The sequence below is a fragment of the Streptomyces kaniharaensis genome, assembly GCF_009569385.1.
Lineage (GTDB): Bacteria > Actinomycetota > Actinomycetes > Streptomycetales > Streptomycetaceae > Kitasatospora > Kitasatospora kaniharaensis.
Genome location: NZ_WBOF01000002.1, coordinates 510,990 through 565,737, shown reverse-complemented (window position 1 = coordinate 565,737; position 54,748 = coordinate 510,990). Strand labels below are relative to the sequence as shown.

Here is a 54,748-nt window from a genome sequence, read left to right as displayed (position 1 = left end):
CACCACCTCGCCCATCCGCCGCGGCGGCGCTGCACTGTCGCAGTACACCTCCACGAAGGCCTCCGTCCGCCAACCCAGAGCGGAGGGCCGGACCGTGGCGGTGAATCCGGTGATCACGCCATTCGCGCACAGCCGGTCGACCCTCCGTTTGACGGCTGTTCCCGACAGCCCGATGGTCGCGCCGATCTCGTTGAAGCTCGCCCGCGCGTTCTCCATCAGCGCCGCCACGATCTTGCGGTCCAGTTCGTCGAACGGTGCGGCTCTGGTGCTCATCGGGGTGCCCTTCATGGCCAGGTGCTGTCGTGAGCGGCCCGCGGGGCCGCTCCGGCCGGTAGCGTACGCGCACAGTGGCCGCCGGCCGTCAGCCAGCTCGTGCGGTGTCCACTGTCATGCGGCAACTTCGCCCAGGCCCGGGAGGCCGAAGGTCGCGGGCCGCTGTGGCTGCCCGTGCCCACCGACAACGAGCGCAAGCAGCACCAGCGCGGCAGACCCGGCGACCCGTGGTGGGATGTCCGCCTGCTACGAGAAGTTCTGCCCGCCGTGGAAGCGCTGAGGGCCGGCCCCGTTGGGTCGGCCCTCAGCTGTTCGTCGTCTGTCAGTGCTTGTTGCGCAGCGAGCCGATGATGACGCCGTCTTCGCTGCGGCGCCTAGCGGTCCAGCCGTCGGCGGCGGTATGGGCGGCGGCCACGGCCGCGCCGGAGGGGGTCCGGTAGGGCTGTCCGTCGAACTGCAGCCAGCCGTTGGGCAGGACCGTGGCGAGGTGCTTCAGCGTTCAATCCGCGCAAGGGGTCCGAGCCGCCTGGTGACTCGGCCGTGCCGCCCTGAGCCAGTGCTCCTGCAGAGTGCGGACAGTCTCAGCGATCGCGGGGCGCTGGGCTGCCGTGGTGCGCCACATCGCGTAGAGCCGCCGTACCGGCGTCGGGTCGAGCGCGACCTCCACCACCCCGGCAGGCAGCGGGCCGCGCCCCAGGCGTGGGATGAGGCAGATACCGAGACCGGCGGCAACGAGCGCCACCAAGGTCGGATTCTCGTCTGCCTGGTGAACGATCTCCGGCTCGTGTCCGGCCGTCCGCAGGGTCCGCACCAGCCATTCGTGACACACCCGGCCCGGCGGCTGGCACACCCACCGCTCACCGCCGAGGTCCTCGCGCCGCACCGAATCCTGTCCTGCGAACGGATGCCCTTGTGGCACCAGCAGCGTGCACTGGTCCTCCCCGATCACCGCCTGCTCCACCCCCGGCGGCAGCGGCAGCGGCGCGATGTCCCAGTCATGAACCACGCTCATGTCGACTGCCCCCTTGGCGACCATGCCGACAGACAGATGCGGGTCAACCTCGCTGAGCCGCGCATCCAACGCCGGATGCCGCACAGCCAGGTCAGCGAGGACCCCGGGTAGCAGCCCGCGCGCCGCCGACGCGAAGGCGGCGATGGTGAGCCGCCCAGCCGGTTTCCCGCGCCGCTGCTCCAACTCGGTCTCCGCGCGCTCCACGATGGCCAGCAACTCCCCTGCGGCGGCGACGAGCTGATGCGCCTCGGGGGACAGCCGGACGCCGCGCCCCTCACGCTCGAGGAGCACGGTCCTGGTCTCCCGCTCCAGCTTGGCGATCTGCTGGGACACCGCGGACGGCGTGAAGCCCAGGGCGGAGGCAGCGGCGCCGACACTGCCGTGCACGGAGACTGCGTGCAGAGCGCGCAGCCGCTGAAGGTCAAGCATGAGAGCCTCCCGCCACGAGCCGAGCGACAGATTAGCGTCGCTTCATCCAATCATGCAGCAATCATCGCTGGTGCTTCATGGTCCCCCGATGTGATTCTCGGCCCATGCGTCCTGCACACCTGGCTCTCGCCGTCCTTGTCGCCGCCGTATGGGGCGTCAACTTCACCGTCATCGAGATCGGCCTCGGCCACTTCCCGCCCCTGCTCTTCTCCGCCCTGCGCTTCGTCGCCGCCGCGTTTCCTGCGGTGTTCCTAGTCGGCCGCCCCAGGGTCGCGTGGAAGTGGATCGTGGCCGTGGGGTTGATCCTGGGCGTGGCCAAGTTCGGGCTGCTGTTCGTGGCAATGGACACCGGGATGCCGGCCGGCCTGTCCTCATTGGTCCTCCAGATACAGGCGGTTTTCACGGCCGTGATCGCCTTTGCCGTCCTGGGGGAACGCCCCTCGCGGCTGGGCGCGCTGGGCATGGCGGTTGCCCTGGCCGGGATCGCCGTTGCGGCGGTGGACGAGGGCACATCGGGCCCGCTCGGGGCGTTCGCCTTGTGCATCGCAGCCGCTGCCTGCTGGGGCGCCTCCAACGTCCTGACCCGCAAGGCGGCCCCGCCGGACGCGCTGAACTTCATGATCTGGGTGAGCACGGTCCCGGTACTTCCGCTGCTGGCCTTGTCCCTTTTGCTTGAGGGCCCATCGCGCGACCTGGTGGCGCTGCGCACCCTCGACTGGCAGGGCGCGGGCACAGTCCTCTACGTCGCCTGGATCACGACCGTCTTCGGCTTCGGCGCCTGGGGCTGGCTGCTGCGCCGCCACGCAGCATCCACAGTGGCCCCCTTCTCCCTCCTCGTTCCGGTCTTCGGGATGTCGTCAGCGGCCGTTTTCCTGGGCGAACCGGTGAGCGGGCTGCGCTGGTGCGCGGCGGTTCTACTGGTCGCCGGCGTGGCCCTGACCTCACTCGCTCCCCGGCGCCCGACACCCGTGACCCACCCCGAGGACGTCCCGGCAGCGAAGGCGGCAGTTGGCCGATCGTGAGGGACGGAGGGCGGAACCGAATCCGTCGAAGCGAGGATCGAAAGCGAGGGACATTACCCGCCCTGCAGAACCCCATAGGCGAGCCATGAGACTCCGCAAGGCGCAGGCTACCCCTCCCCAAAAAGACAAGGTGTACGCCACCGGTCATCTGGTGGAAGGTCGCCAGATGACCTCGCGCTCGTCCGAGACGGGTGCGGCCTGCGCGGAGCGGCGGTGCCGGGAGATGCTTCGGGCCAGCGGGGAGCGATGCACCGGCCCCCGAATCCAAGTGCTGGGGGCACTGTCCGACCACGCGGGACACCTGAGCGCAGGCGAGATCCACCGGCTCCTGGTCGAGGCCGGCGGCACGCTGAACATCTCCACGGTCTACCGCACGGTGGAGAGGCTGACGGAGCTCGGCATGGTGCATGCCGTACCGGGGCGGGGAGGCAACCTACGGCCTGGCGGGCGACCACCAGCATGCGGTGTGCAGCAGCTGCGGCGCTGTGGAGGAGATCCCCGTCGCCCAGCTGGTCCAGGCCGTCTCGACGGCTCTGCGGGCCACCGCGTTCCGGCTGGAGTCGCTCGTCCTCAGCGGGCTGTGCTCCGCCTGTCAGCAAGCATGAGCCCGGTGCCGGCTCCGCAAGCAAGGGCGTGGCGCGGAAAGCCGGCGTGGTGCGGGGCCGGCCGGTGTCCCGGCGGGCGCCGGTTGGGAAGACGATCGTCAGGAAGGGAGGCGCGCCCGCTCGGGATTGCTTCCGATCGGCTGACGGGCCGACCCCGCGTCAGACATCCTTCTGCACCACGATAGCTATTGCAAGTAGTACGCAATAGTGTGTTCCCGGCACGATCATCTACGACGAGAGGGGCCGTGTCCTGATGGGCACCTACACGCTGCCGGACCTGCCGTACGACTACTCCGCGCTCGAGCGCGCCATGTCCGCGGAGATTCTCGAGCTGCACCACTCCAAGCACCACGCCGCCTACGTCAAGGGCGCCAACGACACCATCGAGCAGCTCGCCGAGGCCCGCGACAAGGACCAGCTCGGCGGCCTGGTCGGCCTGCAGAAGACCCTCGCCTTCCACCTGTCCGGCCACGTCCTGCACTCGCTGTTCTGGCAGAACCTCTCCCCAGAAGGCGGCGACCGCCCCGACGGTGCCCTCGCCGACGGCATCACCGAGCACTTCGGCTCCTTCGAAGCCTTCAAGAAGCAGCTCACCGCCGCCACCGTCGGCGTCCAGGGCTCCGGTTGGGGCATCCTCTCCTGGGAACCGCTCGGCCAGCGGCTGATCGTCGAGCAGGTCTACGACCACCACGGCAACGTCGGCCAGGGCACGACCCCGCTGCTGGCCTTCGACGCCTGGGAGCACGCCTACTACCTGCAGTACCGCAACGTCCGCCCCGACTACGTCACCCGCCTCTGGGACGTCGTCAACTGGGACGACGTCGCGACCCGCTTCGCAGCCGCCAAGGCCAGCTGAAGAACCACCTGACCGTCGGGCTGGGCTGCCGCGCGGCAGCCCAGCCCGATGTGCTCTGAGTACGCCGGCGAGCCTCGTGCACCACACCTGTTGCGCCCGCTATGGTCGTCCTGACCGCTTCTGAGCTGCGTGAACTCGAACCGCACGCTCACGGTGCCCCGGAGAATTTGTGGCGACTTCGACTGCAGTGGTGAGGACATTGAGCGGGATTGGGTGCAGCGCATTGGCTGTTGGAGCTCGGTGACTCGGGTGCTGCTCACCAACGAGCAGCGGATCACCTACGGGCTGCCGCCGGCGGAGGGCAAGGCCGGTGATCGGCGCTGGCCGGCCTTCGCCGCGAAGTACGGCTTCGACCCCGCCCGTCCGGTGCAATGGGAGGTCGAGGCGCTGGAGCGCGACGAGCTGCACGCCCTGCTGATGGCGGCCGTCGAGCCGTACGTCGACCGCGAGGCCCTGGCGGAGGTGCTCGCCGACGAGCAGCGGGATCGTGTCCTGCCTCAGGCGGTCGGGGAACGAATCGCCGAGGGCGTGCGCTAGAAGTGCATGCGGTCGCGGCCGCCGCATCGGCGATTGACGAGCCTGTCACTATGGTCAGTGTGGCGACGATACTGGCGTTTCACGCCCATCCGGATGATGAGGTCCTGCTCACTGGCGGCACCTTGGCGCGATTGGCCGCAGAGGGCAACCGTGTGGTCATAGTCGTGGCCTGCGACGGGGTCATGGGCGAGGCGACGGGCAGTGAAGGTTGCGCGCGCCTGGACGAACTGAGGGCCAGCGCAGCGGTGTTGGGTGTCGCTCGCGTGGCGCATCTGGGGTACGCCAACAGCGGTCACGGCCCGCTGCTGTTTCCGGACCCGACAGACCGCGTGCGCTTTGCCCGCGCGGACATCGACTCGGCCGCGTCAAAGCTTGCTGAGTTGCTCCGCGAGGAGCAGGCGGATGTCCTGCTCAGCTACGACGCCCAGGGCGGCTACGGACACCGCGACCACGTGAAGGTCCACGAGGTAGGCGCCCGAGCCGCTCAACTGGCTGCCACCCCCCGCGTGCTGGAAGCCACACTCCCGCGAGAGCCCGTATACCAAGCGTTCCGATTGCTGCGTTTCCTCCGGCTCCCGATCCGCTACGACCCGCAGGTCATACGCGCCAGCTACAGCCCCCGCTCGGCAATCACCCACCGAGTCGACGTCCGCCGCTTCGCCCCGCAAAAACGTGCCGCTCTTGCTGCTCACCGATCGCAGGTTTACGGCAAGGGCCGGGCGGCACCGATATTCCGTCTTCTGGTCCGGCTGCCATCACCAATATTCGGGCTCCTTCTCGGACGGGAGTGGTTCGTCGATCCCACTGCGGCACCCGGGACGAAGACGTGCGGCGACATCCTTGGCGACCCGCAGTATCAGAACCGTCTCGATGGAGCAGCCAAGCCCGTCTCTCCGAGATCTTCCGGGACTGCCAGCCCTGGCTGAACGTCTAGAGTTGGCGTCACTTTGCAGCGCCAGTTCCGGACCGTATCGAGTGGCAGCGTCATAGCTGCACCCAGATTCTCCGAGACAGGACGGATCGCCTGCGCGCATCGGAGGAGGGAGTCCAACGTCAGTGTGTGAAGACAGAGTTGGAATCCCTCGCTACCGCACTCTACGTCAAGATCGATGACCTGCTGAAGGAAGCACCGCAGCTCGCCCCTTGCCGGCCTGTGGTGGGCATCGCGCCGCGGCTCAGCGACGCGGAACTGGTGACCATGGCAATGATGCAGGCGATGCTCGGCTTCACCTCCGAGGCCCGCTGGCTGCGGCACGCATCCGCCGCGTCACCCGCACACTGGCCCGAGACACCACACTGTGGAGCGACGACGTGTGGGTGCCGGTGGTGTGTATCGATAACAAGTGGATCTCCTCGATAGCATCCGTTCACGGGTGATCCACACAGCGTTGGTCGTGTGGTTTTCGTAGGGGGGAAAGTCATGCGATTCAGCCTGCTCGGCCCGCTCGTGGTCCGTGAGGGCGATCGGGTGGTGCAGCTCAGTGGCGCCAAGAGCCGGGCGTTGCTGGCTGCGCTGCTGTTCCGGGCCAACCGGGTGGTGTCGCTGGGCAGTCTGCAGGGCGCCTTGTGGGGTGAGGAGCCGCCGGCGACGGCGGTCTCCTCGTTGCACAACCACGTCGCGGGGCTGCGGAGACGGCTGAGCGATCACGGGGGCTCACGGCTGTCCTCGACCCCGCACGGTCTGGTTCTGCGTGTGGCCGACGGGGAGTTGGACGTCCAGGAGTTCACCGAGTTGCTCGGCCGTGCCCGCGAAGCCCGCGCGAACCCTGACTGGCCGGAGGTCAGTGGGTTCACCGCTGCCGCGCTTGCGCTCTGGCGTGACCAGCCATTGTCGGACCTTCCGGACCTGCACACGCTGGAAGCCGAGGTCCGTCACCTGAGTCAGGCGCACCTACAGGCACTCGAATGGCACTTCGAGGCCGAACTGCACCTGGGGCGGCACACCGAGGTCACCCCTGAGCTCAGCCGGTGGGCCACTCGGCACCCCCTGCACGAGCCACTGCACGTCCAACTGGTCACCGCGCTTTACCGTAGCGGACGCCAGGCCGAGGCACTTGAAGCATTCGAGACCACTCGGGCGACGCTGGCCGACGAACTCGGCATCGATCCGGGGCCGGCCCTGCTCGCCGTCCACCGGCAGGTGCTCACCGGCGATCCGGCCCTCCTGCAGCAGCTGTCCGCGGCCCCGGCCGTTTCCATGCGCACTATCGCGCCCGTCGCGCGCACCACCGCGCAGGACACCACCGGACCTGTGACGGGAAGCATCGACCGGGCAGGTCCAGCCGGTCCCGACCCGGCCGCCGTACCCGCCCAACTACCCGCGGATGCCGCGTTCTTCACCGGCCGCCAGGAGGAACTGCATGAGCTGTGCCGACTGCTCGATCGTGCGGCGGACGGCGACGGCCCGCAGGCGGTGACCGTCACGGGCATGGGCGGGGTCGGCAAGAGCGCCCTCGCCGTCCATGCCGCCCACCTGGTGTGCGACAGGTTCCCCGACGGGCAACTCCACCTCGACCTACGCGGCTTCGGCGCCGGCACCCCGCGCTCGACTCACGAGGTGCTCGCCACCGTCCTGGCCGACCTGAACCCGGCAGCGTCCGGCGCGAGCGTGCAGCCGCTGCCTGACCACACCGACGACCGCGCCGCGCTCCTGCGCACGGTGCTCGCCAGCCGGCGCGTGCTGTTGCTCCTCGACAACGCCCGCGACAGCGATCAGGTGCTCCCGCTGCTGCCGGGCTCGGGCGCCAGTGCCGTGATCGTCACCAGCCGCACCACCCTCACGGACCTGCCCGCCGCCCACCACATACCGCTCGCCCCCATGGACACTGAGGAGCAGCGCGCGCTGCTGTCCGCCATGTGCGGCTGTGACCGCGTGCAGCGGGATCTCGACGGCGCCTTGCGCATCCTGGCTGCCTGCGCGGGCCTGCCGCTGGCCCTGCGGATCGCCGGAGCCCGCCTCGCCGCCCGCCCCGCCTGGTCGCTGGCCACCCTCGCCGACCGCCTCGGCACCGGCGGCCCGGGACGTCTGGAGGCGCTGAGCGCGGGCCGGTTGGAGGTGCGGGCCACCTTCGCCTCCAGCTACCTCGCGCTGCGCGACAGCGACGAGCAGGCGGAGCGCGAAACCGCCCGCGCCTTCCGCCTGCTGGGCCTGTGCCCGCAATACGAGATCGGCCCCGCCAGCGCCGCCGCCCTGTTGGACCGAACCCCCGCCGAGGCAGAAGACCTGCTGGAACGCCTCGTCGACGCCCACCTGCTGCAAACCCCAGCCCCGCTGCGCTACCGCCTCCACGACCTGCTCGCCGAGTACGCCGCCGAGAGCGCCCACACCGATGAGCCCGCCCAGACACGCGAGGAGGCCCCGCTGCGCCTGGGCATCTGGTACGCGCTCGCCCTGGAGAGCGTCCGCGACGCGATGCGCGACTGCGGCCAGACACCACCCCGCCTAGACCAGGCACCACCCGCTTCCCTGCCGGTCTTCATCGACGAGGCCGAGGCCCTCGCCTGGTGCCGCCAGGAACTACCCAACATCGGCGAGGCCATCCGGCAGGCCGGCCAAGGCCCCCGGCCCGACCTCGCCTGGCGCTTGGCCGTCTGGCTCTTCGGCTACATGCGCACCTACTGGTGGACCGGCCAGTGGGAAGAACACCTCAACCACGCGCTGCGCATCACCGAGCAGCACGACGACCGCCTCGGCCGCACCTGGGTCCTGCGCACCCTGGGCGTTTGCCACGGCATGGCCCGCCGCCTTGACAAATCGATCCAGGCCCTCCAGGAGGCCCTCGCACTCACCGATTCCGAGGACCCGGAGAACAGCGTCTGGGTTCGCTCGAACCTCTCGATCGCCTACAGCCTCGACGGCCAACCTGACCGGGCCCTCGCCCACGCCCGCGCGGCCCTCGACCACCACCGGCGAACCAGCGGCAGCCGCCAACCAGCCGCCTTCTTGATCAGCGGGCTGGCCGACGCCCTCCGGGAGGCCGGCCACCACGCGGACGCGGAAGCCCACTACCGCGAGGCCCTCGCCCTGTGGCGCGAGCGCGACGACACCAACAGCATCGCCATCACGCTCTCCAACCTCGGCGACGTCCTGCGTGCCCTCGGCCGACGCGACGAGGCCTTCACCACGCTCGACGAATCCGTCGACCTCTTCGAGCGGATCGGCAACGTCGCCTACCTGGCCGACACCCTCATCATCATGGCCCGCACCCACGTCCACTTCACCGAGTGGCCGCAAGCCCGCGCCCGCGTCCGCCAAGCCATCGACCTCGCCGACCGCCACCACCTCGGCCAGTGGCTCACCGAGGCCCACGACATCCTCGCCACCATCGAGAAGGTCGGCTCCGGAGACTTCTGAGAGAGATGGAGAAGCGGCGGCCCGCGGTGCCGTCAGAGGCCTGGCCCCTGACGGCACCGCGGGCCGGGTACAGCGTCAGTTGATGGCGACGCCGGTGGCGACCTGGCTGAGGGGCTGCCAGCCGCCGTTGCCGTCGCCGCCGTTCCAGAGGTAGACGGTGGCGGCGTGGGTGGTGGGGTCGGTGAGGATGTAGTCGGCGTGGCCGTCGCCGTTGTCGTCGGGCTTGCTCAGGCTGCGGCGGGCCAGCGCCCACCGCTGGCGGGCCGGGGTCTCGTCCTGGTAGTCGAACTCCGTTACGGCGGGCAGCCGGATAGCCGCCCAGTCGTAGATGCGCGGCCCCTTGGCGCCATCGCCACATGAGATCCGCTCCCAGGCCTCGGCCGGGGCCTGGGCAAACAGCCAGTCGATGCGTGGACAGCCCACGCTGAATTGGGACTTGGGCACTGCCAGGACGTAGCCGACGCCGGACTGTTCCAACAGCCGACGGAAGCGTCCCTCCTGTCCGTAGGCCGAGTCCGCGGTGACCCAGGCGATGGGCAGCGGGGAGGCGAGTGCCCGCAACACCAGGGCCTTGGCGAGGCCGCCCTTGGTGCGGAAGTCCCGATCGTCGGGGATCTTCGCGGCGCGGCAGCGCTCCCGGTCCTCGGTCCAGGACTTGGGTAGATAAAGGTCCCGGTCCACCAGGGCGCGACCACGGGCGGAGGCGTAGGCGGCGAAGACCCCGATTTGGCAGTTCTCGGTGCGGCCGGCGGTGCCGGAGTACTGGCGCTGCACGCCTGCGGAGGTGGTGCCCTTCTTCACGAAGCCGGTGTCGTCGATGATCAGGACTCCGCTGTCCTCCCCGAGTCGTTCGGCGACGTAGTGCTGGAGCTCGTCGCGGATCTCGTCCGCGTCCCAGCGGGAGCCGGCGAGCAGGTGCTGCAGGCCGCCAGGGGTGGCGTGACCTGCGTATTCGGCCAGCTGCCAGCCGTTCTTGCGGCCCACCGGACCAAGCAGGCCGCGAACGTAATCGCGCATCCGGCGGCGCGGCTCCACGCGGCTGAATCGGTGGCCGACACGGAGGAAGGGGTCTTCGAGTTCGTGGTCCCAGGTCTCGGCTTCAGGCTCGTTGATCACGACGAGAGGCTGCCCCGCCGCTGCCACTATCAACGCCGGCTGCACACGATCGAGGGGCGGTCCCATGAAGACCGCCCCTGATGGAGCACCAGCCCACTACACTCCACCGCGCAGCCCTCTGAACAGGCAAAACGTCGAAGTCCTGCTGGAGTATTAGTACTCCAGCTGTAGATTGTGATCTTGCTGGTCCGGTCCGGTGTGGATACGGGTGCGGCCACCGTTGATCATCGTGAGTTGTGTGGACTGACGATGAGACGGTGACCGCAGGTCACAGCATAGATCCAGCCGTTGGCGGGATGCGTTCGAGGTGGCCATGGGCCGTATCGCGGGCCGCTTCGCCCGGGTCGAACCCCGGCTGCGCGCCGGGCGGTTGGTGCTGGGCCTGCTGTCGGACCTGCCGCGCAAGAACCGCTGGACGATCGCGGAGTGGGCCGGGGAATCCGCGCCGCATGCAGCATCTGCCATGCAGGGCGTCTTGGGACGCCGATGCGGTGCGTGACGATGTGCGCGAGTACGTCGTGGAGCATCTCCACGACGAGGAGGCGGTCCTGGTCGTGGACGAGACCGGCGACGTGAAGAAGGGCACCCGCACCGTAGGGCTCCAGCGCAATTACACCGGAACCGCTGGCCGGATCGAGAACTCCCAGGTCGCCCTAGCTGGGAAGGGGCTGGCCGGACTCGATGAACACCAGGTCCGCCGCTACCCGTCCTGGAGCCGCTGGGTCACCCTCGCCATGCTCGCTCACGCCTTCCTCGCCGTCGTCCGCGCAGACGAGCACGCACGGCGCACTGGTTCGGACGACCTGATCCCGCTGACCTGCAACGAGATCCAGCACCTGTTCCTCACCATCACCGTCCGGCCAATGAACGACCTCACTCGTCGGATCGGCTGGTCCGACTGGCGACGCCGCCATCAAGCACGATCACGGGCCAGCCATTACCGTCGACAAGCCGCAGCCCAGACATGAGCATCACGATCTACACCTGGAGTACCAACCGATCTCGGCATGTCTGACGCCCCGCCGAAGCGCACTCGATTACGTGAGCATGCCCCGGGAACGTGCTGTCGCGTCACGGCAACGAGCGTGTGAGCCAGACCACTTCACCGTTGTCTTCCGTGGACACGTGATCCCGCTCGAACCCGAGCTTCTCAAGGACACGGAGCGACGGTGAGTTCCACGCGCCGACGGTCGACCAGAGCCGCTTCCGCCCGGTCGCGATGGCGGCATCGAGCACCGCGCGGGCAGCCTCGGTGGCGTAACCACACCCATGCACGCGCTGGAACAGCTCATACGCGATTTCAGGCTCCTCTACGGTGGAGCGACCGATGATCAGCCCGCAGTAGCCGATGAAGTCTCCTTCGTCACGGCGCTGGATGGGCAACAAGGCGATCCCCGTAGTCGCCGTCGCGGTGAGCAACTCCGCGATGGACGTCCGGATGTGCTCAACCGTGGGGGTCCCCTTGCCGCGTTCGGAGAGGAGGGCGCAGAACTCAGCGGCGTCCGACTCGGCCCACGGCCGTAGTATCAGCCGCTCGGTCTCAAGGTGGAACGGCATCGTCTCGTACGTAGTCATGCCCCCAACTTTGCCCCACGGATCATCACGAACTACAGCTGGAGTATTAAGTGGTTGCCTTCGCAGATCAGCACCGCGCGGAGGGTTCAGGCAAGTAAGCCGTGTGTCCTGGAATCGGGCGGTGTCCCAGGTGACGGGCTGGTTCTCAGGAGTGCGCGTCGGCCAGTTGAGCGGGCGCGGTATAGAAAGGAACCTGCTGGTAGAGGGCGAGCGCAGGGTCATCGGGCGCGGGCCGCAGTGGCGCGTGCGGGCATAGCAGCCAGGTGCCCCGCTTGCGCTCCTCGCGGGCGAGCCACTGTGCCTGCCAGAGCAGCCCACTGCCTGCTCCCGCCAGAGCAAGGCCCGCCGGGACGCCGGTGGTGGAGGCAATGAGCACGCCGAGCCCGAGACCGATTACCGCGGGCACGGTCAGCGGCCGGGAGATCGCCTCGAAGGTGTTCTCACGCGCGATCACCGGGGAACCCTGGGGCACCGGGGTGGCTGCCTCCAGCCGGGTCCGGTACCAGGCACGGCGCGCTACGGCGACCCAGGCGAACGCCACCCCGAAGAGCAGCACGGCCAGTACGGCGAGCACCGGCCCCCCAAGCCCTGCTGTGCCGCCCATCAGGGCGGTCAGGGAGGCGACCAGCCCCACCAGCAGCGCGATGGTTCCCAGCGCGCGCGCAGCAGCCACCGCTCCTACCAGAGACGGCCGAGTGTCCATGAATCCTGATTCCCCCGATTGGTGTTCGATGCACCATCCTATCGGGCCCGTACACGGCCCCCTTTCGCCGAGTGGGTGGCAACGTCGCGTACCCGTTGCGGCGGATCTCCTGCCCGATTTGCGTAATGTTCGACCGAAACGAGGGCGCCGAACTTGATGCGGTTCCGTACAAGGTCCGAAGAGGCCGGCGGCATCACGGACGTCCCGAACATGCCTGAACAACCCTCGGATACTTGTAAGGCACGGACTCATGGGGCTACTTGCCTGAGATGTCTGACGCTCAATCTGCACCCTAGATAACCGGAGAACCAGTGAAGCTACCCATCACCATCCACCAAGCACGCCTCGGATCCACGGAGTTCAAGGTCATCCGACCCGCCCGGCCCCTGGTCCACGCAGTGCTCATCGACCACGATCGGCACCTGGACACCTACCTCGATCAGGACGCCGCCCAGCGAATCGGTGGGCTGTGGAAGCTCGCTGCCTCTTCACCACGCTCGCTGGTCCACCTGCCGATGCGGCGGAACCGTCCCGCGGGCTCCCAGAAGACGGCACACGACAGCTTGATCTCGTACTGCTGCACCACTCGCTCCAGTTCGCACCCTCACGCTGGAAGGAAGTACGAGGACGGCTCGGCCCAGGGCGTCCGCAGACCGTGACGCTGCCCGGCCCAGGACCCACCGACGAAGCCGCAATTGATCACGAGGCACGGCACTACCAGGAGAACCGGGATCTGTTCCACCAGCATCTCCACGCCGAGACCCTGTTCATGACCGGCAGCGCGAAGGTGTTCAGGGACACCGCCCGGCACTTCTTCGACGTCGCCCGAAACGGCCCCGGATACGTCCCCGTCCATCCGAGCTACCCGCACTTCTGCACCGAACTCCACTCCAACGACGGCGTTCTCGGCGACGCGCGCGAGATCCACATCGAGTACTGCGACCAGTGGGACTCATGACCCGACCGCGTGCCGGTGATCGTCCACGAGCTGGAGTACCACGAGGCGATCGCCCGGCAGACCGAGGCCGCCAATCCGCCCGGTCTCGCCGACGAGTTCACCTCATGGGTCCGCAATGGCTGAGGCATTCGGACACGTCAAACGCGTGCTCGGAACAGCCGCCATGGCCGCGATCAGGGACAAGACCTCCTACCTCGCCGCGTTCTTCCGCCGCATCTCAGCCCGCAGAGGTGGCAAACGAGCCCTCGTCGCCGTCATGCACAAGCTCGCCATCGCCATCTGGCACGTCCTGCACGACAAGACGCCCTACCGCGACCTCGGGGCCGACTACTTCGCCAAACGCGACCCCGAACGCGTCATGCGCCGCATGATCAAAGAAGCCAACAGCCTCGGACTGACCGTCCGCTTCGAACCCATCCCAGCAGTCTGACCTGCGAGAGCCCCCTCAATTTTCGTATCAGACCCGACGCCCCGGTGGGGCAGCACGCATGTGCTGGCCCACCGGGGCGTATGGGGGGTCAGTTCTTGGTGAAGTAGCCGAAGAGGTCGACGACGGCGTGGCTGTGGCCGCCAAGGTTGGCGAGGTCCACCAGCTGGTTCTGGCCGAGGGGAACCGTGGCGTGGTTGGAGAGCGTCTGACCGGGCCCGAAGTTGAGGTTGCTGACCAGCGGGCGGTCAATGCCGTGGGGGTAGAGGGTGAAGTAACCGCCCTGGTCGGACTGGGTGGTGGTGACGTTGAGCACCACGGCGTCGGCACCGTAGGGGAAGCCGCTGGTGCTGACGACCTGTCCCGGGCCGAGGATGCTGTCGGAGCGGGTGTCCAGCAGGCGGCTGGGGCCGGCCGGGTGGTAGAGGTCGGTGCCGCTCGGACCGTAGTAGCCGGCCAGGTCCACGATGGCGTGGGCACTGCCCGCGAAGTTGAAGACGGTGATCTTGCCGTCCTTGCCGATCGGCACCACGGCCTGGTTCGACAGGGTGTCACCGGCACCGAAGTTGATGTTCGAGGTGGCCGGGCGCGTGCTGCCCGTCGGGTAGGCGGCGAAGAACCCGCCCACCGTGGAGCCGGTCGTGGTGAGGTTCACCACGGCGGCGGTGGCGTCGGTGGGGACGCCGTTCCGGCCGGTGATCTGGACGTCGACGGTCGACCCCTGGCCCAGCGCGCCGTCACTGTTGCGGGTGTCGAGGAGCCGCACCGGCCCACTCGGGGCGAACTTGTTCGGGGACGCCGGGCTGTAGTAGCCCGCGACGTCGACCAGGACGTCGAAGTCGTCCACGTTGGTCCACAGGACGATGCGGCCGTCCGGACCGACCGGAGCGGTCACCAGGTTGGCGATGGTCTGCCCCGCGGCGAAGTTGACCGAGGAGACGGTCGGGTGGGCGGTGTCGTTCGGCTCGACGGTCAGGAAGCCGCCGTGCGAGGGGGAGACCACGGTGACGTTGAGGACCACGGCGGTGGCGCCCTGCGGCAGCTTGAACTGACCGGTGCCGCTCGGGCCGAGGTTGAGCACCTTCTCCCCGCCGCCCTGGTTGGGCGCCCAAGTGCGGCTGCCGCCCGCGTCCCGGGTGTCCAGCACGCGGGTCGGGGGGACGGGGGTGTAACCGGAGGCCGCGTACACGCCGTACTGCTGGAGCCAGGGCGCGAGATCGTCCACCCGGCTGTCGTACGCGCCCGTCCGCGTGGTCTCCTCGGAACCGAGGCAGCCGTTCTGCCAGGAGCGGCTGGTGACCGCGGCCAGCTCCCGGCGACCCGAGCCGAGGGTGCGCAGCAGCGGGCCACCGGTGGCGCCCTTGCAGACCGGGCCGTCGTGGACACCGATGCCGCCGGCCGGGACGCCGGGGGCCGGGGTGGCCGGGGTGGTGTTGGTCGGAGTCGTGTCGAGACCGGTGGTGGCGACGGTTCCGACGGTGGAGTGGCGCTCGTTCCGGCGGTCGTGCGCCCACTCGGTCTCGGTGCGGCCGAAGCCGCCCGCGTCCAGCATCTCTCCCGCGCTGGGGGCCTTGCCGGTGACCGGCACGGGCGCGATGCCGGGGACCGGCGCGGCAAGGTGGGCCAGCACGAGGTCGCGGTCGGTGCGGGGCACCAGCTCGGTGACCGTGAAGGTCGAGGGCAGCGGGGGGTTGGCGGCCGTCGAGCGGGCGAAGGTGGCCGTGGTCGGGTCCGCGGGCGCACCGGCGGGAACGGCGATGCCCTGCTCGGGGTGGTCGGTGAAGCAGCTCGCGGCGGTGAGGAGCCAGGACGGGTCGACCAGGGTGCCCGAGCAGATGCGCTTGCCGCCGATGTCGATCCGCGCGGTGCCCTCGAACGGGTCGGCCACTGCCGGAAGAGCAGGGTCGGTGGCGGCGGCGGGCGGCCCGCTCAGGCCTGAGGCATTGGCCGTGACGTGCAGTTCGAGCATGGTGGTCGGGTCGGCGTTCGGGTCCTTGCCCCGGCCGGAGGGGACCCACTTGTTGGCCGGCACGTCCAGCTTCGTGGTCACGCTGCCGGTGGTCAGCGTCGCGGCCACGGCGACGCCGTTGTACGTCTGGACGGCGAAGACGTCGGGGATCGACATGGCCAGGCGGCCCGTGGTGTAGGGCGCGGTGAAGCACACCACGTTGCCGTAGCTGTTGGCCTGGGTGACCGCGGTCCAGATCTTGATCTGGTAGCTGGAGTCGCAGCTGGCGAGGTTGATGTGCGCGTCACCGCTGGTGAGGGTGATCCCGAGGTCCCGCAGGATCTGGGCAGCGCCGGGGTAGGCGCCGTCCTCCACCGCGAAGGGGGCCGTCGAGTTGACGACCGGTGCGGCGTCTGCGGCGGCGAGGCTGGGGGGCGCGAGTACGACCGAGGCGGCCACGACCGTACCGGCCAGCATCCACCGGGATATGCGGGATGCCATCAGGCTCCTTACATGAGGTGCGGGTAGGGCAGGGAAAACGACTTCGAATCCGACTGATCGGACACGGCGAGTGACGGTGCGTCACACCTGAGCCGGGACAGGCATCCTGTGCCGCGACGTAATATATGCCGCGCTGTCATGGCGCAGCATTGGGGGATGCCGGAGACCGCCGAGAAATGCGGTCGGTACGGCCAATTTCGGTGGCTTTCACGACAGTTGATCACATCGGCAAACCGGCACGTCAAGCGCGTACGAACCCGGGCGGCCGACCGATCGTCAGCTCGTGGGCGCCAGCCGGGATCTCACGTGCCACCAACAGGCAATCAGTACGAACACGAAGGGAGTTCGGGTGAATTCCGGACTGATATGGACAAGGCGGCGGGGAGGACGGCGCGGCATTCCGCTGTTCTGCCGAGGCGTGCTGCCGTTGGCCCTGCTGGCAGGCCTCATTACGGCCGCACCGGCCACCGCGGACACCGCCGCACCACCTGCCGCGAGCGCCCCGGCGGCCCTGCCCGATACCGATCGTGCCAAGGTGGTCGCCATCTGGAAGTCCGGCGGCCCGGCCGTCAAGGCGGCGGCCGAGAAGGCACTCGTCGCGCCGCTGGACGCCGATGTGAGCGCGTTCCTCACCACCGGTACGAAGGAAGCGGCCGAGGCGCTCGACGACAAGCAGATGACGATGGATCTCATCGGCGTCGGCGGCCGGAGCCTGCGCAAGGCGGCGCTCGCCGCGCTCACCGGCACGCCGCAGCAGCTGCACGCCTTCGTCACCGACGGCTGGAAGGCGCCGCTGGAGGCGGATCAGCGGGTCCAGGTCGCCAACCTCATCAGCAACGGCGGGCCCGAGGTGCGCCAGGCCGGCCAGGCCGCGCTGAACGGGTCGATCACCGACGTCCAGTCCTTCCTGCAGACGGGGCAGTACCCGCTCAGGGACGCCGACGACCGGGTGGCCGTCGCCCAGGCCATCAGCGCCGGCGGGCCCGCGGTCTACGCTGCGGGCACGGCCGCGCTGAACGGGTCGATCAACGACGTGCGCGAGTTCCTCGCCGTCGGCCTGAACACCGCCCAGGCGCGCGACCAGGAGTACGCGGACGTCAGCAAGCTGGCCGGTCAGGCCGCCTCCTCCGCCGCCGTGGCCAAGAACGAGACCACCGCCGCCCAGGAGGCCAAGGACCGCGCGGTGGACGCCGCGCAGCTGGCCAAGGACTCCGCCGCGCAGGCGGCGAGCGAGACCGCCGCCGCCCAGGGCGACGCGGCCAAGGCCGCGGACGCGGCTGCCCGTGCCGCCGCCGCGACCAGGCGCGCCGCCCAGGCGGCCCAGTCCGCGATCTCCGCGGCGGCCGCCGCCGACGCGGCCGCGCGGAAGGCGGCGAGCGCCGCCGCCGCGACCGCACTCGCCGCCGAGGGCGCCGAGCAGGCCGCCGCGCGGGCCGCCGACGCGGCCGCGGCCGCCGTCACCGACTCCGCCAAGGCGGACGCCGCCAACGTGGCCGCGAAGACCGCCCGCGCCGCCGCGGCCGCCGCCGCCTCCGCCGCCAACGCGAGCGACGGCGCCCGCGACGCCTCGTTCGCCTCTCAGCAGGCCGCCCTCGCAGCCAAGGACGTCACGGTCCAGGTCGACGCCGCCGCCAAGTCCGCCGAGGACGCCGCGGACTACGCCGACCGGGCGGGCGTATCCTCCGGTGAGGCCCGTCGGGCCGCCGCCGCTGCCCGCCGCCACTCCCAGGAGGCCACCCGCGCCGCCCAGGCCGCCGGTGACTTTGCCGGCGGCGCCGCCACGGCGGCCGCCGACGCCGGCACCGCGGCCCGCTCGGCGGCCACCCACGCCAACAACGCCGCTGCGGCTGCCGAGGCCGCGGCACAGCACGCGGGCCAGGCCACCGACGCCGCCCAGCAGGCGAGCGCCCACGCCGCCGGCGCGAAAACGGCCGCCGACGCGGCCTCGGCCGCAGCGACGAAGGCCCAGGACGTCCAGACCCTCGCCGACAAGATCGAGGCCGAGGAGCTGACCGGGCGCACCGCCGAGGCGATGGCCGAAGCCGGCGACGAGAAGGCGGAGTTCGACCAGGCGAAGGCCAACTCGGCCAAGGCACTGGCCGACGCCCGTACGCTCGACAGCCAGGCCGCCCAGCTGGCGGCCGACGCCGCCAAGCCCGACGCCGACCAGCAGCAGATCGCCACCAACGGCCGCCGGATGGCGCTCGCCGCCATGAAGACCCGGGGGCCCTGGAGCCGCTCGGCCGCGGAGTTCGCCCTGGCCGGCTCCGACAGCGCCGCCCGCTACTACGCCCGCACCGGCTGGCAGCTCGCTGCCCAGGCCGACGAGCGCCAGCGGACCAAGGCCGTCGCCGCCGACACCACCGTCAGCGCGGTGGCCACCGCCGCCAACACCGCCCTGGCCGGCGACGCCGCCGCGATCCACGCCTTCCTGACCACCGGTCAGTACCAGGCCGCGGCCCCGGACTTCCGCATCCGCACCGCCCAGCTGATCAGCGAGGGCGGCAGCAGCGTGCAGAAGGCCGGGCAGGCCGCGCTCGACGCGGGCACCGTCGACGCCCTGGTCACCTTCCTCAATTCCTCCCAGTTCTCCAACCGGGAGGCCGACGACCGCGTCAAGATCGCCCAGATCATCTCCGCCGGCAGCGCCGAGGTCCAGGCCGCCGGGCGGGTCGCGCTCGAAGGACCGCCGATGTTCCAACGGGCCTTCCTCGTCTCGGGCCAGTACACGGCGCTGCACAAGGACCAGCTGGCCCAGACCCACCGGGCCCAGGTCCAGGCCGTGGTCTCCCGGGCCCTGGCGACCGCCGCCACCGCCCAGCAGAGCGCCGCCGAGGCCGCCCAGGCCGCCGCCGTCGCCAACAACGCCGCCGCCGACGCGCAGAACGCCTCCCAGCAGGCCAAGGCCGCCGCCGACAGCGCCGCCGGGTACGCCGCGAAGGCCGAGCAGTCGGAGCAGGACGCCGTGCAGTCGGCCGCCAAGGCGGCAGAGTACGCCCACACCGCCGACACCGCCGCGCAGAACGCCCACAGCTCCGCCCAGGCCGCCCAGAGCGACGCGGCCTGGGCGAGCGCGAGCTACGACACGGCGCAGCAGTTCGCCGCGCAGGCGAACAAGGCGGCCGAGACCGCCCGGGCGGCCGCCGAGGCCACGAAGGCCAGCGAGAGCGAGGCGCAGCAGGCGGCCTGGCTCGCGTTCAACACCTGGTCCGTCAAGAACTACGAGGAGCAGCAGCTCCAGACCGAGTTCCAGGACTACCTCCTGAAGCTGAACTCGGACGACGGAAAGTTCACCCTTTACGACGCCTGGGCCCAGGGCGGGCACATGGCCCTCGACCTGATCGGCTCGATCCCGACCCCGGTCACCGAGGGCGGCGCCAACGGCGTCAACTGCCTCTGGTACGCCGTCGAGGGGAACGCCTCCGATGCGACTCTCTCCTGTGTGAGCGCCATCCCGGCGCTCGGTGAGCTCGGCACCTTCGTCAAGTTCGAGAAGTGGGGGGAGAAGGGCATCCCGATCTTCAAGTGGTTCGCCAAGGACCCGAAGAGCCCGAAGCCCCTCGACTTCCCCTCCTGCCCCGGAAACAGCTTCCCGGCGGGCACCAAGGTGCTCATGGCCGACGGTTCGGCCGAGCCCATCGAGAAGGTCCAGGCCGGGGAGCGGGTGCTGGCGGCCGACCCGGTGCAGGGCGGCACCGGCCCGCAGGAGGTGGCCGCGACCATCACCACCCCGCAGGACCGGGACTTCGTCCGCCTCGGGGTCACCGGCCCGGACGGCGCCGCGAGCACCGTCACCGCGACGGACGGCCACCTGTTCTGGTCCACCGACTTCCACGCCTGGCGCAAGGCGGCCGACTTCACGGTCGGCGAGACCGTCCTGACGCCCTCCGGGGCGAGCGCCCGGATCACCTCGGTGGCCGCTCTGCAGACCCCGCAGACCGCCTACAACCTGACGGTCGGCTCGGTCCACACCTACTTCGTGCTGGCCGGCCCGACGCCCGTCCTGGTCCACAACGGCTTCTGCCCCAAGGTCGACACCGTCGCGAACGACTGGATTGCCAAGGGGCTCCACGCCAAGATGTCCGACGGCGGTGAGGTGTCCTTCTTCGGGGCCCCCGACGGCAAGGGGGGATTCACCGTACAGATCCGCCCCTCCTTCCCGGGCAAGGGGGTGTCCAACAGGGCCGTCAAGGACGCGGCAGCCGCCGTCAACAATCCGAACTTCAGGGCCGACATGATGAAGAAGGCCATCGCGGGCCTGGCCTATCTTCGGGAGAACTCCCCCGCGAGCAAGGAGATCCCTCTGCTGGAGAACCTGGTCCGCGCCCTCGGCGGCAGGCCGTGACCGCCGAGGAGACCCTGGACGCGTTCCTGCGGACCGGGCACCTCGGCGTCGTACGGGTCGGCGTCCCGTGGTCTAGCCTCCGGGCCCTCCTCGGGGAGCCGGACGCGAGGATCGAGGGCGACAACCCGGTCTTCAAGTACGCGGACCTGGAGATCTACGTGGCCGGCCGGACCGGCACCGTCTGGATGGTCCAGCTGGAGTCCTTCGACGCGGTGTCACGCCTTCCGGTCGCGCTGGGCATCGCCGAGGTGCTGCGCCTCCCCGCTGACCGGGACGGCTTCGTCCGGTACCTCGAAGCGCACGACCTCGCCTACCAGGTGGGCGAGTTCCACGTGGCAGGCCAGGAGGAGATCGCCGTCCGTGACAGCGGGGTGATGGTCTTCTTCCACGAGGACGGGTCGTTCTCCGCCATGTCGGTGGCGGACAAGCTGCCGTAGCCGGCACTGAAGCGTCCCCCGGGCACAACGCCCGGGGGACGCTTCAGTCGTACGGGTGGCGGCAGCTGCGGCTCACCGGGCCGCCGGCCCCGCATCCACCACGACGGCATGCCCTCCGAGATCCCGTGGACTTGACCCTGACGCTGCACCTGCGAAACTCCTCACCGCCTACAAGAGACCTGCGCCAGGCACCTGCCGGCGGGCAGCAGCGCCGCGGGCAGAAGTTCAACGAGCTCCTCGCCGAACTCCTCCGGGCATGGGGACTGGCGGCCCGGCACAGCGTGCGCGGCGTGCACGGCCTGGACGAGACGGACGTCGCCTTCACGGCCGCACAGACGAACTACATCCTCGAAGCCAAGTGGGAAGCCGAGCCGATCAACGCGGAGCCATCCCGCGGCAACCGCACCCACCTGCGTCGACGCAGGATCAAGGCCGTCATCCCGGAGAAGAAGGACCAGGCCGCCAACCGAAAGAAGAAGGGCAGCGCAGGCAGCCGGCCCGTCAGCCACGACGCCGACCTCAGCCGCGACTTCACCCATCCAGGCGACATCACGAAGTCAAGTTCAGTAGCGGCGGACCTGGTAGTGGTCCAGGCCGCACTCGTTCTTCGCGACCTGGAACGACTCCTCGATCGCCCACCTGGCCGCGGCGACCTTGATCGCCTTCAGGCGGGTGGTGATGTGGTCCGGAGGCCTGGCGGATCAGGCGGCGGGCGGCGGCAGGTGGCGCAGCCGGCTGACGGGGGAGAGGGTCAGCGGGACGAGCATCAGGGCCGAGCCGACGGCGATCGCGGCGAGTCCCCCGCGCAGTCCCAGCGCCCCGCCGATGACGCCGCCGAGCAGGCCGCCCAGCGAGCCGCCGCCGAACAGCAAGGTCCGGAAGGCCGCGTTCATCCGGCCCATCAGCGGCTTGGGCGTCAGCGTCTGGCGCAGACTGACCATCACCACGCCTGCCACGCCCAAACCCAGGTAGCTGATGAAGAACGAGCCGACGAACAGGGCCGTCATCACCGGCTTGGAGGCGTCCGCGAACGGGAGCAGGAGCGGGCTCGTGAAGATCGCCGTCATCGACACCGCGTAGACCGCGCCCAGGCGGAACCGCTTGACGATCCGTCCGGACAGTGACGCGCCGGCCAGGCCGCCGACCGAGGACGCGGAGAAGACGACGCCGATCTCGGTGGGTGTCAGCCCCTGGTCGCGCACCGCGTATAGGACGAACACCGTCCACACCGAGACCATCGAGAAGTTGCAGAACGGTGCCACCAGGGCGAGCGGGCGCAGGACCCGGTCGCCGAAGACCCAGCGCAGCCCCTCGGCCAGTTCCCGCCCGAGGTGGCGTCCCTGCGCGGGCGGCTCGGGGCATGGCTCGGGCGTGCGGATCAGCAGCAGCGTCACGAGTGAGACCAGGTAGGAGAAGGCGTCCACCAGCAGCGCGACCGGCGCGCTCAGGGCGCCGACCAGTACACCTGCCAGGCCCGGGCCGGCGACGTCGGCGGTGGAGGAGGTGACGCCGAGCTTCTGGTTGGCCTCGACGTAGCGGTGCGGGTCCTTCACCAGGGTCGGGACGAAAGACATCCAGCTGACGTCGAACAGGACGGAGAAGACGCCGATCGCGCAGGCGAGCGTGAGCAGCACCGGCAGATCGAGGTGGTGGGTGACGGCCAGCAGCGGGATCAGGCCGATGAGCACCATCCTGGCGCCGTTGGCCAGCAGCATGACGCGCCGGCGCCGCATCCGGTCGACCAGGACGCCGAACACCAAGGCCAGGGCGAGGTACGGGACGAGCTGCAGGAAGCGCAGCAGTCCAACCTGCTCCGGGGTGGCCCCGAAGGCGATCACGGCGGTGAGCGGAAGGGCGAGGGTGGTGACCTGGGTGCCGAGCAGGGAGAGCGTCTCGCCGGCCCAGAACGTGAGGAAGTCCCGGTTCCGCCAGAGCGAGGCCTCAGCCGGAGCCGGCGGCTGCTCGTCCGCCGCACCGGTCTGTGTCTGCGGGCCGGGCCCGATCACTGTCGCGGTCATCCGGTGGTGCTCCCCCCGAGTAGTTTCTCATGGTTGCGATGGCTGCAACCATGAGAATCATGGCAGCAACACTTAACGGCTGCAAGTGGCAGCTACCATTAGGTCATGGATTCCCTCACCGCTTCGAAGGCCCCGGCCGGATCCGCCCCGCCGCTCGCCGTCGCGTTCGCGAACACGCTGGTCGCCACCCGCGGCAAGGTCCGCGACACCCTCGCCACGCCGGACGACCTCACGGCCTGGCTCGCCGTCAACACCGACACGGCCGACGCCGGCGCCCCCGGGGCCACGGTCGGCGAGGCCGACCTGGCACGGTTCCGGGCGCTGCGCGACGCGATCCGCGCCGTCCTGCGCGCCTTCGTCGACGCCGAGCCGGCCCCCGCCGCCGAGATCGAACGGATCAACGAGGCGTCCGCCGCCGCCCCGCACTGGCCGGTCCTGGCCGCCGACACCACTGGGTACACCGTCACCCCGCGCACCGACCGCGCCCCCGTCCCGGCCGCGCTCGGCGCCCTCGCCCACGACACCGCCGCCCTGCTCGCCGGCCCACTCGCCGCCGACCTGCGGGCCTGCCACGGCCCTGGCTGCGTCCAGTTCTTCGTGAAGGACCACCCGCGCCGCCAGTGGTGCGGCCCCGGCTGCGGCAACCGCGCCCGCGCCGCCCGCCACTACCACCGCCAACGCAGCCACTGAGCTTCCCCGTGTGTCCTGAACATGAAGGAGAGTTCGATGTAGGTAGAACGATCTGAAGTGGTGCTGCACGGATGATGAAGGTCTTGGCGTTTGCGCCGCCGCTTCACTCGCGGCTGGCCGCCCCACCGCCCTCGCCTGCACCTCACTTTGGCTGCTACCCGTCCGTCCCAGCGCCTCTGTTCAAGCCGTTGCGGCAGATCATCGAGTCGGTCAACGACACCTTCAAGGGCCAGCTCGACCTCGAACGACACCAGGGCCGCACACCCGGCGGTGTCATGAGGAAGTTTCATCGTGATTCGTGCAGGTCACCGGTCCTGGTGTGACGAATAATTGGGGTGCTCGCGCAGCTCATCACGGTGATCACCGCGCGGAGATCATCCGTCACCGTGCCACCTGGTGGTGCGTCAGCACCAGCAGGGCCCGCACGAGTGCGGTCGCGTGCCGCGGATGCATGCGCACCTTGGTCAGGATCCGGAAGGTCTTCAGGTTCGCGAAGCCGTGCTCGACCGGCGCTCGCAGGCTGCTGACCAGCCGGTTCACGACCTTCTTCGGGGACGAGAGGCGCTTTCCGCCGCTCGCCTTGAACCCCGTGATGACCGCCGGCTGCTCCTGGTCCCCGTCGTCCAGGCCGACGAACCCCAGGTCGGCCACCGCACCCAGTCGAAGTTCCCGCAGCCGCGCGCACAGCTTCTCGTAGCGGGCGGCCGTGATCTCGCTGCAGGCGCCCCGGCGGGCCGAGGAGATCCACAACAGCCGCCCCTTCGCGTCGGTCAGGGCGAGGAACAGCAGGCCATGCGCCTTGTGCTTGCCCGAGTAGTTCTTCCGGTTCGCCCGGCCGGTCCGCCGCCGGGTACGGATCAGCGTGCCGTCCAGAAGCACCACGCACCCGCTGTCCTTGGCCACCTTCGCCAGCGCTCGGTCCAGGCGGGGAGAGCGTGCGGCCAGCAGGTCGATCACCTCCAGTACCCACCGGCGCACCGTGGAGGCCGAGACCGCGTTGCCGCCGGCCAGGTCGGCCAGCCGCTCGTCGTTGCGCAGGTGGGCCAGTGCGATCACGGCGATCCGCCCGGCGTCCAGCTTGCGCCAGCGGGAGCGGATCGTCTTGCGGTGGGCGCGGATCAGGCCGGCCACGTAGTTGACGGTCCGGCTGGACAGCGGCAGGCGGACGGAGTAGACAAGGCTGACGGTGTCCCCGGTGGGGCTGGTCCTGGTTTTCACGAGCTTCCCAACTCCCGCCGGGGTAAGCCGTGTTGCGGCGGGAATCGGCCGTTATTCCGGGACCGCGCGCCCTACCGGGGCAGGTAGCGTCCGGCCGCGGTTCGGGTGATCCAGCCGCGTTCGGCCAGCTTGCGCAGCTTCCCGCGCACCGGCTCCACCTTCGCCGGCACCGGATCCAGCCCCAGCTCACGGGCCACGTCCTTGGCCTGCAGCGGGCCGTCGCCGTCCGCGACGATCCCCATGATCGCCTGATAGTCGGCCGGCAGGTCCTGCGGGCCGCTGTCCTGGCCGCAGTGCGGGATCAGCAGCTGGCCTGCGGCGCCCGGCGTCACACCGGCGCCGGGCGCGGGCGCGGCGGGTTCTCCGCCGGTGGCCTCCTCCAGGGCCTGCTGCCAGGCCTCGGCGTCGGGATGCCCGGCGTCAGCGTCCTCCTGGTACTGCCGGTAGACGACCTCAGCGGCCTCCAACCGAGCCACTTCGGCCTCGGTGTCTGCCAGCTGCTTGCGCAGCCGCTCAACGCGTTCTTCCAGCACCACGCGGCGCTCCAGCAGCCACACCATCAGGTTCTGAGCCATATCCCCTCCCGCGCGGGCCCACCACAGCCCCTGCTCGCACAGTAGGGGACCGGCACACAGCGTGCAGGAGATCCCGGGAAGACAGCCAGAAAGGCTGACGGATGATCTCCGCGCGACGATCACCGTGATGAGCTGCGCGAGCACCCCAACCACTTGTCACACCAGGGCCGGTGACCTGCACGAATCACGATGGAACTTCCTCCATGGTCCGGGTACTCCAGCGGATTTCTCGCGCTGACCGCCGCGATCTGGCACAACGACCAGACCGGACAGCCTGTCATGCGTTCCCTCACCGCGTACGACCACTGAACCTCTTGGCATCAGTCATCTAGGGAACCGGGAGGCCGCTCTATCGGCGGACCGCCGAGATCAGTCCGCCGGGCCGCTCCTCGTGCTGCGGCGGAGTGCTGATCAGGCGGCCGTAGGCGGCAGCGCACTCGCGCAGGGTGTGGCTGTCGGCCTCCCAGCCGTGCCCGGCCAGCCAGCCCACCGGGTCGTCGGGCATTTCCGAGACCCACATGGACGCCGCCGATCCCGGCATGGCGTCCGCGCCGAAGCGCTCGATCACGCCACGCGAGCCCAACGTCAGCCCCATCCGACTGCCTGCCGCCGACTGCGCGCTGATCCGGGCCAGCAGCAGCTCCACCGCGTCCTCGGGCAGGTAGATCAGCAGTCCCTCGGCGATCCACACGGTCGGCGCGGCTGGGTCATGCCCTGCGGCGGCCAGCGCGCCTGGCCAGTCCTCACACAGATCCACTGAGACGGTGATTCGCTCGCAGCGTGCGACGGCCCGCTCCTGGCGCAGGACCGATGCCTTGAAGTCCAGTGGCGCGGCGGTGTCGAGCTCGAACAGCCGGGTGCCCTCGGGCCAATCCATCCGGAAGGCCCGGCTGTCCATGCCGGCGCCGAGCAGCACGACCTGCCGAACCCCGGACGCGGAGGCCTGTTGCAACAGATCGTCGAGGAACTTCGTCCTGATGACTACGGAGAATGACACGGCCAGCCGACGGCGTCGCGCGGCCTTGTCATCGGGCGGCGGCGAGGAGGGCCACAGGCCGCCGGCGGCGGCGAAGGCCTGTGCCAGTGGGTCGCGGAACAGCGCGTTCTCCCGCTCTGTCTCCAGCGCCCGCACCCTGGCCACCCCCACCGCCGTGGCCCACACTCCCGACGGCTGCACCCGCTCCTGCTCATCAGTCACCGCGCCAGCCTAGATGATCGATTCCAAGGGGGGCCTGATGAGGAGCCAGGTTCATTCGCGGCCAGCCAGTCATGCGCGCACTGACCGCCTACGACCACTAAAACCACCATTAGGCGAAGATCAACAGTCACCCTGCGTACGCGACCACACGAAGTGGACCGGAGCCCGTTCTGGTGTACAAAGCAACGTAGTTGACCGTTGTGCTGACCGGCCCATCGGCCAGTGGACCCGCAGCCCTCAGAGCGGTCCGCACCGCCACCACCGGAGTCGTCAACGAGTGGGTGAACACCAGCGCCTCGTTCTCACACCCGTTCCGGCTTACCGACTGGCAACCATCCGCACCCTGCTGACCTAGCCACAACCCAGCGAACCGCTCGGCCAGGGGAAACGCATCCGTCCCGGTGAGGATGGCGACGCCGGCTACGACCTGTCGGCCTCGACCTGAGCTTGGGAATTTCGGGCCGTTGGCAGGCTGGAACCCTGGGTCTCTCGGACCTGCCGTCTGAGCTGCCCGGATTGTGGAGTGCCCTGGTACTGGCAGAGGCGTGCAGCGCCGTGACCGGGGATTTCGTTGGCGAGCCGGAATAACGGGCGTATCACGAGAATCTGCATGGATTCGTCGCCATCGGGCGGCCAGCCACGTTGGCTCCTCCAGCCGTGCGGGGTAGTTCCTGAACCGGCCGAAGGTTGCCGGCGGGAAGACGTCGGAGGGACTCGTATCAGCTCTCGTTGTGGGCAGCCGCCCGGTACGCCGCCAAGGCAGCCGGGAGGACGGCCTCCACACCGGATGAAGGCTTCTGCGTGACTACGTTGCGTACGGTGAGAATCACATCGCCCTCGCGGACAAGGGCCACCTCGGTGATGTACGGCTCCGGATCGTCGGGGATGGTCGAGGAGATCCGGAGCATCAGGCTGTCGTCCGCTGGTACGCCCGCTTCCGCCGTGGACACGGCGTTCTTCGTCGAGGAGCCGCCAGCGGGCAGCGTGTCGGTGTAGGAGGTGCACCGCTGCGCGGTGCCGCGGATGGCCGCCATGACGGCGGCGGCCTGGCCGGGCACGTACCGGTCGAGCGACTCCTGGCCGAACCAGCCGTAGTCGTCGCGACTGGCAGGCGGTTTCTCCAGGCCGACCGACACGTCCTCCGAGGGGCGGGCGTGAGTCGTCAAAAAGTCGTCCACCGCGAGTTCCGAGCACGGCATCGACTCGATCGAGACACTGGAGGAGGGGCTGTTCGGCGCACCGGTCACGGTGGAGTCGGCGTTGTTGGCCAGCACTTGGAAGCCGGACGGAAAGCTGGATTGGCGTCAGCAGGCCGTCGCGCAGCCGGATCTGCACAGGCACCGCAGAGGCCGGGGCATCACCTACCAGCTCTACGGGCGACTCGTGTGAACAGCCAGACAAGGCCAGTACCGCCGCAATGGCGGCGGTCAGCACGGCACCACGCACACGCACCGGATCTGTCCCCCTGGAGTCCATGATCCCGCGCAAGCTCTCATACCCCGCTTCGCGTCGGCGGCGGCCTTGGCCGCCACCGGCTCGGCGTCGACCTCGATCCCGATCGCCAACAGCAGGTCCCGCTGTTCCTCCTCCAGGCCTGGCCGGCCGGACCGCTGCGCCTGCACTCACCGGCCGAGCCGCTCGCCCTCGAACACAGTGTCCACGGGCAGCTGCGCCCAGTCGACCCGCCTGTGGGCCTCGAGCCACCACTGCCGCGCGGTGGCGTACGTCTGGTGCCCAGCGGTATAGGCGAGTTCGGCGGCGGGCCGGTACGCCCCGGCGCCGCTGGACAGCACGGGGGGGGAGGGGGGAGGACCTGCGCGAGCTGCTGAACCTCCCGGCCGTCGCCGACCTCCGTTCGCAGCGCTCGATCGAGGAACTGCTGCGCCTGGCCCTCCAGATCGCGGTGCGGCGCGCCGTCGCCGACCTCGGCCTGCGCCGCGTCATCACCTTCCACTCCCGGGTGTCGGCGGCGCGGGAGTTCGCGAACACCCCGCTGGACGCCTCGGAGCTGCTGCCCGACGCGGAGCGCCCGGAGCGGATCTGGGCGAAGGCGGTCGCCGGCACCGACCGCCTCAAGGACCGCCGGGCCGCCTTCACCGAGTTCAAGGCCCACACCGGCGAGGACGGCGAGGAGTGCGGCATCCTCGCCAACGCCCGCCTTCTGTCCGAAGGCATCGACGTGAGAGCTGTGGATGCCATCTGCTTCGCGGATCCGAAGTCGTCGGTCATCGACATCGTCCAGGCCGTCAGCCGGCGCTGCGCCAGTCCTACCGGCAGGGCAAGGTGTCCTGGGTCATCATCCCGGTCTACCTCCCGACCTCTGAGATCGGTGACGACACTGCCACCGCGCACCCGGCCGAGGGTCACGACGCCGGCGAGGCCGTGAAGGCCGAGGCCGGCGGAGACGGGGAGCAGCCGCCGGCGCCGGTGGAGTTGCCGATCGAGTGGCTGCGGATCAACGCGAAGCTGGTCCAGGCGTTCAGAGCGCCATACGCCGGGCGCTTCGCGCGGTCCTGGTCGTGCCCGCCGAACCAGCCGGTGGCCCTTGGACCGCAAGGTCTGGTGTGCGACCGGCCACCCGGCCGGGCGGCTTCAACGGTTGGGGTGCCACTCGGTGAGAAGGACGGCGGCGTCGTCCCGTAGGTGCTGGTTCTGGTGCAGGAGGATCTGCTGGATCAGGCGGCGCAGCGCCTCGGGTGCAGGTAGTCCGTCGGCCATGGCGCGCACGACGGTGTCGGTCAGGCGTTCTTCGCCGAACAGCTCGCCGCTGGCTGAGCGGGCCTCGGTAACGCCGTCGGTGAACAGCAGCACCCGGTCTTGGGGCTGGAGCTGGAGGGTGTGGACCTGCGGTGGTGAGTGGGAGCCGCCCAGGCCCAGTGGCAGGTGCGGGGTGCGTTGGAGCGCGCCGGGCACGACGTGGTGGTCGCGGATCAGCAGCGGCGCGGGGTGGCCGCAGTTGATCCAGTCGAGGCGGCCGGTGGCGGTGTCGAGGTCGGCGATGACGCAGGTCAGCAGGCGTTCGGGGATCCAGCGGGCCAGAGTTTGGTCGATCCGGTCGGCGATGTCAGTCAGGCTGCCACCTGTGCGCCGGGTGGAGCGGCATGCCGCCAGCGCCACGGCGCTGCAGCCGCCGGAGGCCAGGTCGTGGCCCATGGCGTCGAGCAGGGTGAGGTGCAGGCGGGTGCCGGCCAGGCTGTGGTCGAAGGCGTCACCGCCGACCTCGTAGGCCGGCTCCAGCAGGGCGGTGGAGGTCACCGTGGACGTCCCGATCGTGCGCGGTGGTACGAACGCCCACAGCAGTTCCGCCTGCAGCGTCATCGGCTGCGTGCGCATCGTCTGGGCCAGGACGTCGCTGTAGGGCTGCTTGGTCGCCACGATCATGGCAGCCAATGAGGCGAGAGCGGCGCATCGCTCCAACAGCGGCTCGTCGAGGATAGGCGCGGCCACCCGCAGAACACCGACGCGGCCGACACCGTCCACCAGGGGAAGCCACCCCACCTGGTCTGCACGAGCGTGGGCCGCGGCGAGCTGCACCGCCTGCGTGCGGTACGCACGCCCGGCGAGCGAGGTGTCAACGGACAGCTTCTCCAACTCCACGGGCACGCCGGCGGTGATTCCCGGTGCCTGGGCGGAGGAGGGCAGGGCGACCAGGTGGTGTTGCTGCACATCCGCGACGTAGATCCGTGCCTGGGACAGCCCCAGGCGGCGCCCGGCGGCCTCCACCAGCTCGGGGATCTCACGTGGGGCAAGGCGGTGGCAGGAGGCCAGCACGTCGGCGAGGATCTCCCCGAGACCGTCCTGGACTGACACGAGTGCTGCCCCTTCCCCGTCCGCGCCGGACGGCTCCGGCGATCTCCTCATCATCGCGCCACCCAGCTGCCGCCGTCTCAACGGCGCGCTGCGTCAGCCGCGGACCATGGTCGTGCCGGCGCCCTCGCCCGGAGCACACCGCCGGTGCCCGCGCTCGGGGGGATTCGGCTCGGGCAGTAACGCTCCTGGCAGTGGCACCTACGGCTCCAGGCGGGGGTCGTCGATGTCGACGGTGACGATCCCGGGTGGATAGAACTCCGCACGAGCCGTCAGGATCAGGTGCTGCTGCGGACGCACTGGGGTAGGCAGACTCGTGGCGATCGCGTGCGCCACGTCCTGGCCCCCATACCCGTCGCGGACCATCGTCGCCACCACCACGGCGGTACTCGCGTCCAGCGGCTCGAACTCCAAAGAGGGCAGCGCCAGGACCGCGTGCGCCGCACCCTCGTCCTTGATCTCTGCCTCGACCAGACACAGCACCGGCACCAGCAGGTGCTGGAACGGGCTGTGTAGAGCAGCATCCACGATCCGGTGCAGACGCGGGTGACCGGCGGCCAGCGCGGCCAGGGCGCTGGAATCCAGAATGATCACGCGCTGCGCCTAGGGGCGACCTTGGCGCGCGCGTCCTCCGCGGCGATGCCGTAGACCCGCTGCAGCAGGTCCGGGCCCTCGTCCAGCTCCGTATCGGTGAGGGTCATCCCGAAGTGCTCCCTCAGAAGCCGACGGCCCTCGGCAACGCGCTCGGCGATCTGCTCCGCGGTGGGCTGCTGCTCCACCAGCAGAGCCACCTGGGCGCCGATCGTGGTGCCGCGGGCTGCCGCGAGGGCGGCCAGCCGGTCACGCGTATCAGGGGAAACCTTGATCGTCGCATCAGCCATACCGCGATCGTACACCGCCGGTGTACCAGTGGTATACCGGCTCGGCCGGCCTTCCCGCCCACGTTGCTACCCGGGGGAATCGGGCAGCCACGGCGGGTGTTCAATGGCCCGGTCGCCGCAGGCTGAGCTGGGAGGACACCACCGTGGGACGCAAGAAGCCGGGCAAGCCGCGCCGGGAGCGGGCCGCCGCCGAGTACACCCCGCAGCAGCTCCAGCCGCCCGGCTACGACCAGTGGATGACCCTCGCCCCCGACGCCGCCGAGAAGGCCGCCACCGACCCTCGCCTCAGCCCCGAGACCAGCGGCCGGTGCCTCCATCACGCTGGCCTGCGTCGAGGATGCCGACCGGGGCAGTACCTCGTCGTCCTTCCGCCCGGCGGCCGCGCCCGCATCGCGCGCGGGGCGGTGGATGCTTCGCCCAGTTCTCCTCCGACTCCACGGGTCCCTCGGGCGCGGGGCAGCGATCTTGAGGTTCACCGCGCCGTACAGGTCGATGAACGCCCGGTAGTCCGAGGGGAGTTGGAGGCCGAGGCCGGCCGGTGCCAGCTCCCACGGCATCTGCGCCGGGGTGTACGCCGGCTGCCCCATGATCGCCCGCAGTCGCTCCCATGCCGCCCCGGCCATGTCCAGCCCCATTTTTCGCATCCGCATGTCGAACGGGCTGAACTGTAGGCGAGCCCTGTGACACGGAGGGTCCGGCGGTCAGCCGTCGGATGGGCGTCCCGGCCGGGGTGGCCCCGCCCGAGACGCCCTTGCACGCCCAGCCGATGGGCTGGGCCTCCGCGTCTGGCAGAGCGGTCGCGGAGCCGTGCCGTCAGGTCGCCGTCTGGCTGTCGGCTATGCGTCGGCCGGAGCCGCGTTGGTCGGTAGAAACCCCGACACGGTGGCAGGGTCGGAGGGCCGGGCTGGCTCTCTCAGTCCCACGGGCTGGTGGGCACCGGGCCTGGGGCGACGATCACCGCGATCTCGCCATCGCGGACACGGCCTGCCCAGACCTGGCCCCAGCCTTCCGGGACACCGAAGGTCAGCAGGTCGGGTTCCTCGTCGCGGGCGAGCTCGAAGTAGCCCTCGCAGAGGTCTTCGGTGTCCCGCCCGCTTCCCGGGCCGCCGAAGCCGGCGTTGGCCACGTCCGCCAGGCAGCGGAAGGGTTCGGTCAGCGGTTGCCAGGCGGTGGCGTCGGCGAAGCGCCCATGGCGTCCTCCGCCGCGAACCCGGCGCCGCTGTTCTCGTGCCCCAGGGCGCGGGTGGTGGTTGAACCCGGGTAGCGTCCCGGCCCGGCGCACGGCCGGGACGCACCTGGGCGGCCAATGCGCCCGCGCGCAGGCCGCCGGCCGGACACGGCTTTCGTGTCGCAGCCCGCTCGGCTGGCGCCGGGGGCGGCATGCTGTCCGCCATGACATATCGAGGCCCCCGCCGCAGCCGGCCCCACGCGCGCGCGAAGTCCCTGGGCGTGTCACTGGCCGTACTTGATGAGCAGCGCTCTCGCGTTGTCCCTGCCCAGCCCGGCCCGCCCACACCGGCACCGGAGCGGACGCGCGGCGCGGGCTGCTGCCACGTCCGCAGCGAACGCGCCATCGGCCTGGGCGGCACCGTCTTCATGATCCACCGGCATCAGCCCGACTGCCCGAGGTGGACACCCCGTACGGCGGGATGAGCCCGGGTGTCTCCGACTCGTGCCGCTCGACCAGAGAGCACCGTCTCGGCCCATGCCCCTGACGTGCGGCGTCCGTGAGGTCATGAGCGGCCAGGCACCTCGGCGTGTTCCCGAGGACCCGCCGCCGTGCGAGGCGTGCGGGTGCGCGCAGCTGTGGCTGCCCGGCGAGGTGAGCGTGGTGAACGGGCGCGGCCCGCGCCTGGACGGCCGCGCATGATCCCGGACAGGCCAGACGGTGTCCGGGTGTTCCCGCTCGTGAGCAGGCGGTAGCCATGCCCGTTCACCGGCGCTACGCGGTGCCCCTGCCCGGACCGGTCGGCGCGCACGCCCGGCCCACGGTGCTTCTCGTGCACCTGAGCGACGACATCGCCCCCGGCGGCGGACACGTCTGGACGGCCGCCGCCAGCCAGTGGCGGATGCAGATCGAGGGAGAGGAAGCGACCGTGCTGTCCGCGCCCGCCGGATACGACAGCCGCCACCCCGTCCTGCACGCCGTACCGATGCCCTGACCAGTCCCAAGGCCGGCCACCGGCGCCGGAGAGCAGCAACGGTCGAATCGCCTCGCGGTGCGGCGGTCGTGGGTGCGGCCGACGCTGCGGCTCTGCCCCGGGATGGCCACCGGCGTGTCGGTGCCACGGTCTACGCTTACTTCGGGGAGTGATCGAATGTCCTATGCCGATGACGACGACGAGTTCGAGTACGAGTTCATGCCCGCGCTGACTACGGCCCTGACCGATCCGTCAGAGGGGCCATGGACCGTCGACGGCTGGCGGATCGAGCGGCTCGGTCTGATCCAGGGGGCCGCAGGCAACGGCACGATCTACGACCCGCTGGGGCCGGAGGGTGGCGGCTTTCCAATGCGGCCCGGCGGCACGCCGGTCTACCTGATCGCCCGCGAGAACGCACCCGGGGTCCCGGTGGCAGTCCTCGTGCACCCCGGCGAGACCGTTCCGGTCCGGACGGAAGACTGTGGCGACCGCGTGGCGACCCCGTCCGGCCTGGCCGTGGTGCACGCGAACCCCAGCAGGACCTGGATCGAGCCTGGCACCGGGATGCTCAAGCGCGCCTGGGCCACCTTGCACGCACGCGCCGCCGAGGGCAATAGCTGGAGGCTGGAGAACCTTCGCGAGATGCTCCAGCACGCCTCGGTGGACCCGGCCGACTGGCCGGTGGAGCCGGTCGAGGGCGACTTCGCGAACGACTGGCTGATGATCCCGGACGAGGACGGCGCCGGCACCGTGCTGGGCGTCCTGGCCGACCCGGACGGCTCCAACACGACCGAGTGCCTGGACACCGAAGGCAACACGGTGGCGATCCTGCTCACCCTCGACTAGGGAGCGTATTCGGTCGTGACCAAGGGTGTTCTTGGCTAGGTTCACCCCGCTCGGTCCAGGAGACGCAGCGCGTCGCGAAGTATCTGGGCCAGGAGATGCGGATAGCCCGCAGGCCACAGAGCAGGCGGGGCCGGGCGGAACTTGGTGAGGCAGACCCTGCGCAGGAGCGGTCCCTGTTCGACGGTGAAAGCCGTGATCTGAAGACGGCGGGGTGGCGAGCACTGCGCGCACACGAAGGCGAACCGGTTGCCGGACCGCGGGCTGCGCAGGGTGGCGTGGACTGCAGGGTGGCCTCCAGTTGGACACCAGCGGCCGCGTTCAGGACGGCGATCACCTCGCCCCACCGGGCCGCCTCGGCGTTTACCGAGGCGGCAGTCGGTCATCCCCACGACCGGGGTCGCCCGCCGCGGTGGGGTGAGCCCGAGCTCGCGGGCGATACGCGCGAAGTGCCTGTTGTGCCACCTGTAGCCGCTGCTCACCTCCTCACGCCGCGCCGTCGGGCCAGGCCGTGCGCCGCGTGGTGCAGTAGCGCTTGCGGCTTGGCCCGGCCTCCGTGGCGCAGGGTGCCGGCGGAGAACTGGATCTCCATGGTCAGCGCGCCGTCGTGGGTGAACTCGCGCCCGGTGCGCAGCGTCGCGCAGCGGGTCTGGTCCGCGCCGCCGCTCGCGGTGGTGACCGCGAGCTCCGGCACGTCCGGGTGGCGGCGCCGGATCTCCTGCCAGGCGGTCTCCACGGTGCCGACGATGACCGCACCGTGGACGAGAGCGGCGGTCTCCGACCCGTCGTGGGCCACCGGCATGGGGCGATGGATCGTCATGCCGGGGAACCCGCACGACTCCCGGCCGGACACCCTGGAGGACGCCGCCCCAATCCCCGGTTGCGGCTGACACGGCGCGGGTGCTCTCCCATCGGCCGGGGCGGGTGCCCGACAGCCCGTGGAGGGCGGGAGCGAAGAACTCGAACCGTGGGATGCCCGGCAGTGCGCCTGGGCGGATGCGGCGCTGTGCGTTTCGCGTGGGGCCCCGGTGGCGGAGCCAGGGGCTGAAGGCCGGGGATGCGCTTGATGGCGCGATGCCGAGGGACCCGCACCGGGCATCGTGTACTCGGTGCGGGCCCCTCGCTACCAGGCGAGTGCCGTGGCAGGAACTACAGCGGACGGATGTTCTCGGCCTGCGGGCCCTTCTGGCCCTGCGTGACGTCGAACTCGACCTTCTGGCCCTCGAGCAGCTCGCGGAAGCCGCTGGCGTTGATGTTCGAGTAGTGGGCGAAGACGTCAGCGCCGCCACCGTCCTGCTCGATGAAGCCGAAGCCCTTTTCCGCGTTGAACCACTTCACAGTGCCATTAGCCATAAAAATCTCCTTCAAGGGGCTGTCCGAAGCCCGCACAGTGCGGACTTCGAGTCGCCGCGATGAGCACCCACCCGGAGAAATCCGGGAAAGAAAAAGGCGCCTGCGATACATCAGCAGGCGCACACAAAGTTCATGGGAACCACTACTGCAACTAACTTTGACCCTAGCAGGCCTGGGCTCGCCGCGGGTGGATATGTCACCCCCGGATTCCGTGGAGTCTTTTCCGGGGCCGCCGGCGGCGAGACCTCAACGCTGTCAACACACCTGGCGGGCAGGCTGGTTGAGAGAGTGACCGCACCCCGTCGGCGTCGATGGGCCTCAGGCGATGGCGATCGCCCGTTGGCGTGGCGGCGGCGCCCAACGGAGACATTCGGTCCTGCAGAACTGGATCCGTCGGGAGGAGACGGACCCGGGGTGAGCGAGGCGACGGGCTGACACCGCGGAGAAGGAGGAGCCGGGGGTCGGCGGCCGGGCGGTGCAAGGAGAACGCTCTTGGGTCCGACTGTTGGCTACCCGCGCAGGTCCGCGGGATCCCGCTCACAGCTCGGGGTCCCCGGGATAGGTGGGGATGTCGTAGCCCTGGTCGCGAAGCCACTGGCAGGTCACCGCGGCCCGGTAACCGCTGTCGAAGGAGGGAAAGGACTCGTCAGCCTTCTCCGGAGGAGGGGAGGTTTTCTCGCCATGCTCCATTCTGTCGACCACGGCGTCGGCGATCCGGGCTGCCGTGTCGCCGCCGAGGTCGCCTTTGTCCCGCCAGCGGGTCAATTTGTCCTTGGCCTGCCGGGCCAGGCGGGCACTTTCGGCGGCGTGCTCCGTGCCGACCGCGGCCACCGCCGCCTCATTGGCCGACCGTAGCCATTGGCCCAGGCAGTCGGTGATGACCTGCTGGGCGAAGGCGGCCCGCCACTCTTCCCGCTGCTGATAGTCATCCGTCATACCTGCAGCCTATCGAGAAAGGGAAACCGTTCAGCCCCCCTCCTATATTGATTTTCGAGCTCGTCGAGAATCGTCGCCACCGTGCGCGGCGCTGCGTTGCTCGCGTCCGCGCGCGGCGGCGGCTCGGGGGGTGCCGCCGCCGCGCGACGGAAGGTTATCTCACTCTCGGCCGCCCCAAAATCTGTGCTCGCCGGAGTAGACATTCCTTGCGGGCGGGTCTTACGTTTCTCTCGTAAGAAGCAGTCGGCACTACCGAGCAGACACGAACTGGCCGGGCTGTTGGACGAAAGATCGCGGTTCGGTCCGGCAGTGGAGCCCCGAAGCCAGGCAGATGCAGGACGGCGACGGGACTGACTGCCGGACCGGGCGGCCCGCAGGCATCAGGGCTGCCACCAGTGGTACCGAGCAGTGCGCAGTTCAGTGGTTGCAGTATCAGCAGTCGTGAGACAGGCAGGACCTCGGCAAAGGCGTCATGACTGCGGCGCACGTGTCGAGGGGTCCGATCAGCGAAGCTTCAGCCCGCCGCAGGGCTGTAACGGCCCGCAGGGCTGGGCTGCCGGACCGGGTGGGCCGTCACGGCCACCGAGCAGTTCCAGCAGGTGCAATACCAGCAGTAGCAAGATGACAGTCAGCTCAGCGGAGAAACGGAGGGCGCAAGCGCCATCAGGATCGCCCGGCCCGTGAAGACGCCCGGGCGGACACCGCAGACCCCAACGCAAGGACGGTGGTTCCGGTCACGCATACGCGATCCCCGCGCCCCCCTTCACCCGGGGCACTGCGGATGTAACAGGACCGGCCCAGGCCGGTAGATGGTGTTGTCCCCCTTCGGGGCCCCGGAGCCGACACGGCGCCGGGGCCCCTCGACGCGTTCTCCCCAAGAACCAGAGAGGTGCAGTGACTACGACGACCAGCCCAGACACACCCGACAAACTCGACGACGACGACTACCCCGCCTACACCATGGGCCGCGCCGCCGAGATGACCGGCACCACCCCCGGCTTCCTGCGAGCCCTCGGCGAACACCGCCTCATCACCCCACTGCGCTCCGACGGCGGACACCGCCGCTACTCCCGCTACCAATTGCGCATCGCCATGCGCGCCCGCGACCTCGTCAACCAGGGCACGCCCATCGAGGCGGCCTGCCGCATCGTCATCCTCGAAGACCAACTCGAGGAAGCCCTGCGCCTCAACGAACAACTCCGTAGCTCCCAGCACGCCCAGGAGCCCACGGCGGACACCTGACCTGCAAGCCGGCCTACAGCCGCGGGAGAAGCCGGGGAGGCCCGCGCTCGGGCCGTGCGTGTCGCGCTCCAGGTCGCCCGGGTGAGCCGGGCGGCCTGGTCACAGGCGTGCTGCAGGTGTCCCCGAGCAGTGGCGATGATCATGCCCGGCGCGGCCGTGGGATCCCTGCGGAGTTGATCGCCGACGTGGCCGAGCGAACGCGGTGCACGATGCTGGCCTCCACCAGCTGGCGCCCGCCGCCCTGCGCCAGACCCGGCTGGCCGGCGCGTGTTCGCCGCGCTCGGCCGGCTGGGGGCACCAGTCGCGAATGTCGACTCCGCTCGACAGCAGATCCTCGACCGTGAACGGTACATCGCCGGGTCCGGTTCGGCGCCTCGGGCGAGCGCGGGATCGGCACTCCATGGGCCTGGGCGAGCCGGCCCCCGAGGTCAGGCGCCCCAACCGTAGGCGTCGTGTGTCGAGAGCTCTCGCCAGAACTTCGGCTCGATTTGCGCCGTTACGCCTGCAGCTTCGAACATCGGCCGAATCTCGGACTCCTGCTCCCGGAAAAACGACTCGAAGCTCTGCCGGTCAGGCCATTCGTCCAGGACCAGCAAGCTGCTGCCGTCGTCGGAGCCGTAGAAGCGGTGCGCAATGAGGCCATGACGCTTCGCCGCTGCGAGGACATCCTGGAACGTCTTCGTGTTGTCCTGGGCGTACTGCTCCACTGCCTTCGGATCGCCGGCGACCTCCAACGTCAAGATCACAGACATAGCTTCTCCTCTTCGCTCACGGACTCGTACTGAGATATTTGCAACAAATGATCCCTAAATGGGGCAAACACGCTGAAGGTCTGAGTGGCTGAACCTCAGGCCGGTACCGGTCAGCCGAGTTCGTACTCCGGTTCCTTGTCGTCGCCGTCGAGTGCGCTCGCTCCATGGGGCCGGGCGTTTGACACGGCAGGTCGTGGTACGGCGTCTGCTCACTCTGGATAAGACTGGGACACTGGTATCGGTGCATGTACGGATCGCCGCCCAGACGGCCGGGGTATCGGTCCGCACGGTATAGAACCGGCTGGCGGCCATCGCCCGTCGTCGGGCCGCCTGGAACCGCCGCGGCGCTTTCATGGTCACTGACGAGTTGTGGGCGCGGCTTTCCAAGCTGGGCGGGAACGTGGCGACCACCGCGACCCCAAGGCCGCCCAGGCCACCACCCGGCGCGCGCTGGCCGCCCTCGACCCGGAGGAGTTTCCCGGTGCTGACCGGCCACCTGGCCCATGTCCTGCCCGCCGTGGTCGACCACGAGGTCTACTTCGGCGCGCTCCGCCAGCTCATCTGTGCCGCCGACCCGGCCCGGGCCGCGCCGGTGCCCGGACAGGCGGCCGAGGGGAATTAGATCAGCGTGGACAGCACCCTCGCCGCCTACCGCGGCCAGATCGCGTGGCCGGAGCTGATCCACGGCTGGCTCGTCGTCGTCTACCCGCAGCGGCTCGCCGCCGCTCCGAAGACGGCCGCGTCCGATCGCCGGCCGGCGCTCACCCGGCGCCGTTCACGTCGCCCGCGTCCCCTCGGTGGCCACCCGTTTGCGTCCATCGGCCGGCGTGCACGCCGGCCAAGCCCACGGTTCGGTGCCACCCGTCAGTGTGCGCTCGCCGCGCCCGCCGTGACCGATGGGGCGAAGGCTGGCAGTTGCTCCAGACTCTCCGCGACCGCCGCGAAGCCATACTCGAGCATCTCGCGCTCGTACCGCTCGACGGCCGGCAGCAGCTCCGCCTCGCCGCGCTCGACCGCGGTGATCGCGCGGCAGAGCAGTGCCGCGTCCCGGAACGCGGTGTTGGCGCCCATGCCTCCGCTCGGCGGCATGACGTGGATGGCGTCGCCGAGCAGGGTGACCTGGCGGGTGCCCCAGTGCGGCACTGGCTTCGCGTAACGGACCGTCAGTACGGAGCTGTTCACCACGTCCGACTGCCGTACGAGCTCCACCAGGTCGGGGTGCCAGTCGGCGATGCCGGCCAGCAGCAGGTCGCGGACCGCCGGCCAATCGGCGGGCAGCGGCTTGATGTACTCGGGCAGGAACGCACCCCAGCGGAGGTAGCTTCCGGTTTCCGGGAGTTCGACATCGGGGGCCAGTTCGGCGGCGGCGAGGTGCGGCGGGCGGCGGAACTCCATCTTGCCGAGCAGCATCCGCACCTCGGGGCCGTTGACCACGGTGCCGAAGCCCGGGACCAGGCCGGCGAACCGCTCGGTCAGCGGCGTGCGGCCGAGCAGGCCGTTGCCGTCCAGGGTGACCACCTCGGCGTCGGGCAGGAGTTGCCGACGGACGGGGGAGTTGCCGCCGTCCGCGCCCACCAGCAGGTCGCCGGTGGCGCTGCTCCCATCGGCGAACTCGGCCCGGACGGTGCCGTCGGTCAGCTCGGTGTAGCGGACCAGCCGCTTGCCGAACTGGATCCGGTCGGTGAGCCCGGCCAGCAGCAGATGCCGCAGGACGTGCCGGTCGGTGGCCGTGCCCCCGTGCAGCGCGCCGAGTTGGCGGATCTCGCGCAGCTGCTCGTCGACCACCCGCCGCTCACCCGAGAGCTCTCCGGTGCTGGCCTCCAGCAGCGGGTGCAAGCGCTGCGGCAGGCATTCGCGCAGCGCGGCCAGTCCCGGGCCGCCGATGCCGATCCGAAAGCCCTGGTACCGGGCCCGCACGCTCGCCTCGCGCTCGTAGATCCGCACGTCGATCCCGGCCTGTCGCAGCCCCTGCGCCAGGCACAGACCGCCGAGTCCGGCACCGATCACCAGAACACGCATGTCGCCCCCCAAACTTGAACACCGTTCACTTGGTCACTGTTCAAGTTACTTGGTCAGTGTTCAAGTGGCAAGATGCTCCGATAGCAGGAAGGGATACGAAAGGGGGACCCGATGCCGCTCCGGCAGGCCGATGTGCTGCAGGGCGCCATGGAACTGCTCGACGAGGACGGCCTCGACGAGCTGACCACCCGTCGCCTGGCCCAGCGGCTCGGCGTCCGCGCCGGCGCCCTGTACTGGCACTATCCGAGCAAGGCGGCACTGCTGGACGCGCTGGCCGACCGGATCATCGGCGAGATGCTCACACAGCCGCCCGCCGGCGGCCCGGGTGCCGCCCCCGCCGTCGAGCAGGACTGGCCCGACCGGGTCCGCGAGCTGGCCACCCGGGCCCGCGCGACCATGCTCGCCCACCGCGACGGCGCCCGGCTCGTGGTCTCCTTCACCGCCCCGCCGCCCAACGCCGTCGCCTACTTCGGCTCCCTGGTCGACGCCCTGCGCTCGGCCGGTGCCGACGCACCGGCCGCCCACCTCGGCGCGGACGTGGTCACCAGCTTCGTCAACGGCTACACCCTCGAGGAACAGGCCCGTCAGGCCGCCCTGATCCCCCTGGACCAGCGCGACGCGACCTTCCGCCTGGAGCTGGACATCGTGATCGCGGGCATCCGCGCGCGGCTGCTGCGCGACTGAGCGGAGCCGCCGCCGGTCGGTCGCCATCCAGGTCGGCGCAGCCACGGACCCCGCTCGTTCCGGCGCGCAGTCGAAAGCCCGGGCGAACGTGCCAGGCGCCCGGATCGGAACAGCTAGGTCAGGTGCGGTGGTGGGGATCGGGGGCCGGTGCGGGTTGGCCGCATATCGAGCAGGCGCCGGTCCCGGTGGCCAGGAGGGCCTGGAGTTCACGGAGGACCGCGTAGAGGGTCAGACCGGCGCAGGGACTTTTGGGTCGAGCCTGAGCATGGTGCAGAAGGCCTGGGCGAGTGAGGCGAGAGTGGCGTGGCGGTGTCAGCCGAGGTAGTTGCGGCCCTCGAAGTGGTCCAGGCCCAGGCCGTCCTTGAGCTCGCGGTAGTCGTGTTCAACTCGCCAGCGGATCTTGGCGATTCGCGCCAGCTCGCGTAGGGGGATGTCGGTGGGCAGGGTCGAGAGCCCGTAGTCGGTGGGCTCGGCGGAGTCGGGTGGCCACTGGACGAGCAGCCAGCAGTCGGACACGGATCCGTCGGCGGCACGGCGGCACGGCGGATCGTGCGGTTGGCCGGGCGGACCCGCAGGGCCAGGAACTGCGAGCGCATCTCGGCGTTCGGGTTGTGCTTGATGGCCTTGCTGCCCTGGCGCCAGGTGACGGTCCTCGCCCTGTCGCGCCCGGCGGCCAGGGCCAGGGCGCGCAGGGGTGGTGTGCGGCTGGGGGTAAGCGGACGCGGGAGGGCGGCCCTGTCCGGAGTAGGGCGGGCGCTCGGGCGTCGCATTCGCCCAGGTACGCGGTCGTGATGGCCTTGACCGCGACCATGTAGGCCAGGCCGCGCACGGTCAGGCCCTCACGAAAGCCCGTGGCGTCCCCGTGCCCGGCGTCCGCGACGACCGGCAGGTCAGGCAACTCCCAGCCCCCGCGCACCTCCTCGAGCATGTCCAGGGCCAAGCGCCACTTCTCCAGGTGCCGTGCGATATCCGGGATGCCGGCCTTGGCCAGGCGGCGCCGGATCGCCTCGGCCAGCAGCGCGTCCCCGCCGTGCTTGGTGTCGTCCCAGCTCTCGGGCAGGAACAGGCGCCAGTCGACGGCCGAGGACGCCGGTCGAACACAAGGTTGACGCTGAGCCAATCTGGCAGTTGCCCCGCTTGCCCAGTGCGCCGCAGTACATCCGCGCCACCCCGGGCGAGTCGTAGCCGTCCTTGGGGAAGCCGACATCGTCGATCGCGTAAGCCTCGGGAGAGATGTTCGCGGCAGTCCAACGTGCCAGCCGCTCAGGGACCTTGGAGTAGTCCCAGGTGGGAAGAGGAGGCGAACTGCTGCAGCTGCTGGTAGTCCACGCCCAGTCGCTCGGCTATCGGCTGCATCGACTTGCGCTTGCCATCAGCATCAGCCCACGCAGGTACAGCTCGTCCTTGGCCCGCTGGTCCCGACGGGCCAGCGAACCGAGCATCTCCGCCGCGAACGCCTCAATACGCGGCCGAAGCTCTTCCATCACCTCAGGCGTCACATCTGACAGAAGATCACAACCTACCTGACGGTGATCAATCGGGGTACCTGACAAAGCACCTACTAGATGGCGCCCGCCCGCCGGCGCCGGGCCGGCGGGCGGGCTTTCCCTGCGGAGTTCTACCGGAGCCCCTGCCGGATCAGCCGTGCTGGTCCGAGGCGATGAGGGTGTCGATCATGCGCTGCAGCAGGGCGGCCAGGTAGCGGGCGTCCTGGGCGCCCTTGTGGTCTCCGAGCTGGTCCAGCATCACAGCCTTGTCGCGCAGCTCCGCGAGCTGCTGGCGCATCCTGGCGATGTCCGCGCGGTGGTCGGTGGGGTTGTCGGCCACGACCGTGGCCACGCCCTGCTGGGCTGGGGCGGCCTGGGCGGGGGCGGCCGCGAGCAGGGCGCCGCCGGCCAGGGCGACGGTCAGGGTGATGGTGGGTATGCGATGGCGCATTGAGCTTTCTCCTCACGTTCAACGTACTTAGTTGACGGCACATCAGGGAGTGGCCCGTCAGTAGCAGTGCGTGCCTCAAGCACGCATCTCGCGCTACATGAAAAGCGTGCTCGGCGCACGCTAATCTGCGGGGTGACGAATCCGACCGGACACCAGATCGCCGAGGCCCTGGGACTGCTGCTGCGGCGCAGCACCCGCACCGGGCTCCATGCCCAGCTGACCGACGGCCTGGGGGAAGCCGTCGACGAGCTCACCTACCCCGTCCTGAGCGGCCTGGCCCGCACCGGCCCGTGCAGCGCCGCCGACCTCGGCCGCGAGATCGGACTGGACCGCACCACCGTGACCCGCCGCGCCGACCGGCTGGAGGAGGCCGGCCTGCTGCGCCGCGAGGCCGACCCCGCCGACCGGCGCGCCACCCTGCTCGTCCTCACCGGCTCCGGGTACGACGCGGTGCGGGCCACCCGGGACCGCCTGGCGGCCCGCATCGAGGACTCCCTCGCCTCCTGGCCGGCCGCCGACGCCGAGGTCTTCGCCGGGCTGCTGCGGACCTTCGTGGACGAGGGGCCGTTCCAGAACTGAAGCCCTCAGCGCCGAGGTTCCGAGCCTGAGCCTCAGGCCTTGGGCCCGGGCCCGGGTTCCATCAGGCCCGGACCTCCAGGGCCGGGCCCGCGGGCGCCGGACGGCCGACCGGGGCCGCGTGCCGGGCGCGCAGCGCGTCGGGGTCCGCCGTCCCGCAGTTGGCCAGGATGAGCAGGCAGGAGCCGCTGCGGTTGAGCACCACGAACAGGTGCTTCGTCTCCACGAAGCCCGACAGCATCGCCCACGCCCGGGTCTGGGTGCCGCACCGGTCGATGACGGTCACCCCGGCGCCGTCCACCACCACGTGATGAGGCTCTTCGAATTTCCCACCCGCCGCTCAGGTGCTGGCCAGGCATGCTCACTTGTATTCCCCATGCTGGAACAGGCGGTGGGTACACCGATGGCGAGAGCGGAGGTCGCCGCTGAGCGGGTTGGGGATGAGAGCAGCTACTTATGGCCTACCTGACAAATGATCATCTGGCGGGTTCGTGGGGACCAGGAGCGCGGCCAGGGGCGCGACGCAGAACCGCCGGCTCGCTGGATACGGAGAGCGAGCCGGTCGGCGGTTGCCCGGCTGTCGATGTACTCGACTCTGATCGTGCGGAGGTCGTGAGTTCGAGCTCTGACCAGGTAGACGGTCGGCTTGTTGACGCAAGGAGGCCGCCTCGCGGGTTTGAGCCCGGTGCCGCGACTGACGAACCCGGCGAAGAGTTGTGTCCTACCGGCTCGAGGCGCGGCCAGCCGCCGCCGCTACGTCCTACTTCTCCTCCGGCTCCCAGGCGCGGAGCAGGTCGAGCAGCCCTGCGTCCCCGTCCACGCGCAAGGACTCGGCCTGGATGCGGTCGTACAAGTAGAGGACCAACTCACTGGCTGTGCCATGGACGGAGACGCCGGCTGCGTTCGAGTCCTCGCCGGTCGCGGCGGTGGGCGCGGGGATGCGGGTGGAGCGTGCGCCGTCGCCGTCGACCGTGAGGCGCCAGGAGCGGCCCTCGGCGGTGTGGAAGTCGAAGGCCGTGGGCTTGTGCGGCCAGGCACTCGGCGTTCCGCAGACGGTGAACAGGAACTCCTCCACACCGTCGAGTGCCACCTCGGCCGGCAGCGGCTGCGCAGCGCCCCCGGCGAGCTGGGCGTCGTACGTGTGCACCGCGGTCTCCTGGGCCCGGTGCCGGGCGACACCGCCGGAGGTTTGCGGTGACTGCGACGCAGGCCACCACGTCCAGCAACCGCTCTCCGGGCCTGCCTCGCGCAGGGCGCCGAGCAGAAGCTGCGTCGACGCGGCCAGCCAGGCCAGCAGGGCCTCACGCTCCCGCGGCACTTCCAGAGCGGCACGCGCAGCGGTGGCGTCGGCCGGGGGAGCGTCGGCAGGTCCCGCGCCGACGATGGCGGCCCAGAAACGGTCTCCCCCACCCAGGTGCTTCACCAGATCGAACAGCGTCCACCCGGGGCAGGTCGGCACCTGTGCGTCGAGACTGGGCGCGGCGGCGACCGCGGCGCGGAAGGCGGTCGACCGTTCATCGATCAGTCGCAGCAGGTCAGGGAACTCGAGATTCTTTTCCACGCCGGATGTCTATCACCGTGCTCCGGTGATCGGACAGCGATTTTCATAGTCGCCGCCGGTTGGCCATTGCGGACGTCGTCGTCGCCTCCCACCGCTCGGGTGACAAGCAGCGCACTGCTGCGAGGACGCTGGTGGTGGCGGTACGCCAGGCGTCGTGCCTGTGAGTGCTCTGGCCTCGCCGCGCGGCCGGGCACCTCGGCGACGTGACGTCCACCCGGTGCGCGCGGTCATGCTGCCGCTCGATGTGATGGACGCGGAGGTCACGACGGCGGGGGAGGACCGGTCGGGTCGGAAGTTCATGTCGCGCCAGGAGAACCGGCCGGGCCCTGTACGTCCAAGGACGTGGCGAGCTGCGCCGCGAGCTGGCCGGCGCCTTGCGCACCGGCCGCGCCCGACGCGTCCCCCACCGCCAGGCCGCCACGCGCAGGCCCAGGTTCGCCCATCCGATGGTCATGATCAGCGAACGGCCTGCGGAGGTCGAGGACCGGGCAGTCCCAGGGCACTGGGAGGGCGACCTGATCATCGGCAAGGACGGCACCTCCGCCATCGGCACGCTCGTCGAGCGCGCCACCCGCTACGTCATGCTCCTGCACCTGCCGGACGGCCGCACCGCCGAGCACGTCCGCGACCCCCTCGTGGAAACCGTGCAGACCCTGCCGACACACCTGGTGCGCTCGCTGACCTGGGACCAGGGCGCCGAGATGGCCGCGCACGGCTCATTCACCCTGGCCACCGACATCCCGGTCTACTTCTGCGACCCGGCCAGCCCCTGGCAACGCGGCTCCAACGAGTTCTTCTTTTTTCAGCTTGAAGACTGCATCAGCGAACGCACACTATCCGGCTGACCCCAGCAGTGTGAAGCCCACCTCAGGCAATTGCCTCTTCGGGACAAGGGGCAATGCCGGTGACCTAAGGCAAGACCGCGACCTCCGGGTCTCCCACAGACTGCTCCTTGTCGGTCGGTGTTGTACGAGATCGCACTCAACCGTGGGAGGGCTGCCGGCCCAGGGGGTATTGGCCCGTTGCCTGTCCGGCCGGATAGCCATCATGTCGGCGGCTCGGCCCGTCGCCTGGTGATCATCGCGTCCTTGCCCAGTAGCCACCTTTTTGTGCGTACTGGGCAGCGACGTGCGGTGCGACGAGACTGGTGCCCAGGAAAAAGAAGGGAGATGACAGCAGGTCAGGAGGCAGACGGCTCGACCTGTCCGGCCTGCTCGGCCGTCATGCGGTCGAGGCGCTCGTGGCCCAGGTCGGAGACCGGGCCGAGGGCGTCAGAGAGGCGGCGGCCGAAGTCGGTCAGGGAGTAGACCGTCTTCAGCGGAAGGACGTCGTGAACCTCGCGGTGCACCAGGCCGTCGGACTCCATCTCGCGCAGGGCCTGGGTGAGGACCTTCTCACTGAGGCCGGGCAGTCGTCGGCGGAGTTCGGCGGGACGCTGCGGGCTGGCCTCCAGTAGCCAGAGCAGGGACGTCTTCCACTTGCCGTCGATCACGGCGATCGCGGCGGTCACCCCGCACACGTTCGGGTTCACGGCCTGACTACGCGTCATCTCCTGCCCTCTGGGTCGTCGTTGTCCACCACCATGTCTACAGGAGATGAAGTATGCCCACCAACCACACCCAGCCCACCGTCACCGTACTCGGCCTCGGGCCGATGGGACGCGCCCTGGCCGGTGCCTTCGTGGACGCCGGCGTCCGTACCACGGTCTGGAACCGTACCCCAGGCCGGGACGCCGCGCTGGTCGCCCGGGGTGTGGTGAGCGCGACCACGGCAGAGGAGGCCGTGGCGGCGAGCGAGCTGATCGTCATCTGCGTGGTGAACTACGACGCCTCGGACGCCGTGCTGCACCGTAAGGAAGTCGAGGCCGCGCTCAAGGGCCGGGCGGTGGTCAACCTGACCGCCGACTCGCCGGACCGTGCCCGGTCCACGGCCGCTTGGGCGGCGGAGCACGGCGTCGAGTACCTCGACGGCGCCATCATGACGCCGGCCCCGAGCATCGGCACGCCGGAGGCGGTCTTCATCCACAGCGGGCCGGTCGACCTCTACGAGCGGCACGCGCCGGTGCTGGCGGTGCTCGGCGGTACCCACACCCACCTTGGCGAGGAGATCGGCCGGGCGGCCGGCTTCGACATCGCGCTGCTGGACATCTTTTGGACGGCGATGGCCGGATACGTGCACGCGCTGGCGCTAGCCAAGGCAGAGGGGATCAGCGGGCGGGAGCTTGCGCCGTTCGCCCAGGGGATCGGTGCGATCCTGCCCCCGCTGTTCGCGGAGTTCGCCGAGGACTTTGATAGCGGCAGCTATTCGGGCGCGATCAACCCGCTCACCTCGGGCGTCTCCACCATGGCCCACGTCGTGCACACCGCCGAGTCGCACGGCATCGAGTCCGGGGTAATGCGCGCAGCCGAGGGTCTGGTCCGCCGGACCATCGCCCTCGGCCACGGCAAGGACGGGGTGAGCCGCCTCGCCGAGGTGCTGGGCCGACGCTGAACACCGGCGCACCCGCGCGAAGAGCACCCGCAAGGGCTCTGGACCCAACCTGCGACGGGCTTGGCCGATCGCGGCGGTCGTCGGCACCGCTACGACCGCCGCCCAGCCCCGATTTCCTCGCCCAGCAGCCGTGCGACCTCCTCATAGCCCTGCCCGAAGAACAGGTACATCGCCAGCACGAAGCACACGACCGACCGCGCCGGCAGCAGCCGACTGCGTTGCTCGGCCTGCCCGCTCTCGGCGACCACCTCATCAACCCAACCTGGCGGAAACGCCCCCTACACCCCGATCGCGATCCGGTCCGACAACCGCGCATCCGCAAACGACCTGACCTGCCCCACCCTCGCCACACCAACCAACGAGACCAGAAGACCCAAATCACCGGCATTGGGACTAGGTGTGGTCAGCAGCCGGATCTCATCGATGCCCTACTGGCGGAGCCTCTAAGTGGCCTGCGGCCGGGCACCCCACGCCGAATTCCGAGATCTTTTGCGGCTTTCCCGTGCGCGGTCCCAACGGCTGACATCCTGACCGCCATGACGAACAGTGATAGCAGGATCGCGGCGCGTGGCGAAGAGTGGTTCGAGTGGGCCGGCCTCGCCCTCGTTGGGGTGCTCGTCTCGGGCCCGTACCTGTACTACGCGGCGACGACGTCCTGGTTCGTGGCCCAGCGCTACGACGCGGACAACATGTTCTGGTGGCTGCTGCCGGTGGTGGCGGTCAGCGGAAACCTGGCCGCCGCCGCCCGGATCGGGACCAACGCCTTCGCCACCTGGGGCGTGCGCCTGCTCTTCGCCGCGCTGACGGCCGGCGCCTTCTTCGCGTACCTGCACGGCCATCTCGCCGAGTTGGAGGTGCCGGTCACACAGTGGGTGTGGCCGCCCTGCGGCGCGGTCACGGGGATGTTCGGACTCCAGATCGTCCGGCTGTCTGCTGAACGCCGGCCCTGGCGCCCTGCGGACAGCCAGACGCCATAGCTGCTTGGCCTCCCCGTGGCGTGCCCGCCCGGGTCTTCGGCTGGTCGCTTCCCGCCAAGCAGCGTGGGCTCCATTGCCATGGGAGTCCGGGAAGCTGCGGCAGTGTCAGCTCGGCCCGCCCGGACTGGCCCGTCCGCGACACCAGCGACCGCGGTGGCCGTGCGGCCCACGACGCCGCACGGCCATCGCCGGACCTGCTGCTACTTCGCAGCTTCCTTGAGCTTGGAGCCGGCCGTCGCCTTGACGCTGTAGCCGGCCGGGATCGAGATCGGCTCTCCGGTCTGCGGGTTGCGGGCAGCTCGCGCCGCACGGTGCGTGCGCTCCAGGGTCAGGAAACCCGGGATCGTGAGCTTCTCCTCGCCCTTCCTGACGGTCTCACCGGCGATCTCGGCGAATGCCGAGAGGACCGCTTCGGCGTCGTTCTTGGTGACCTCGGCGCGGTTGGCGAGAGCTGCGACCAGTTCAGTGCGGTTCATCGTTCTCACTTTCGATCGTGTAACTCGGATCCAGCCGTATGCTGCCAGACGACCTGGCCGACAGGGGGGATGAGGAGCGCTGTACCGCCAAGCACCAGGCGGGGCCCACCCCTTGCTCGCAGGGCGGCTACGGCTTGACCTCCTGGCAGGCCCAGCTCTCGAGCCCGGTGAACGAGACGCACGCCTTCCCCTTCTCCAGGCGAATGTTGCGCCACTCGGCCACCAAGTCCCTGCCGGAGTCGTGGGCCCGGACATCGCCGTGGATGGACTTGCCGTTGCCTTCGTGCAGCACACCCCAGCGGTCGAGCTGGCCGCTTCCGTTGACCCAGCGAGCGACGACCCGATCGGCCCAGGTGCCCTGCCCGTGGATCTCGATGCACACGTCCGGGCGCGTGGTGCCGGTGCCGAAGAAGTTATGGGTGCAGGCATCCGAGGAGCGCTGCGCCGCGGCGGCTGGCGGGGCCAGCCCCACGGCGAGGAGGACGAGAGCGGCTGTGGCGGCGGAGGCCTTCACAATCACGTGCAGATCATCCCTTCGAATCGGCGGGAGCGGATTACCACTGCCGAACGACTCCGGCCGCAAATGGTTCCTGCACGCATCACCCCTCCGGCTCAGCCGCGACGCCCGTACCGACGGCGGGCACACCCAGCTCACCGTCAGCGGCGGCATGATCGGTAGGCCGCAGTGCATGTCGCCCGAGCACGCCCTCGGCGATCTGGTGACCCCCGCCGCCGACGTCTTCGCCCTCGGAGACCAACCGGATCGCCGTGCGCTACGGTCTCACGGCGGCGCTGGCCGCGTTCGCCCTGTTCACCGTCGCCGTGGCGATCACCGCGCTCGGTCAGCGGGGGCCGCTGCTCCGCCAGGCCGAAGGCAGGCTGACGGCCCGTCGGTGACGGCCAGCGGCGTTCAGCTGGCCGGGGTGCCGCCGAACGGGCCCGCCAGATCCGGGACTCGGCGGCGCTACGCCACGAATCCGACCACCCCGAACCCGGCACGCGAAGCCGCGTCCCGCAGCCATCCGACCACGATCGCGATGGCGGCGACGATCTCGGGGGCGAGGGCCTGGTCGGCGCCCTGGCCCTTCTCGTACTCCTCCAGCGCGGCCAGGCACCGCTCGTGCGACCATTCCCCGGATCGCGGGAGGTCGTGGGTCGGGATCACGCTCGGCATGCCGCCGTGGCCCCCGAACTCCGCTACCGAGACCGCGGTGACGCCGACGGCGCGCAGTCCCTCGTCCACGGTCTCCAGCCAGCCGCCACGGAAGGGCATGAATTCGGAGTTGTCGAGGGTTTCCCCGAGGCGCTCGCAGAGCCGCCGGTAGGCGTATCCGTACTGGAAGGCGTGGTGCGGGTCCGTGCTGAACGGGCCGCCGCGCATCACCGCCTCAAGTGCCGCGAGCGAGGTGGGGGCACCTTCCGAGATCTGCCGGGAAAAGTAGTCGTCGTCCGCGGCCAGATGGGGCTCGCAGCTGTAGCGCACCGCCTGGAGCAGGGGCTCGTTGCCGGAGCCCACGAGGGCTCGCATCTCGGTGGGATCGACCCAGTACACACTCAGACCGGAACTCATCGTCCCACCGTAGCCAACGTGGTACGCCGGGCCGTCACCGGCGCCGCTGCGCATCCGGCAGGCAGAGCCGTGAACCAGCTGTTCGTTACCGGAGGCCGATGAGGCCCCAGCCGCGGGACTCGGCCCCGGCGACCACCTCGCCCCACTCGCGCAGGAGTGCGGCGGCGGCGTCGAAGCTGGCGGGCCGGCCCGCCCACCCGGCGCACTCGGCGTCGAAGGGGACCCGGAGTTCCTCCAGCCGCGGTGCGGCCGTCGCCCAGGCGCGGGCGAGGCCGGGGATCTCGTCCGGGGCGCAGAGCAGGAGCACGTCCGGGCGCCAGGGTGAGGGGTCGTCGGGGAAGCTGGCGGCCGGTGCGGGGCCGTCGTCCGGGGCCTCGGGGACGAGGGCGCCGAGGAAGTGGTCGAGGGCCGCCTGTAGGTCGGGGGCCGCCGATTGCCTGATGTCCGCCCAGGCGGCGGCCAGGCGCCAGTGAAAGCTGTGGGAGCCGGTGGTCCCGTGGAACTGGTAGCGGGCGCACCACGCCGGCTCCGGCGGCCATACCCAGCCGTCGGGCGCGGCGACGGCGAGGGCGTTTGGATCCGCATCGCTCCAGGGGACGGGGAACGCGGTGTCGTCCAGCACGTCCAGGCGCTCGTGCGCCGGTATCCGGGCCAGCCGGGTCCAGTCGGCCATGACCACGATGATGTCCAGTCCCATCCGCGCAGGTTAGCAACCTGGTACATGCGCCCGCCGCGGACGTGTCGTGGACCCGAGACCTGCGGGCAACCCGCGCTGAGCTGACGGCGATGCGCCGGCCGGACGACCCTAGGGCCTGCTGCCCGGAAGTCGGCCTAGGGATGGTGTCGGCGGTCTGTGGGAGCATCGTCGCGTCGGACGAGCGAAGGGCCAAACCGTGCCATGGATTGGGATGACGTCAAGTCGTCTTTCAGTAAGAGCTCGTAACACGATCTTGTGAGTGTGGCCTGGTCGGCCACCGCGCCAGTCACTGCTGAGGGTCGATGTGGTCAGGCCTCCACCGTGACGTGGACGGGCGTCATGTCGGCGCGGTACTGGACGGCTGGCCAGTAGCCGTCCATGAAGTAGCGACTCTCGGGCTCACCGAAGTGGACTTCGAAGTCTCCCGAGCGGTAGACGACCAGCGTGTTCGGCGTCATGACCTCGGGGAAGCGAGCCTTCTCCTCCTCGGTCTCGTCACCCTCCGCGAAGGTGGTCCAGATGAACTCCGTGCCGTCGCGGCGGATGTGTTCGAACTCGGCCACAAGTCGGCGTGCGTGGGGCAGCAGTTCGGCGATCTTCTCCGGTCCTGCGCAGTCGAACCACATCTCCAGCCGCCGCCCCGGGGTCGTCACCGAGGTCTCGGCGATCCGGCCCTCCACCCGGGGCTCGCCCAGCACCGGGTCGGTGTCCACGTGGCGGATGTGCGGCGGCAGCAGGCCGTCGGGGAGCAGGCTCGTCGCCAGAAAGGCTTCCTCGACGTGCTCCTCGTACCAGGGGTTGTGCTTCTCGACGATCACCTTGTAGCAGGCGGTGAACTGCCGTGGCGTGCCGGCAACGGACCGCCCGTCGGTGCTGGTCAGGGTGAAGCGTTCGCTGTCGTGGCCGATGTGGCGCACCTGGAACGACCTGGGTAGCTGGACGAACATGGTGCTGCCGGGAAGGGCGACTGTTGCCGTCTGCTCTCCGTCGGCGGCGGTCCGGACCACGAACACGCTCGACAGTTCGGGCGCGATGCACATGAGACTGCCCGGCCCGACGACGCGTCTCAGCTCCTCCGCGTCGCCGTTCAGTGCCGATGCGATGATCCGACTGTTGGGCATGACGCGCCTCCCCCGATCCGCTCCGACAGGACGGGGCTACGGTACTCCCATGCCGATCGTCGACCGGCAGGTCGCTGGCTCCTGGCCGGATCTGAAACCCGGCCAGATCGAACCGTCACATAGAACTCGTCAGACGATCACGCGGCCTGCTTGTTTCAGACGCCCAGGGCGGTGAACAAGGCGGTTTCGCGCGGACCAGCTCCCGGTACCCCACGGGAGCCGCCGCCGTTCCACCCCCGTGGCCGGCGCGCCCGTCACGGACAAGGAAGGCGCGCCCGCGCCGCCCCGGCGCCGTCACGGCACTTCCTCCCCCCGCGCCCTCCGTGCTGTCGGTGGGCGCGGGCAGAATCTCCAGCATGACCCGGCCACTCACCCTCCCCATAATCCTGCCGGCGTCGCTGGCCAGGCCCACCGTCTCGACTCGACCACTGGCGGGTGGGTCCCGAAGCACGCGGTGGCCACGCCCGGTGGCGACACCTACTTGGTCTCCACCGTGTGGCGCCCCTGGGGCGGCACGAGCCATCCGGCCGATCCCGCACTCTGCCAGCTGAACTTCGCTTCATCACCCGCTACGCCCCGGACGGGACGCCGGTCGCCACCGCCGTGTTCGGTGGTCCCCGGCCGGACGGAACCCCGTCGGCGGTCATCCCCGACGGGAGCGGTGACACCCTGGCCGTCCTCCCCGACGGGACGATCGCCCTCGCTCTGCGGCCGGGCGGCACCCATCTGTTCTCGGCCGACCTGAGCCGGCTCCTGGCCACCTGGCCGATGCCCTGGGGCTTCGAGGAGGAGAAGGCCAGGGCGGGCCATCCCTTCGCCGCCTCGATCGCCGTCATGCCCTCCGGCCGGCTGCTCTGCACGACCGCGGAGTACGGGCTCGGGTGAGCCGGCGCGACCACCAACATCGTCGCCGTCTCCGAGCCCGGCACCACGCTCGCGCCCGGCGCCAAGCCCACCCTGCGGGCCATCGCGAGCCTCCACGCGAACACCGACCGTCAGACCGATGCCGACCGGCACCCCCACGTCGTCTTCGGCGGAGCGCCGGTGTGGCGGGACAACCGGCCCTCGCCCACGCTGACCGATCTCCTGACGGCCTTCACCGGCACCTCCGGCACCTTCTACGGCTACGAGGACTGCACGATGGCCCGGCCCCTCGGCCCTGGGCGACGACCTCTTCGTCGTCCCGGTCTTCGGCCGGACGTTCCGGTCGGGCAGCCGAGGCCAGGAGTTCAGCTTCGCCCTCCTCGACGACCAGGGCACCCTGCGCGGCCGCCTGGAGGGCCTGCACCGCCACGACGACAGCCCGTTCACCGGCCTCGACTTCACCGTCGTCGCCGATCCGCACCCGGCCGCGCCTACCACCTCAACCGTTACGGGTTGTTCGCCTGGACAGCCGACGGCCAGCTGCGCTCGCGCATGTCCACTGCGGTCAAGCCCTACATAGCCCTGAAGAACTTCGAGCTGCTGGAGTGCACCCCGGCCGGTGAGATCCTCCTGCTCCACCGCAAGCAGCGCCTGCTGCAGACCTTCGCCGCCGGCGAGCGGCTGGCCGCGCTCGCACTCGACACGACCGCCTCGACCGAACTGCCGCCCGAGCGGATCGAAGCGGCCAAAAACATCGTCACGTCACTGACCAGCGGCGTCCCGGCGGCGTACGCGGGCGCCCGGGTCCTCCGGGGCCCTCACTGCAGGATGCCGACCGCCCTCGCCACCACGAGCACCACCGTGATCAGCGACACCGCCGACTGCGTCATCATCAGCAGCTTCGCCCAGACCGACAGCGGCATGGTGTCCGTCGGACTGAACGCGCAGGCGTTGGTGAACGCCACGTACAGGTAGTCCGGGTAGGACGGCTCCCAGCCCGGCTCCGCGATGCCCTCCTGCTGC

The 54,748-nt window shown here is 70.2% G+C and carries 54 protein-coding genes and 9 pseudogenes (2 of these 63 only partly in view); 30 read left to right on the top strand and 33 right to left on the bottom strand.

The features are described 5' to 3' along the window. Together F7Q99_RS30210 and F7Q99_RS30205 are read right to left on the bottom strand one after the other, a co-directional pair. A protein-coding gene (locus F7Q99_RS30210) for an Lrp/AsnC family transcriptional regulator (protein ID WP_153467141.1) crosses the window boundary here: on the bottom strand, nt 1-273 show its 5' portion. The gene continues 231 nt to the left of window position 1, outside the view; the window shows 273 of its 504 coding nt (coding positions 1-273); its start codon is at nt 271-273; its stop codon lies beyond the left edge, outside the window. Between the two features lie 499 nt (nt 274-772). Beyond that, a complete protein-coding gene (locus tag F7Q99_RS30205) occupies nt 773-1,714 on the bottom strand; it encodes a LysR family transcriptional regulator (RefSeq protein ID WP_153467138.1) in 942 nt (313 codons plus the stop codon). 104 nt (nt 1,715-1,818) lie between these two features. On the opposite strand from F7Q99_RS30205, the gene F7Q99_RS30200 reads away from it, so the two are divergent. The 8 genes and pseudogenes from F7Q99_RS30200 (at nt 1,819) to F7Q99_RS30170 (ending at nt 9,088) form a co-directional block, all read left to right on the top strand. Beyond that, nucleotides 1,819-2,736 (top strand): EamA family transporter, encoded by a 918-nt coding sequence (locus F7Q99_RS30200; RefSeq protein WP_153467135.1) that lies wholly within the window; start codon nt 1,819-1,821, stop codon nt 2,734-2,736. An 85-nt stretch (nt 2,737-2,821) separates the two neighbouring features. Next, nucleotides 2,822-3,091, top strand: a pseudogene (locus tag F7Q99_RS43800) (hypothetical protein); the annotation flags it as partial. Nucleotides 3,092-3,143: 52 nt separating this feature from the next. Further along, a complete protein-coding gene (locus tag F7Q99_RS30190) occupies nt 3,144-3,341 on the top strand; it encodes a transcriptional repressor (protein WP_153467131.1) in 198 nt (65 codons plus the stop codon). Between the two features lie 253 nt (nt 3,342-3,594). Then, nucleotides 3,595-4,197, top strand: coding sequence for a superoxide dismutase (locus tag F7Q99_RS30185; protein ID WP_153467129.1), 603 nt, complete (start codon nt 3,595-3,597; stop codon nt 4,195-4,197). A gap of 240 nt (nt 4,198-4,437) precedes the next feature. Beyond that, nucleotides 4,438-4,734 carry a hypothetical protein gene (locus tag F7Q99_RS30180; protein ID WP_326847336.1) on the top strand — a complete coding sequence of 99 codons (297 nt, stop codon included), beginning with the start codon at nt 4,438-4,440 and terminating at the stop codon, nt 4,732-4,734. 59 nt (nt 4,735-4,793) lie between these two features. Next, nucleotides 4,794-5,660 carry a PIG-L deacetylase family protein gene (locus tag F7Q99_RS30175; protein WP_326847335.1) on the top strand — a complete coding sequence of 289 codons (867 nt, stop codon included), beginning with the start codon at nt 4,794-4,796 and terminating at the stop codon, nt 5,658-5,660. A gap of 134 nt (nt 5,661-5,794) precedes the next feature. Continuing rightward, a pseudogene (locus tag F7Q99_RS41830) lies at nt 5,795-6,066 on the top strand (IS982 family transposase); the annotation flags it as partial. Nucleotides 6,067-6,154: 88 nt separating this feature from the next. Then, nucleotides 6,155-9,088 (top strand): AfsR/SARP family transcriptional regulator, encoded by a 2,934-nt coding sequence (locus tag F7Q99_RS30170; RefSeq protein ID WP_153467126.1) that lies wholly within the window; start codon nt 6,155-6,157, stop codon nt 9,086-9,088. A gap of 171 nt (nt 9,089-9,259) precedes the next feature. On the opposite strand, the pseudogene F7Q99_RS30165 reads toward F7Q99_RS30170, so the two are convergent. Further along, nucleotides 9,260-10,204 (bottom strand): annotated as a pseudogene (locus tag F7Q99_RS30165) (IS701 family transposase); the annotation flags it as partial. Between the two features lie 313 nt (nt 10,205-10,517). On the opposite strand from F7Q99_RS30165, the pseudogene F7Q99_RS43905 reads away from it, so the two are divergent. Beyond that, nucleotides 10,518-10,860: pseudogene (locus tag F7Q99_RS43905) on the top strand (transposase); the annotation flags it as partial. A 415-nt stretch (nt 10,861-11,275) separates the two neighbouring features. Here the strand turns inward: F7Q99_RS43905 and F7Q99_RS30155 are convergent. Next, the gene (locus tag F7Q99_RS30155; protein ID WP_153467123.1) at nt 11,276-11,779 is read right to left on the bottom strand and encodes a GNAT family N-acetyltransferase; all 504 of its coding nucleotides are present in this window, start codon (nt 11,777-11,779) and stop codon (nt 11,276-11,278) included. 145 nt (nt 11,780-11,924) lie between these two features. Further along, nucleotides 11,925-12,452: a hypothetical protein gene (locus F7Q99_RS30150; RefSeq protein ID WP_153467120.1), complete on the bottom strand. Its 528-nt coding sequence runs from the start codon at nt 12,450-12,452 to the stop codon at nt 11,925-11,927. A gap of 685 nt (nt 12,453-13,137) precedes the next feature. On the opposite strand from F7Q99_RS30150, the gene F7Q99_RS41825 reads away from it, so the two are divergent. Together F7Q99_RS41825 and F7Q99_RS30140 are read left to right on the top strand one after the other, a co-directional pair. Beyond that, nucleotides 13,138-13,440 (top strand): hypothetical protein, encoded by a 303-nt coding sequence (locus F7Q99_RS41825; protein ID WP_230210997.1) that lies wholly within the window; start codon nt 13,138-13,140, stop codon nt 13,438-13,440. A 115-nt stretch (nt 13,441-13,555) separates the two neighbouring features. Beyond that, the gene (locus F7Q99_RS30140) at nt 13,556-13,870 is read left to right on the top strand and encodes a hypothetical protein (protein ID WP_153467116.1); all 315 of its coding nucleotides are present in this window, start codon (nt 13,556-13,558) and stop codon (nt 13,868-13,870) included. Nucleotides 13,871-13,958: 88 nt separating this feature from the next. Here F7Q99_RS30140 and F7Q99_RS30135 read toward each other — a convergent pair whose 3' ends face one another. Next, nucleotides 13,959-16,316 (bottom strand): trypsin-like serine protease, encoded by a 2,358-nt coding sequence (locus F7Q99_RS30135; RefSeq protein ID WP_153467113.1) that lies wholly within the window; start codon nt 16,314-16,316, stop codon nt 13,959-13,961. A gap of 427 nt (nt 16,317-16,743) precedes the next feature. Here F7Q99_RS30135 and F7Q99_RS42785 point away from each other — a divergent pair, with 427 nt between their 5' ends. From F7Q99_RS42785 to F7Q99_RS30120, 3 genes and pseudogenes are all read left to right on the top strand, one after another. Then, on the top strand, nt 16,744-20,661 hold the full coding sequence (locus F7Q99_RS42785; RefSeq protein WP_195911310.1) for a polymorphic toxin-type HINT domain-containing protein: 3,918 nt from the start codon (nt 16,744-16,746) through the stop codon (nt 20,659-20,661). Further along, complete coding sequence (locus F7Q99_RS30125) at nt 20,658-21,098, top strand: hypothetical protein (RefSeq protein WP_153467107.1); 441 nt, start codon at nt 20,658-20,660, stop codon at nt 21,096-21,098. Before F7Q99_RS42785 ends, F7Q99_RS30125 begins: the two co-directional genes overlap by 4 nt. A 380-nt stretch (nt 21,099-21,478) precedes the next feature. After that, nucleotides 21,479-21,628 (top strand): annotated as a pseudogene (locus F7Q99_RS30120) (IS5/IS1182 family transposase); the annotation flags it as partial. Between the two features lie 171 nt (nt 21,629-21,799). Here F7Q99_RS30120 and F7Q99_RS30115 read toward each other — a convergent pair. Further along, nucleotides 21,800-23,116, bottom strand: coding sequence for an MFS transporter (locus F7Q99_RS30115; RefSeq protein WP_153467104.1), 1,317 nt, complete (start codon nt 23,114-23,116; stop codon nt 21,800-21,802). 105 nt (nt 23,117-23,221) lie between these two features. Here F7Q99_RS30115 and F7Q99_RS30110 point away from each other — a divergent pair, with 105 nt between their 5' ends. Beyond that, nucleotides 23,222-23,806, top strand: coding sequence for a CGNR zinc finger domain-containing protein (locus tag F7Q99_RS30110; protein WP_153467101.1), 585 nt, complete (start codon nt 23,222-23,224; stop codon nt 23,804-23,806). Between the two features lie 173 nt (nt 23,807-23,979). Further along, nucleotides 23,980-24,084, top strand: a pseudogene (locus F7Q99_RS41810) (IS982 family transposase); the annotation flags it as partial. A gap of 103 nt (nt 24,085-24,187) precedes the next feature. Here F7Q99_RS41810 and F7Q99_RS30100 read toward each other — a convergent pair. Then, nucleotides 24,188-25,024, bottom strand: a complete 837-nt coding sequence (locus F7Q99_RS30100) for a transposase family protein (protein WP_326846942.1) — start codon at nt 25,022-25,024, stop codon at nt 24,188-24,190. Nucleotides 25,025-25,095: 71 nt separating this feature from the next. Next, a complete protein-coding gene (locus F7Q99_RS30095; RefSeq protein WP_153463723.1) occupies nt 25,096-25,599 on the bottom strand; it encodes a hypothetical protein in 504 nt (167 codons plus the stop codon). 203 nt (nt 25,600-25,802) lie between these two features. Between F7Q99_RS30095 and F7Q99_RS43795 the strand changes: the two are divergent. Continuing rightward, nucleotides 25,803-25,908 (top strand): annotated as a pseudogene (locus F7Q99_RS43795) (IS982 family transposase); the annotation flags it as partial. Nucleotides 25,909-25,948: 40 nt separating this feature from the next. Here F7Q99_RS43795 and F7Q99_RS30090 read toward each other — a convergent pair. The 3 genes from F7Q99_RS30090 to F7Q99_RS30080 form a co-directional block, all read right to left on the bottom strand. After that, nucleotides 25,949-26,797 carry a class I SAM-dependent methyltransferase gene (locus F7Q99_RS30090; RefSeq protein ID WP_326847334.1) on the bottom strand — a complete coding sequence of 283 codons (849 nt, stop codon included), beginning with the start codon at nt 26,795-26,797 and terminating at the stop codon, nt 25,949-25,951. Nucleotides 26,798-27,516: 719 nt separating this feature from the next. Next, complete coding sequence (locus F7Q99_RS30085; protein ID WP_153467098.1) at nt 27,517-28,071, bottom strand: hypothetical protein; 555 nt, start codon at nt 28,069-28,071, stop codon at nt 27,517-27,519. Nucleotides 28,072-28,419: 348 nt separating this feature from the next. After that, complete coding sequence (locus tag F7Q99_RS30080) at nt 28,420-28,590, bottom strand: hypothetical protein (protein ID WP_153467095.1); 171 nt, start codon at nt 28,588-28,590, stop codon at nt 28,420-28,422. A gap of 110 nt (nt 28,591-28,700) precedes the next feature. On the opposite strand from F7Q99_RS30080, the gene F7Q99_RS30075 reads away from it, so the two are divergent. After that, entirely contained in the window at nt 28,701-29,183 is a 483-nt protein-coding gene (locus F7Q99_RS30075) for a helicase-related protein (protein ID WP_153467092.1), read from the top strand. Between the two features lie 206 nt (nt 29,184-29,389). Here F7Q99_RS30075 and F7Q99_RS30070 read toward each other — a convergent pair whose 3' ends face one another. The 4 genes from F7Q99_RS30070 to F7Q99_RS30055 form a co-directional block, all read right to left on the bottom strand. Beyond that, nucleotides 29,390-30,607 carry a PP2C family protein-serine/threonine phosphatase gene (locus F7Q99_RS30070; RefSeq protein ID WP_326847333.1) on the bottom strand — a complete coding sequence of 406 codons (1,218 nt, stop codon included), beginning with the start codon at nt 30,605-30,607 and terminating at the stop codon, nt 29,390-29,392. Between the two features lie 198 nt (nt 30,608-30,805). Beyond that, complete coding sequence (locus F7Q99_RS30065) at nt 30,806-31,198, bottom strand: PIN domain-containing protein (protein WP_153467089.1); 393 nt, start codon at nt 31,196-31,198, stop codon at nt 30,806-30,808. Continuing rightward, nucleotides 31,195-31,485: a hypothetical protein gene (locus F7Q99_RS30060; RefSeq protein WP_153467086.1), complete on the bottom strand. Its 291-nt coding sequence runs from the start codon at nt 31,483-31,485 to the stop codon at nt 31,195-31,197. The genes F7Q99_RS30065 and F7Q99_RS30060 overlap by 4 nt, the downstream gene beginning before the upstream one ends. 913 nt (nt 31,486-32,398) lie before the next feature. Then, nucleotides 32,399-32,611, bottom strand: coding sequence for a hypothetical protein (locus tag F7Q99_RS30055; RefSeq protein ID WP_153467083.1), 213 nt, complete (start codon nt 32,609-32,611; stop codon nt 32,399-32,401). A gap of 579 nt (nt 32,612-33,190) precedes the next feature. Here F7Q99_RS30055 and F7Q99_RS30050 point away from each other — a divergent pair. From F7Q99_RS30050 to F7Q99_RS30040, 3 genes are all read left to right on the top strand, one after another. Further along, on the top strand, nt 33,191-33,355 hold the full coding sequence (locus tag F7Q99_RS30050) for a hypothetical protein (protein ID WP_153467080.1): 165 nt from the start codon (nt 33,191-33,193) through the stop codon (nt 33,353-33,355). 55 nt (nt 33,356-33,410) lie between these two features. Then, a complete protein-coding gene (locus F7Q99_RS30045) occupies nt 33,411-33,647 on the top strand; it encodes a DUF6296 family protein (RefSeq protein WP_153467077.1) in 237 nt (78 codons plus the stop codon). A gap of 156 nt (nt 33,648-33,803) precedes the next feature. Next, entirely contained in the window at nt 33,804-34,472 is a 669-nt protein-coding gene (locus F7Q99_RS30040) for a hypothetical protein (protein WP_153467074.1), read from the top strand. A 475-nt stretch (nt 34,473-34,947) separates the two neighbouring features. Here the strand turns inward: F7Q99_RS30040 and F7Q99_RS40575 are convergent, their stop codons facing one another. From F7Q99_RS40575 to F7Q99_RS30025, 3 genes are all read right to left on the bottom strand, one after another. Next, nucleotides 34,948-35,289 carry a hypothetical protein gene (locus tag F7Q99_RS40575; protein ID WP_195911309.1) on the bottom strand — a complete coding sequence of 114 codons (342 nt, stop codon included), beginning with the start codon at nt 35,287-35,289 and terminating at the stop codon, nt 34,948-34,950. Nucleotides 35,290-35,618: 329 nt separating this feature from the next. Beyond that, nucleotides 35,619-35,822: a cold-shock protein gene (locus F7Q99_RS30030; RefSeq protein ID WP_153467071.1), complete on the bottom strand. Its 204-nt coding sequence runs from the start codon at nt 35,820-35,822 to the stop codon at nt 35,619-35,621. Nucleotides 35,823-36,359: 537 nt separating this feature from the next. Further along, entirely contained in the window at nt 36,360-36,758 is a 399-nt protein-coding gene (locus F7Q99_RS30025; protein WP_153467068.1) for a hypothetical protein, read from the bottom strand. Between the two features lie 960 nt (nt 36,759-37,718). Here F7Q99_RS30025 and F7Q99_RS30020 point away from each other — a divergent pair. Further along, the gene (locus F7Q99_RS30020) at nt 37,719-38,000 is read left to right on the top strand and encodes a helix-turn-helix domain-containing protein (protein WP_153467597.1); all 282 of its coding nucleotides are present in this window, start codon (nt 37,719-37,721) and stop codon (nt 37,998-38,000) included. A gap of 428 nt (nt 38,001-38,428) precedes the next feature. Here F7Q99_RS30020 and F7Q99_RS30015 read toward each other — a convergent pair whose 3' ends face one another. After that, on the bottom strand, nt 38,429-38,752 hold the full coding sequence (locus F7Q99_RS30015; RefSeq protein ID WP_153467065.1) for a hypothetical protein: 324 nt from the start codon (nt 38,750-38,752) through the stop codon (nt 38,429-38,431). 481 nt (nt 38,753-39,233) lie between these two features. Between F7Q99_RS30015 and F7Q99_RS43405 the strand changes: the two genes are divergently transcribed. Continuing rightward, nucleotides 39,234-39,374, top strand: coding sequence for a hypothetical protein (locus tag F7Q99_RS43405; RefSeq protein WP_326847332.1), 141 nt, complete (start codon nt 39,234-39,236; stop codon nt 39,372-39,374). A gap of 242 nt (nt 39,375-39,616) precedes the next feature. Here F7Q99_RS43405 and F7Q99_RS30005 read toward each other — a convergent pair whose 3' ends face one another. Then, nucleotides 39,617-40,771, bottom strand: a complete 1,155-nt coding sequence (locus F7Q99_RS30005; protein ID WP_230210996.1) for an FAD-dependent oxidoreductase — start codon at nt 40,769-40,771, stop codon at nt 39,617-39,619. 111 nt (nt 40,772-40,882) lie between these two features. On the opposite strand from F7Q99_RS30005, the gene F7Q99_RS30000 reads away from it, so the two are divergent. Next, nucleotides 40,883-41,455 (top strand): TetR/AcrR family transcriptional regulator C-terminal domain-containing protein, encoded by a 573-nt coding sequence (locus F7Q99_RS30000; protein ID WP_153467061.1) that lies wholly within the window; start codon nt 40,883-40,885, stop codon nt 41,453-41,455. A 228-nt stretch (nt 41,456-41,683) separates the two neighbouring features. On the opposite strand, the pseudogene F7Q99_RS29995 reads toward F7Q99_RS30000, so the two are convergent. Together F7Q99_RS29995 and F7Q99_RS29990 are read right to left on the bottom strand one after the other, a co-directional pair. Next, nucleotides 41,684-42,939, bottom strand: a pseudogene (locus F7Q99_RS29995) (IS701 family transposase). A gap of 154 nt (nt 42,940-43,093) precedes the next feature. Beyond that, nucleotides 43,094-43,393, bottom strand: a complete 300-nt coding sequence (locus F7Q99_RS29990) for a hypothetical protein (RefSeq protein WP_153467059.1) — start codon at nt 43,391-43,393, stop codon at nt 43,094-43,096. 132 nt (nt 43,394-43,525) lie between these two features. On the opposite strand from F7Q99_RS29990, the gene F7Q99_RS29985 reads away from it, so the two are divergent. Beyond that, nucleotides 43,526-43,972 carry a MarR family winged helix-turn-helix transcriptional regulator gene (locus F7Q99_RS29985; RefSeq protein WP_326847331.1) on the top strand — a complete coding sequence of 149 codons (447 nt, stop codon included), beginning with the start codon at nt 43,526-43,528 and terminating at the stop codon, nt 43,970-43,972. Between the two features lie 61 nt (nt 43,973-44,033). Here the strand turns inward: F7Q99_RS29985 and F7Q99_RS29980 are convergent, their stop codons facing one another. After that, on the bottom strand, nt 44,034-44,276 hold the full coding sequence (locus F7Q99_RS29980) for a YcxB family protein (RefSeq protein WP_153467056.1): 243 nt from the start codon (nt 44,274-44,276) through the stop codon (nt 44,034-44,036). Nucleotides 44,277-44,729: 453 nt separating this feature from the next. Then, nucleotides 44,730-45,530 (bottom strand): maleylpyruvate isomerase family mycothiol-dependent enzyme, encoded by an 801-nt coding sequence (locus F7Q99_RS29975; protein ID WP_326847330.1) that lies wholly within the window; start codon nt 45,528-45,530, stop codon nt 44,730-44,732. A 320-nt stretch (nt 45,531-45,850) separates the two neighbouring features. Between F7Q99_RS29975 and F7Q99_RS29970 the strand changes: the two are divergent. Continuing rightward, a pseudogene (locus F7Q99_RS29970) lies at nt 45,851-46,321 on the top strand (IS30 family transposase); the annotation flags it as partial. 389 nt (nt 46,322-46,710) lie between these two features. Here F7Q99_RS29970 and F7Q99_RS29965 read toward each other — a convergent pair. Then, nucleotides 46,711-47,079: a winged helix-turn-helix transcriptional regulator gene (locus F7Q99_RS29965; RefSeq protein WP_153467053.1), complete on the bottom strand. Its 369-nt coding sequence runs from the start codon at nt 47,077-47,079 to the stop codon at nt 46,711-46,713. 53 nt (nt 47,080-47,132) lie between these two features. On the opposite strand from F7Q99_RS29965, the gene F7Q99_RS29960 reads away from it, so the two are divergent. Further along, nucleotides 47,133-48,020 carry an NAD(P)-dependent oxidoreductase gene (locus tag F7Q99_RS29960; RefSeq protein WP_153467051.1) on the top strand — a complete coding sequence of 296 codons (888 nt, stop codon included), beginning with the start codon at nt 47,133-47,135 and terminating at the stop codon, nt 48,018-48,020. Between the two features lie 89 nt (nt 48,021-48,109). On the opposite strand, the gene F7Q99_RS29950 is transcribed toward F7Q99_RS29960, so the two are convergent. Then, entirely contained in the window at nt 48,110-48,268 is a 159-nt protein-coding gene (locus F7Q99_RS29950) for a transposase domain-containing protein (protein ID WP_153467048.1), read from the bottom strand. 288 nt (nt 48,269-48,556) lie between these two features. Between F7Q99_RS29950 and F7Q99_RS29945 the strand changes: the two genes are divergently transcribed. Then, nucleotides 48,557-48,997 (top strand): hypothetical protein, encoded by a 441-nt coding sequence (locus F7Q99_RS29945; protein WP_153467045.1) that lies wholly within the window; start codon nt 48,557-48,559, stop codon nt 48,995-48,997. A gap of 200 nt (nt 48,998-49,197) precedes the next feature. Here the strand turns inward: F7Q99_RS29945 and F7Q99_RS29940 are convergent, their stop codons facing one another. Both F7Q99_RS29940 and F7Q99_RS29935 read right to left on the bottom strand, forming a co-directional pair. Continuing rightward, on the bottom strand, nt 49,198-49,473 hold the full coding sequence (locus tag F7Q99_RS29940; protein WP_153467042.1) for an HU family DNA-binding protein: 276 nt from the start codon (nt 49,471-49,473) through the stop codon (nt 49,198-49,200). A 127-nt stretch (nt 49,474-49,600) separates the two neighbouring features. After that, nucleotides 49,601-49,993, bottom strand: coding sequence for a hypothetical protein (locus F7Q99_RS29935; protein WP_153467040.1), 393 nt, complete (start codon nt 49,991-49,993; stop codon nt 49,601-49,603). A gap of 248 nt (nt 49,994-50,241) precedes the next feature. On the opposite strand from F7Q99_RS29935, the gene F7Q99_RS42780 reads away from it, so the two are divergent. After that, nucleotides 50,242-50,370, top strand: coding sequence for a hypothetical protein (locus F7Q99_RS42780; RefSeq protein ID WP_268267662.1), 129 nt, complete (start codon nt 50,242-50,244; stop codon nt 50,368-50,370). A 67-nt stretch (nt 50,371-50,437) separates the two neighbouring features. Here the strand turns inward: F7Q99_RS42780 and F7Q99_RS29930 are convergent, their stop codons facing one another. The 3 genes from F7Q99_RS29930 to F7Q99_RS29920 all read right to left on the bottom strand — a co-directional run bounded on the left by F7Q99_RS29930 (nt 50,438) and on the right by F7Q99_RS29920 (nt 52,861). Beyond that, the gene (locus F7Q99_RS29930; protein WP_153467037.1) at nt 50,438-51,043 is read right to left on the bottom strand and encodes a DUF7691 family protein; all 606 of its coding nucleotides are present in this window, start codon (nt 51,041-51,043) and stop codon (nt 50,438-50,440) included. An 85-nt stretch (nt 51,044-51,128) separates the two neighbouring features. After that, nucleotides 51,129-51,740 carry a hypothetical protein gene (locus F7Q99_RS29925; protein WP_153467035.1) on the bottom strand — a complete coding sequence of 204 codons (612 nt, stop codon included), beginning with the start codon at nt 51,738-51,740 and terminating at the stop codon, nt 51,129-51,131. A gap of 308 nt (nt 51,741-52,048) precedes the next feature. Then, nucleotides 52,049-52,861, bottom strand: a complete 813-nt coding sequence (locus F7Q99_RS29920) for a hypothetical protein (protein ID WP_153467033.1) — start codon at nt 52,859-52,861, stop codon at nt 52,049-52,051. 495 nt (nt 52,862-53,356) lie between these two features. Between F7Q99_RS29920 and F7Q99_RS29915 the strand changes: the two genes are divergently transcribed. Continuing rightward, nucleotides 53,357-53,746, top strand: a complete 390-nt coding sequence (locus F7Q99_RS29915; RefSeq protein ID WP_153467031.1) for a hypothetical protein — start codon at nt 53,357-53,359, stop codon at nt 53,744-53,746. Between the two features lie 797 nt (nt 53,747-54,543). Here the strand turns inward: F7Q99_RS29915 and F7Q99_RS29910 are convergent. After that, on the bottom strand, nt 54,544-54,748 hold the 3' portion of the coding sequence (locus F7Q99_RS29910; RefSeq protein WP_153467029.1) for a hypothetical protein. The gene runs 563 nt beyond the window's last position; only the last 205 of its 768 coding nucleotides appear in the window; the start codon falls outside the window, past its right edge; the stop codon is at nt 54,544-54,546.

Excerpts from the sequence above, each read along its gene's own strand:
- F7Q99_RS30140 (WP_153467116.1), top strand. The coding sequence starts at position 13,556 with ATGGCTGAGGCATTCGGACACGTCAAACGCGTGCTCGGAACAGCCGCC.
- F7Q99_RS29945 (WP_153467045.1), top strand. The coding sequence starts at position 48,557 with ATGACGAACAGTGATAGCAGGATCGCGGCGCGTGGCGAAGAGTGGTTC.
- F7Q99_RS30095 (WP_153463723.1), bottom strand. The coding sequence starts at position 25,599 with ATGGCTCAGAACCTGATGGTGTGGCTGCTGGAGCGCCGCGTGGTGCTG.
- F7Q99_RS30190 (WP_153467131.1), top strand. The coding sequence starts at position 3,144 with ATGCCGTACCGGGGCGGGGAGGCAACCTACGGCCTGGCGGGCGACCAC.
- F7Q99_RS29930 (WP_153467037.1), bottom strand. The coding sequence starts at position 51,043 with ATGAGTTCCGGTCTGAGTGTGTACTGGGTCGATCCCACCGAGATGCGA.
- F7Q99_RS30115 (WP_153467104.1), bottom strand. The coding sequence starts at position 23,116 with ATGACCGCGACAGTGATCGGGCCCGGCCCGCAGACACAGACCGGTGCG.
- F7Q99_RS30005 (WP_230210996.1), bottom strand. The coding sequence starts at position 40,771 with ATGCGTGTTCTGGTGATCGGTGCCGGACTCGGCGGTCTGTGCCTGGCG.
- F7Q99_RS29990 (WP_153467059.1), bottom strand. The coding sequence starts at position 43,393 with ATGCGCCATCGCATACCCACCATCACCCTGACCGTCGCCCTGGCCGGC.
- F7Q99_RS30040 (WP_153467074.1), top strand. The coding sequence starts at position 33,804 with ATGTCCTATGCCGATGACGACGACGAGTTCGAGTACGAGTTCATGCCC.
- F7Q99_RS29925 (WP_153467035.1), bottom strand. The coding sequence starts at position 51,740 with ATGGGACTGGACATCATCGTGGTCATGGCCGACTGGACCCGGCTGGCC.
- F7Q99_RS30170 (WP_153467126.1), top strand. The coding sequence starts at position 6,155 with ATGCGATTCAGCCTGCTCGGCCCGCTCGTGGTCCGTGAGGGCGATCGG.
- F7Q99_RS30060 (WP_153467086.1), bottom strand. The coding sequence starts at position 31,485 with ATGGCTGATGCGACGATCAAGGTTTCCCCTGATACGCGTGACCGGCTG.
- F7Q99_RS30050 (WP_153467080.1), top strand. The coding sequence starts at position 33,191 with ATGCCCCTGACGTGCGGCGTCCGTGAGGTCATGAGCGGCCAGGCACCT.
- F7Q99_RS29940 (WP_153467042.1), bottom strand. The coding sequence starts at position 49,473 with ATGAACCGCACTGAACTGGTCGCAGCTCTCGCCAACCGCGCCGAGGTC.
- F7Q99_RS30110 (WP_153467101.1), top strand. The coding sequence starts at position 23,222 with ATGGATTCCCTCACCGCTTCGAAGGCCCCGGCCGGATCCGCCCCGCCG.
- F7Q99_RS29965 (WP_153467053.1), bottom strand. The coding sequence starts at position 47,079 with ATGACGCGTAGTCAGGCCGTGAACCCGAACGTGTGCGGGGTGACCGCC.
- F7Q99_RS30200 (WP_153467135.1), top strand. The coding sequence starts at position 1,819 with ATGCGTCCTGCACACCTGGCTCTCGCCGTCCTTGTCGCCGCCGTATGG.
- F7Q99_RS30045 (WP_153467077.1), top strand. The coding sequence starts at position 33,411 with ATGCCCGTTCACCGGCGCTACGCGGTGCCCCTGCCCGGACCGGTCGGC.
- F7Q99_RS30020 (WP_153467597.1), top strand. The coding sequence starts at position 37,719 with ATGGGCCGCGCCGCCGAGATGACCGGCACCACCCCCGGCTTCCTGCGA.
- F7Q99_RS29960 (WP_153467051.1), top strand. The coding sequence starts at position 47,133 with ATGCCCACCAACCACACCCAGCCCACCGTCACCGTACTCGGCCTCGGG.
- F7Q99_RS30185 (WP_153467129.1), top strand. The coding sequence starts at position 3,595 with ATGGGCACCTACACGCTGCCGGACCTGCCGTACGACTACTCCGCGCTC.
- F7Q99_RS30135 (WP_153467113.1), bottom strand. The coding sequence starts at position 16,316 with ATGGCATCCCGCATATCCCGGTGGATGCTGGCCGGTACGGTCGTGGCC.
- F7Q99_RS40575 (WP_195911309.1), bottom strand. The coding sequence starts at position 35,289 with ATGACGATCCATCGCCCCATGCCGGTGGCCCACGACGGGTCGGAGACC.
- F7Q99_RS30155 (WP_153467123.1), bottom strand. The coding sequence starts at position 11,779 with ATGACTACGTACGAGACGATGCCGTTCCACCTTGAGACCGAGCGGCTG.
- F7Q99_RS30030 (WP_153467071.1), bottom strand. The coding sequence starts at position 35,822 with ATGGCTAATGGCACTGTGAAGTGGTTCAACGCGGAAAAGGGCTTCGGC.
- F7Q99_RS30015 (WP_153467065.1), bottom strand. The coding sequence starts at position 38,752 with ATGTCTGTGATCTTGACGTTGGAGGTCGCCGGCGATCCGAAGGCAGTG.
- F7Q99_RS30205 (WP_153467138.1), bottom strand. The coding sequence starts at position 1,714 with ATGCTTGACCTTCAGCGGCTGCGCGCTCTGCACGCAGTCTCCGTGCAC.
- F7Q99_RS30000 (WP_153467061.1), top strand. The coding sequence starts at position 40,883 with ATGCCGCTCCGGCAGGCCGATGTGCTGCAGGGCGCCATGGAACTGCTC.
- F7Q99_RS29920 (WP_153467033.1), bottom strand. The coding sequence starts at position 52,861 with ATGCCCAACAGTCGGATCATCGCATCGGCACTGAACGGCGACGCGGAG.
- F7Q99_RS30025 (WP_153467068.1), bottom strand. The coding sequence starts at position 36,758 with ATGACGGATGACTATCAGCAGCGGGAAGAGTGGCGGGCCGCCTTCGCC.